Raw genomic sequence first — 57,671 nt, 5'->3', positions numbered from 1 at the left:
GATTTTTTAAATCTATGCAATAAGCCTAAAATGTACAACTTTACTATCAAATCTAAACTCAATTAAAACCCCAAAATCACATTTTAATATATAAATTTACATTATGTAACATGTTTAACACTTGCTTTAAGATTTGTAATAGCTAGATTGAAAACAGTTGAAGTCCATTTATTTTGATATTTTTACCCCGTTGGGTCGATATTTTATTTCTACACAGCAGTGCAACATCTGTCAGTACTTCTGGTGCCTCTATTTTAGTAGAGACAGCTGTCAGGTGTGCGACTAAAAAAAGTGGAGTTTCATCATGTTTAATGAAGTCCATAGTATTCATGGTCATACATTATTGTTGATCACTAAACCTTCGCTGCAGGCAACTGCGTTATTACAGCACTTAAAGCAATCACTGGCGCTAACCGGAAAATTGCATAATATTCAACGATCTCTGGATGATATTTCCTCCAGCTGCATTGTTTTAATGGATATGATGGAGGCAGATAAAAAACTGATCCATTACTGGCAAGATAATTTGAGCAGAAAAAACAACAATATAAAGACTTTATTGTTGAATACCCCAGATGATTATCCCTATCGGGATATTGAAAACTGGCCGCATATCAATGGTGTATTTTACGCAACCGAAGATGAACAACGTGTAGTCAGCGGCTTGCAAGGTGTGCTGCGCGGCGAATGCTACTTTTCGCAAAAGCTCGCCAGCTACCTGATCACACATTCCGGTAACTATCGTTACAACAGCACGGAGTCGGCATTACTGACTCACCGTGAAAAAGAGATCCTTAATAAATTACGTATCGGTGCCTCAAATATTGAAATCGCGCGCTCACTATTTATCAGTGAAAATACGGTGAAAACACATCTTTATAACCTTTTCAAAAAGATAGCTGTCAAAAATCGTACGCAGGCGGTTTCGTGGGCCAATGATAACCTCAGGCGATAAAGCCATGAAACGCTATTTGACCTGGATTGTGGCAGCAAATTTAGTCCTTGCTGCCGGGAATCTACACGCGGCTGTAGAAGTGGAGGTTCCCGGACTATTGACTGACCACACGGTCTCTTCCATTGGCCATGATTTTTATAGGGCCTTTAGTGACAAGTGGGAAAGCGAGTACACAGGAAACTTAACCATTAATGAAAGGCCCAGTGCACGTTGGGGAAGTTGGATTACTATAACGGTCAATCAGGACGTTATCTTCCAGACCTTTTTATTCCCGACGAAAAGAGACTTCGACAAAATAGTGGTCTTCGCATTGGCAGAAACTGAGGAAGCATTAAATCGCCGGCAAATAGATCAAACACTATTAAGCACAAGCGATTTAGCGCGTGATGAATTCTAAAACATGATTTTGTCCGGAGGCTTTCATGCGTGTCAAACATGCAGTGGTTTTGCTCATGCTAATTTCACCATTAAGTTGGGCCGGAAACATGACGTTCCAGTTCCGCAACCCAAACTTTGGTGGCAATCCAAACAACGGTTCTTTTTTATTAAATAGCGCCCAGGCGCAGAACTCGTATAAAGATCCGAGTGGTGATGATTTCGGGGTTGAAGTCCCATCAGCACTGGATAATTTTACTCAAGCTATTCAGTCGCAAATACTCGGTGGTTTACTCACTAATATCAATACCGGTAAACCGGGGAGGATGGTAACCAATGATTTTATCATTGATATCGCCAACCGGGATGGGCAACTGCAATTGAATGTCACGGACAGGAAAACAGGGAAAACGTCGACTATTGAAGTTTCGGGTTTGCAAAATCAGTCAACCGATTTCTAAATTATAGCCACGAAAGGAAAAAATCATGCAGCGCTTACTTATCATGGTGGCAGTAATTTTACTCAGCGGATGCTTAACCGCCCCGCCTCAAGAGGCCGCTAAGCCGACGTTAATGCCCCGAGCCCAAAGCTATAAAGATTTGACGCATCTACCTATGCCTACAGGTAAGATATTTGTGTCGGTATACAACATTCAGGATGAGACTGGCCAGTTTAAACCTTACCCGGCAAGTAACTTCTCTACCGCCGTTCCGCAAAGCGCCACGGCTATGCTCGTCACCGCATTGAAAGATTCTCGTTGGTTCGTCCCGCTGGAACGTCAGGGGTTACAGAACTTGCTTAACGAACGAAAAATCATTCGCGCGGCTCAGGAAAACGGTACGGTTGCCATTAATAACCGGATCCCACTCCAGTCCCTGACCGCTGCAAACGTCATGGTGGAAGGGTCAATTATCGGTTATGAAAGCAACGTTAAATCAGGGGGAGTCGGCGCGCGCTATTTCGGTATTGGCGCCGATACGCAATACCAGCTTGACCAGATAGCGGTAAACCTGCGCGTGGTTAACGTCAGTACCGGTGAAATCCTCTCATCGGTGAATACCAGCAAAACCATTCTGTCTTATGAAGTGCAGGCTGGGGTGTTCCGCTTCATTGACTACCAGCGTCTGTTGGAGGGTGAAATTGGTTATACCTCTAACGAACCGGTTATGCTTTGCCTGATGTCAGCAATTGAAACCGGCGTTATCTTCCTGATTAATGACGGGATAGATCGCGGATTGTGGGATTTGCAGGATAAGAAACAAGTTGATAATGACATCTTGGTTAAATACCGCCATATGTCGGTACCGCCAGAATCCTGATAGATCGTTACGGCATAAAAAGCGTGAGGGGATCCTCACGCTTTTTATTTATTGGTCAACGTCGGCGATATCCGACTTTCACGGCGTGACGCCAGCCACAATCCGCTATTTTTCATCGCATAGCCGAATACCAGGCCCAACGCCAAAGATGGCACGACCAGTCGCCAGTCTCCCTGCCCTGCAAACGTTGCACAAGCACCAATAAATGTGCCCGGCACAAATGAAAGCAACCATTGCTTTGCCTGTATACACATCATAAACGCGACAATTCCCGTCATGACATAGCCAACAATATCCATATGTGGGGCAAGCGCACTGCCGTTAATAATCACCAACGCCCACACAACACCGCTTAGCAGCGTACACGCCGAGATCCACAGCCCTTTCAACCCACCTTGCGGACAGGCAAAGTAGGCTGTGCAGCCCAGAAAACCAGCCCAGCTGAGTAAACCGAGAGAAACGGCCACCCATCCCCAGATCCCGGAGAGAATGCCCGTTGTGATTGCAATTGAGAGAAGTATATTCATGCCGCGCATCTTAGCAGAAAAACGGCATGGGAATGCGATCGCGCACACAATTTATGCAAGTTGATAAATTGAGTTGCAGTTTAATGTGATTAAAATCACATTTATTCGTCTGTATCTTCCTGCAATTCGTCCCACATCGCACCAATCGCATCGCGCGTCAGAGGCGCTATAGTACGCCAGAATGGGGTATTCGCATGCGCTTCAACTTTCCCCAGAAACGTGCCGCACCAGGGTAACAGGTAGTCCACAAACAAGGTTTCAAGCGCTTCGCTTTCATCTTCCGCAGACTGATCTTCAAGCCATGAAGCCGCCAGCAACAGCGTGCCAATATGATCTGCCGGCGTATCTGCCAGCGGCATTCCCCGGGCAGAAAGGAATGCACGCACATCCGATTCTTTCGCCCCTTCTACCCAGGCGCTACGATAAGGCGGCACCGCACAATCGTCTCCCACAAATAACGCGTTGTAATCCGCAGCCAACTGAGGCATATCGCAACTCTTCTGCAGACGAGCCAACAGTTCGTCCTGTTCCAGCGGCCAGTTGGCGGAAAGTTTACCTTCGCTAATCAGGGTAAACAGAGGAACCAGTATAGGGTCCTGAGGTTGGCGGTAAAACAGCGAGCCCAGTACACGACACAGGATAGAAAACTCGTTCATTGATATATTCCAGTTAGTAACAATTACAGTTCAGCAAATTCCGCGATCGGCTCCATGCCTCGCGATTCCAGAAACGTCAGCAGGCGTTTTGGCGTAACGTTTAAAATTCGGTCTTCCGGGAAATTCACATCATCCAGAATTTTACGGCATTCACCGAAATCTCCTAAGGTGAAAGCGGTATGTGAATCTGACCCTAACGCGACCCAGCCGCCGGCATCACGCACAGCCGCAGCAACCGCGCGGCAATTGTCCTCACTGCCCTTACGTGAATGCAAAAACGAAGAGTTGTTGATTTCCAACGCAACCTGATATTTTGCCGCGGCCTGAGCAATCGCAGTGATATCGACGGGATATTTCGGATTCCCGGGATGGCTGATAATGTGTACGTTGCCACTGGCCATGGTGGCTATCATCGCCTGCGTATTCGTGTCTTTATCGTGTGGAGCGAAAACCGGCTCATGAAAGCCTGCGATAATCAAATCCAGGGAAGTAAACATCGGACCTGAGCAGTCAATTTCACCTTCAATATTTTTAATATTCGCTTCAATTCCGCGCAGGATCCCTACGCCGTCCACGATTCGAGGCCAAATGCGCATATTAATAAAGTGCCAGTGGTGAGGCGCATCCGCCATGTCCGGTCCATGATCGGTAATGGCAAACAGCTTGATGCCTTTGCGACGGGCTTCAGCGATGTAATCACTTAAGGTGCTGTAGGCGTGGGTGCTGGCGACGGTATGCATATGCAGGTCAACGGGATACATAACTCTCTCCTGTAGTCATTTTCCGTCAAGGATAGCAGGTATCGCCGCCATTTATTAGCGGAAACCCGGCACTTGCCGGGTTAGCATTAGTACCCCCGTACGCGATCGACCTGACCCGTAACGGCTTTGCCACTTTCCAGACTCAAAATCGTACGGGAGATATAATCCACCGCTTCCGCCGGACGGGTAACAGCGGCGATGTGCGGTGTCATCGCCACTCGCGGATGTTTCCATAGCGGGCTGGTTTCCGGCAGCGGTTCACGGCTATAGACATCCAGCATGGCGCCTTTCACCTTGCCGCTGTCCAGCGATGCCAGAAGATCGTCTTCTTTGAGATGAACGCCGCGCGCCAGGTTCAGCACATAAGCGCCATCCTGTAACTGGCTGAGTAAACCTGCGTTAATGATGCCCACGGTTTCTGCCGTATTGGGTAGAAGGTTGATAAGCACGCGAGTTTGGCTCAAAAACGCGCCCAGCTCTTCGGTACCAGCAAAGCTTTCCACGCCAGGCCAGGATTTACGCGTACGACTCCAGCAGCGCAGCGGGAACCCCCATGACTGTAAACTCTCGGCAACTTTCGCACCTAAAACCCCAGCCCCCATAATCCCGATGGTGAACTCATCGCGGGTATACTCTGGTAAAGGTTGCCATTTCGCCTGTTTTTTTAATGCCTGGTAATCATCAAAGCGACGAAACCAGTGCAGCACCTGACTTACCGCATATTCCTGCATTTGCAGGCCCATACCCGTATCTTCCAGACGAAAAAGCGGGATCGAGGTATCCAACATCTCCGGGTGAGCGTTTAGTTTACTGAGAATGGAATCGACGCCCGCACCCAGTGCAAATACGGCTTTTAATTTTCGCCCCGCGAGCATTTCAACCGGCGGATGCCAAACCAGCGCATAGTCAGCATGCGCATTATCACCCGCTTTCCACTCACGGACGTTCGCGCCTGGTATTGCTTTTGCCAGAGCATTAATCCACCAGCTTGTATCGAATGTTGGGTGATAAAAAATTATGTCCATCTTTTCTCCTGAGCATTGCTATGCGGAACTTTCTCGCACTTATTATCATCATTTTTCGAGGGAACCTCAGAGTAGCAAATTTTAGGGTGCTGGCAAAAAAAACAATTCCCGCTTATTTAAGCTCCAGATTGTTTGAAGTTTGTGTAAATGCACGTTTTTTTCAAAAAGTTGATTGACGCCGGGGCGGTATTTCCCTAAATTAGCGCCCGTTCCGGTAGCACAGGAACAACAATATGGTGAGGTGTCCGAGTGGCTGAAGGAGCACGCCTGGAAAGTGTGTATACGGCAACGTATCGGGGGTTCGAATCCCCCCCTCACCGCCATATTTTAAGAAGAGCTCGTACGCAAGTACGGGCTTTTTTTTCGCATATTGCACACCTGCGGGGGGATGAGAAGCCCCGACCGGGGTTCGACAACTGGCGCAGCCAGCTGGACAGACCGGGAGCGTCGCGAACGGGCTGCCCCGAAGGGGCGAGCAAAGCGAGTCAATCCCCGCCTCACCGCCATATTTTAAGAAGAGCTCGTACGCAAGTACGGGCTTTTTTTTCGCATATTGCACGCCTGCGGGGGGATGAGAAGCCCCGACCGGGGTTCGACTGCTGGCGCAGCCAGCTGGACAGATGACTAGCCCGCGAGGAATCTACCCGCAGGGCGAGCGAAGCGAGTCAATCCCCCCCTCACCGCTATATTTTAAGAAGAGCTCGTACGCACTCCACAGTGCGACGCTGGGTTCCCATATAGCGCATAACGCCATATCTCACTGTCTGAAACTCCTTCATTTGTTTTCTTTTTATACTATTAACGGTTTCATCAATCGTTACCCAGGCAGGCATGACGGAATTGTTACTATGATAAGGAAGAAAACTCATATCACATTCTCCTGTTTTATCTTCCAGAGGAACTCAACATCGTCGTTAGTTAATACACACAAGAACACCACAGACAAATAAAAATCGGGTAATAGAATTATCCCAAAACACATCAAAGATAAACAATAAATATTAAATAAGATCATTTTATATGACCTATGAATATAAAAACAATCCTCCTGAATTTATCAATAACAGGATATAATAACAATCGGAGTTTTATAACTACATGAATTCCCATCATACATTCCAGGAAAATATATGAAAACCTGTTCAATAATATATTTATGCGCAGCAATATTTTTATTGAGTGGCTGTGTTCGCTCCCCAATTGACGCAAAGAAAAAGGATGTTTCCATAAAGGAGAGTGGCATCAGTAAAAATGCTTCCAACCAGTTAACAGATAAAGATATCTTTGGCAACGAGACCACACTTGCTGTTTCAGAAGAAGATATCCAGGCCGCACTGGAAGGTGAGAAATTCAGCGTACCGCTGAACTCCGCTGTCATCCTGGTCCAGTCCGGCAACCGCGCTCCAGAGATGGTTATGCAACAGGAAATGAGTCGGTATTACCGGATATCGACATTTTCAGGTATCCCGGACCGGCAAAAAGCGATTTCCTGTAATAAGGTAAAAAATGAGGAAGGGGAAGCCGCCACCAGCGAAAATATGAACTATATGCAAGCACTACGCTATATTGCGGCAAAAGGGCAACAAAAAGCAGTCATCGTATACTGGGACACGCTACAGTCGGGCAAATATGACACAACAACCAAAACCCTGGTCTGGTCAGATTATCGAAACGAAAAACTATCCAGTACAGACTCGCTGCGTTACCTGGTGCGTTTCGCCCTGGTAGATGTAGCAACTGGAGAATGGGCGACCTGGTCTCCGGTAAACTATGAATACAATACCCTTCAACCGATGACCGGAAAAACATCAGTGACAGACCAGCAAATAGTTCAATTAAAGCAGAAAACATTCGCCGCGGTGGTTAAGGATATGGTAAATCGCTATCAGTAACCAGATGCCACACCTTTACGTTGTCTGCCGCCAATTACCTGTGGCGGCAGCCAGCGGTATGAAAATATCCTGTCCTCTAACCCATCTCTTTTTCCGGACCAGAAACCGTGCCATTGCCCGCTACGCAAATGGGCCCTGACCTGCCGCCCGTTAATGGAACTGACTCCTGCGATATCAATTCCGCTCTGACTGTTAAGTAACAGGCAAAGACGTTTCTTATTATCAGCCATACCCTGATTTACCGCCAGTCAGGAATTTCTTTCCCCTTCATTAAGCGGACATTTTCAATTCCACTGACAGCATCCGGATAGCATTTATAAAAAGTATCAGCAATCCCCGCAGGATCCGATATGTGATGTTCTCCAGATACCGCCATCAGAATATCCGCTCGCTCCACAGGCTGTATGCACTCGTACCAGCAACGCAGTGCTCCTGAGTAATACTCTCGTAGCTGAACGAAATAACCTCTTCCGGTTGCCCCTGACTATTGAGGATGGTATGAGGCACCTGTAACGTGATTCTGGCTATTCTGGCGTTGATCAGTTTTACCCGATAATACAATTCATTAATCCCAAACCGGTTAGTCCGGTAAAACTCAAAATCACAGGTCAGGCATTCATTCTCATTAATCGCCTTGCTCAATAGTGGAGTAGATTTATCCACCGGTTTACTGATATCCAGCGTTTGATGATTAACGTTTTGCGCCCGGCTCAGCCCATGTTTGAGACTTGTCACCATAATCTGATCCAGATGCGCCAGCTGCGCTTTATTCCCGATGGACGCCTGCGACGAACACCCTGCCGAAATCAGCCCCTGAAGCTGTCCGTTTAATGTCAGATACACAAGATTTGCCATAGCAATACTCCTTTATTTTCCTGGTTTACCGTCCGGCGTTTCCGGCGTCTGGCTCTGCGACAACAGCAGCCAGCGACTCAGCACCCCGTCCAGCCGTTCGTTGATCTGTTTTTCCAGCATCCCGGTATTTTTTCCGGCAGACCGTGCCTGCTGGTACTGTGTCAGCAGGTATTCCAGCGGTGTGTCCTGATTCAGCGAGCGCTCGGCCTGATAAATAATGGTTTTGATATAAGAGAGCGTGATTCCCTCTTTCGCCTGCTCACGCTGAACTAAAAGCTCAGCAAACGAACGTAAATCTGCCCGCGTCTGCTGCCAGCCCAGCATCTGCGGGCTGTTCACCGCGCGACCTTTCAGGGTGTCGTTCCACGTGGTGGTGGCCTGCTGCTGCTGCAGACTCTCCGGCCAGCGGCTGTCGGCCATCCGGACCATTCGCTGACCTGCTTCCAGCGGCTGCAACGGCGAAGCACCGGCCAGTTGCTGTAGCCGTTGCGGGTAATCGCTCAGTTGTGGCGATGCCAGCCAGACTGTTGCCGCCCCCTGCGCCGTATCACGTGCCGCCGCCACCTGCTGTTGCAGAGGATAAACCTGCCACCACCAGACGACAGCCGTGACAACCGCGCTACAGAGTATCCCGGCGATAAAACCTTTGAGGGTGTTTCCCGATATCCCCCGGGTCCGGGACGATACTGCGGCTGCCTCTTCGGGGACGACTACCCTCACCTCTGGCAGTTCCGGCAACGGCGGTACGGGAGCGCCAGCCGTTTCCATGCTCTCCGGCATATACATCAACGTGCGAACCGTGGTTTTCGCCGCCGCGTTTGCCGTTTTCTCTCTCGGCTGAGGCTCGCAGCGTTTTCGCGTGTTCTGCACAAAATAGAGCAGATTTTCCACCCGGGGGATGCGCTTAAGCTCCACCTGCTGGAGTTTGTCGCAAATCACCTGCAGCGCCCGCTCCACGCGATACAGCAGCGGCAGGTCCGCTTCGGAAAAAGCCAGCTGCTGGCGCAGAATATTGCCGGTCCGGGCGTTGAACCAGTCCAGCATTTCCGTGCGCGCGGCCCCACCCTGCGGCCAGAACTTATCCCATTCGCGGCCAATCATCGCCGCCAGCAGCTCCACGCCTTCGCAGAACCCGACCAGCCCCTGCGTACGCGTGCGCGCCAGCGTGTAGTAGCTGGCGGTGTGCAAATCCACGCCGTTGGACTTAAAAATGGTCAGCGCCAGCGACTCCACCAGCGTCCAGTTCATCTCCGGCTGCGCCGGGTGGCTGACCTTGTTGATCTCCTCACGCATGGCGCTGAACTCCGGCAGACCGCGCGGATCCTGGCCGGTGATAATCGTCTGAATATCCGTACTCATCGTCGCCACCTCCTCAGTACAACGTATCCGGCAGCCGGAACTGGCTGAACAGCCCGCCGGCAAACGGGTTGTCCTGCGTATCGGTGTGGATACGGTAAGTCATGGTGCCGCCATCCACGCTGAAGCGGGCGGTAAAAGTACCGTCCTGTACGCTGGTGAGTTGCCCTGCGCCAAACAGGCGGAACTGCGCCCACGGGCCGCTGAAGGCAATGCTGCGCGGCGAGGTGTTGCCCCCCCGCGCCCACCAGCGTCAGCTTGCTCTCATTGCCTTCGCGCATATTGTTCGGCCACACCAGATGCGCCGTGTAGTTGCGCCCCTGGGCGTAATCCACCAGTTGTCCGTCCAGGTTCAGTACGCTGCGCCGCTTGTTGCCGGACAGCGCCACGGTTTCCACCGCGAACTGCGCCCCCAGCCCGTTCTGCGGGCTGAAGAAGATGTCGCGGATCTTCTGCGCGGTATCGAGCTGGTTCAGGACATCTTCACGGATCACCACACTGTCTTCCCCGTTCAGCCCCTGGCTGTTTTCCACAAACAGTTGCAGGTTCTGCTGGTAGAACGTATCCAGCACGCCTCCCGGTTTAAAGAAGCGTTCAAACGCATCCAGCGAGGCATCTTCTTTCGACCGGGCGTTAAACGGATATTTATCCGCCAGCTGATCGTTGAAGGTTTTCACCACATTGTCGCGCCAGTCCACCTCCATATAATGGACCGCCTCTATCATCACCACATGCCACGCCTGCTCCGCCAGCTTACCCACCCACCGGTTAAGCGGCGCAGGCAGGGTTTTCGCCATCTGGCGGGTGGCGAAAATCGGATCGCTGCTGTTCTGATCCAGCCGGAGCTGCACCGCCTTCAGGGCCGATTTTCCCGGCACCGGCGCGTTCTGTATCGCCAGCAGATAGCGGTGCAGTTCGGTCAGTTGCTGATAGACCGCCTGCAGGGTGCTGGCTTTGTCCTTCTGCTCTTCCAGGGTACTGTTTTCGGGCGCAAACTCATGCCCCAGACGGTTCAGCAGTTGCCAGTCAGGTTCGGCCTGCGCCTGGGCGCGTTCCTTGTCGCTCAGCTTTTCAGGCAGGAGCGGCGGACGGGTATTGTCACGCAGCGCCGTCAGAACCCGCTGAAAAGGCTGATCGCCGCTGACAATCTGCTCCAGCGCACCGGTCAGTTCCGCCAGATTTTCATATCCCCGGACATTCAGGTTATCCATGCCAGCCCGCCAGGTGGCGGTGTAATCGCTGATATACTGCTCAATAAGCTGGCGCTGAATTTCCGTCCGGTCAGCCTCGCTGTAGGTCACATTGTGCGTCAGGGCCAGCACCCAGGAATCCATGGCGGTCAGCTTCACCAGCTCCTCACGCTGCTTCACAAAATAGCTCTGCAGGCCGTAACGGGTCAGAAACTGCGGAACGATCAGCTTATTGTCGCCGGTGGAAATAAATGTCTGATCAAACGTCGGTCCAGTCTGATCGCGCAGGCTGAGATCGGCGGGCAGTACGCCCAGCGCCCGCGTTTTCAGGCTCTGGTATACCCGCTGATAAACCGGCAGCTTACTCAGCTCTTTCTGCGCCGCGGCGACGGGGTTACCATAAGGTGCCCACAGGCTGACCGCGTCGGCATCACCCTGCTGGCGCTGCGCATGCCAGTCAGTGTGTGCCAGCGCATAATCGAGATGGGACATCAGCTGTGCCTGAACATCACGCTTCCCGTGAAACTGCTCGCTCCAGCGCTTCGCCATAAACTGCTTCACCACCGCGTCATTACGCCCGCTCTTGTCTTCCAGCATGCGGATGACGCGCAATGCGGCGAGTTTCTCTTCCGACTCCGGCGGCGCGCTGTTCATCTGTTTCACCAGCCCGTTCATCAGGGCCGGAAGGTAACGCTGCTCCAGCAATTTAAGATACGTCTGCTCCACGTAAGGCCCGACCCGCGTCCCCTGATAGAGCCCCATATCCGCCAGCCAGCTTCTGTCGCCCCAGTCGCCGTAGGCCAGCGTGGCATCACGCACCGGGTTCAGCAGCGGCAGTTGCAGATAACCGCTGTCATCCATGCCCTGCGGCGGCGGCACCGCCATAAAGGACTTCGCCTGCGCCAGCACGGTCTGCCCGGCGCGGTAGTTTTCGTTATACCCGTGATGCCAGCCCCAGATAAGCAGCAGCCCTGCCGCCGCACCGCATCCGGCAAAGAGACTCATCCGGCGACGGGAACGGGCCAGCCACAGGCGGTTTTCCCCGGCCAGATTCGGCTCGGCCAGCAGCACCTGCGGGAACAGCTCGCAGGTAAAGTACGGCGTGGTATCAACCAGCGGCCAGGCAACCATGGAACTCTGTTCCAGCCCGTACTGGCGGGCGGCGGACTGGGTAAAAATGTCATCCATCTGTCCGCGCTGCAGGGAAGAGGTCAGATAGACGCCGCGCAGGCAGATATCCTGGTGCTCACCGTCCAGTAACGCTTCCAGCAGTCGGGCAATTGTCTCCCCGCCCCCCAGCATCTGGCGGGAGAAACTGAACGCCGCGCTGCGTGCCGCCGGGGCGGACTGGCTGAGCATCTGGTCCGCCAGCGCCAGGTTCATTTGCTGTCCCCAGGACTGCCAGAAAGTATCCAGCTCACGGCGCCAGTCGTCGCGTTCATGGGCATTGCGGGTGAACGTCACCCCCAGAATACTGTCGCGCCCGTTGCGATCCAGGGCACGGAACCAGGCGGCAAACCCGGCCAGTAGATCCAGCTTGGTCAGCACGATATAGACCGGCAGACGGGAATGCAGCGTCTGGCGGATCGCCTGCAGCTGGCCGCGCAACGTCTGTACCAGATGCTCGTGGCGTCGTTTGTCGGCGGTCAGTAAATCAGGCAGATCCAGCGTCAGGATCAGGCCGTTAAGAGGCTGGCGCGTGCGTTTCTGCAGCAACCATCCCAGCCAGTGCTCGCGCAGGCGACGGTGTAACTGGTTGCCGTCATCCGGATCTGCCAGCACGCCATCAGTATCAAAAATCACCGCCTGTCTGCCGACATACGGCGTGATAAAGACCTGCTGGTCGGCTCCCCGGCTGGCGTCCGGCGTATAGATCACATCTGCCGGAAAGCCTTCGCGCAATAATGTTGTTTTGCCGCTGCCCGCCGGACCGGTCACCAGGTACCACGGCAGTTGCCACAGATAGCGACGACTGTCCAGATGGCGCTGCAGCCGCAGCAACCAGCGGTCGAGGTAACGCTGCTGAACGTTGACGGCCACGGTAAGTGGATCCACCTCTTCCTGACGCTGCTGCTTCTGCTGTTTTTCCACCCGCTGCAGGCGTTTCACCACGCTGACGGTCAGCCAGATGAGGGCCAGCAGCACCCAGACCGCCGTCGCCAGCCAGCGACTGGTCAGCGGTTTCAGCCAGTATGTCTCGTAGAACCGCCACGTCGGGCCTTTCCACCAGATCCATACCAGCAATATCCCCCACGCCAGCGCCAGCAGCCAGGCCACGGATACTTTAAACCGGGGCATCGCGGGTCTGAGCATGGACGCCAGCCCGCTGAACAGCGGGGAAATACGGGGAGTCGGTATTCTGAACACAAAACGCTCCTGTTTTATTCGCTCGTCGTTTCCGTCGCGAGTTTCGTTTCGAGTTGTTCCAGCAACGCCGGTTCCCAGTCAGACAGCATCGTGTGCAGTCCAGCCTTAAACAGCATCCGGTAATGGTATTGTGCAAGCTGCGTCATGCCAGCGGCTTCCTGCAGTTGCGCCGTCAGATACTGGCGATAAAACTGCGCGCGCGGCGTATTACCGGGCTGCTTTTCAGCCAGCGCCAGCGCCGCCTCCAGCCCCTGCTCCTGCCAGCACTGCCAGACCTGCTGCGTCATATCATCCGTGGCAACCGCAACGGCGGCAGGTTTCTGCGGCTCATCGGCCAGCCACTGCCGGGTAGCGTCGCTGATAAACGGCGAACGGTCGTTAAACAGCAGGGAAGCAAGCGCAGGCAGACGCGCCACAAAACGACGAACCTCATCACGCACCGCCTGCGCCACGTCGGTGTAGCCGAGCTGCTGCGCTATCTGCGCCGAAAGGTGATGGCCGTCCAGCCAGTAGGGCGCCAGCAGCAGGCTCTGCTCAACCTGCTGCCAGAGCGTCATATCCGCACGGGCAAGACGAGCCTGGTAGTCAGCGACCATATCGGCAGAGACCGCCGCCAGCGGCGTGCGACCGTCGCTCTCCGACTGCGGGGCAGAGGTAATGTTCTGCCACAGAGCGTGACGGCGCAGGCGGTATCCCTGCGGCGATGCAGGCTGACGTTCGCAGATAATGCCAGCCACCTTCAGCAGCGTGTCACGCCAGGCTTTATCGTCATGGCTGTCGATGTTCACCACCGGCGCAGGTGCTGCCGTGACTGGCACGACTTCAGGGATCGTTGCACCAACGGTAGGTAGTACCGGCGGAGCGGCTACTGGAGAGCTGTCACGAAACGTCCGCTGGTACTGCGCGAACAGGTCATCGGTGGCAGACGCCAGTTCCGGCATTCCGCACGACTGCCAGCACTGCGCCAGCTTTGCCAGTTCCCCCAGCAGAGCATCACGCTGCTCCGGGGCGGATGTGGCAGCAAATCCCCCCATGCCGGGTTCAAAACGTTTCAGGATCTGGTCGGCAAAGCGTTTCTTATTCGCGGCGCTCTGCGGCCAGGCAATGGTCCAGTAATGGGTGACGTATTGTGTCAGTACGCTGAGCGCAAGTAGCGGGTTACCCGCATGTTGCAGGGTGCGCAGCAGGTGTGACACCAGGCGAAAATCCTTACTCTCCGAGGCCAGAAGCTGCAGCCCCTGCCGCTGGAGTTCCGGGACATCAAGCTGCGCGTGGTTTAGCGAACCCAGCTTGACAATTTCGCCGTCGATATATTCCCACTGCGGGTTTTCATCGCTGAGTTTACTGGCCAGTTTTTCTTCCGGCAGCGCTTCCAGCAGATGCGCCAGCCAGACGTCCGGGTTATGTATATCCATATCGTTATTCCCCCGCCCAGTGGCAGGCTTCACGCAGCGGCGCGAGAGTCTGCGCCAGTCCGTCAATGTTAAAGGTCAGTTGTCCGGAGCTTCCGTTCCCGGTTTCCAGGGTTAACGTTTTTGCGTCGAACAACTGTTTAATCTCGTCAATTCCCGCCAGCCCCCGGCTGGCCTCCAGCAGATAGCCGTTTTCACGGACAAACCAGTGCGAACGTAACAGCCCGTTGTCTGTTTTCAACGTCACCGAAATATCGCTATCCTGCCGGGGTGATGCGAGCGCCACCTGCATCCGGGTGATATTGTCGACACAGCTGAACATCAGCACCGGGCGCGGCGGCAGGCTGCCGATAGCAGGCGTGGTGATAATCACCGCCGGACGCTCACCTTCGGTACGGGTCAGCAGCAGCGCCGTGGAGTTATCCGCGCGCTGCGCCTCCTGCTCAAAGGCTCTTTTGCGCGCCTCGCCGTCATAGCGCGCCTTCACCAGCGCCCCGGCAAAGCCGGTGTCAGGCTGCGGTGACATAATGCGGTCATAGCAGTCCAGACGCTCCAGGGCGGCAGGCTGTTTCCGACAGGCCGACATTGCGTTAAGCGTGGTCTGCGCATCCGCCGTCTCACTGGCATACACCGGTGAAACAGTCAGCAACAGGGGCAGCAGCCAGCAGGCAGAAGGTCTCATACCGTGCATTCTTCCTCTGTTGCCGCCTCCTCCACGTCGGCAGTAAACACACCGTCCTGCACATCCAGCGTGATACGGGCGACAGCGGTATTCGCCGCCATCTTCTGCAACAGCAGCAACGAGAGCGGCGGCAGCATATCGCCGTCAATAACCGACTCCAGCATGCGCGCCCCGTTTTCGGCGCGGGTAACGCGCTGCATAATTTCATCGGTCACACCCGGTGTAATCTCCACCTCTGCGCCGAAGCGGGTGCGCAGCACGTTATCCAGACGGGCGAGTTTTCCGGCAATAATGGTAGTCAGCGTTTCGCGTGACAGTGGCAGATAGGGCACCACTTCCATTCGCGCCAGCAGCGCCGGTTTAAAGAAGTCCGCCAGCACCGGATACAGGGCCTCCTGCATGACCTCCGGATTATCCGCATGTTCGACAATCACCTGATAACCGAGGTTGGAGGTCAGGAAGAAAACGATGTTTTTACAGTCGATCAGTCGCCCTTCGCCGTCAGCCATCTCGCCTTTGTCGAAAGCCTGATAGAACAGGTTGAGCACGTCAGGGTGCGCTTTCTCCACCTCATCCAGCAGCACCACGGAATAGGGTTTCTGGCGGATCGCTTCGGTCAGCACGCCGCCCTCGCCGTAGCCGACATAGCCCGGCGGTGAGCCAATCAGGCGCGAGACGGTGTGTTTCTCCTGGAACTCTGACATATTGATGGTGGTGAGGTACTGACGCCCGCCGTAGAGCAGCTCTGCCAGCTGCAGCACGGTTTCTGTTTTACCCACACCGCTGGGACCGGCCAGCAGAAACGCGCCGAGCGGACGCCCCGGACGACGCAGATCGGCCCGCGCCGTCAGCAGGTGTTTATGCAGATGCTGAATCGCCAGGTCCTGGCCTTTAATGGTCTCGCCCAGCCACTGCGGCAGATCGGTAATGACCGACATTTCATTCTGCGACAGGCGATTGAGCGGGACGCCGGTCCATTCGGCAATGACCGCCGCGATTTGTTTTTTGTCCACATGCGGTGATACCAGCAGCTGCGTATGGTGCAGCGAATCCAGCTCAGCGCTCAGGGACGCCAGGCGTTCCGCAGCCGCGGTTGTCTCTTCCGGTACGGTATCAGCCTGCGGTAGCACGTCGTCGTTTGCCGCATCGTCCTCATCCTGCGCCTCTGCTTCCGTCAGTAATGTCTGACGCAGGGCGATAATCTCCTGTACCAGCACCTGCTGCTGATGCCACGCGGCATCCAGCGCCTGAAGCTCTGCCTGCGCCGTTTCATACTGCGTGTGAACCTCATCTCGCCTGCCACCGTCCGGACGCAGACCGATGCGGATTTCCCGTTCAAGCTGGCGAATCTCCGCCTCGCACTGCTGGCACAGGGTGGTCAGCGCTGAGATTTGTTTTGGCGGCGAGGACAGATTGATTGCCACGCGGGCGCAGGCGGTATCCAGTACGTCGATAGCTTTATCCGGCAGCTGACACCCGGAGAGATAGCGCTCGCTTAACGTGGCAGCCGCCTGCAGCGCGTCGTCGTCAATCAGCACACCGTGCGCCTGCTCGTACACCGCCGCCAGCCCGCGCAGAATAATGGTCGCTTCTGCCGCTGTCGGTTCGCTCACCTTCACTAACTGGAAGCGGCGCGACAGGGCAGCATCTTTCTCGAAGTATTTTTTGTATTCGCTCCAGGTCGTGGCAGCAATGGTTTTCAGCTCGCCGCGCGCCAGCGCCGGTTTCAGCAGGTTGGAGATATCCAGCCCGCCCTGCTGGTTGCCCGCGCCAATCAGCGTGTGAGCCTCGTCGATAAACAGAATGACGGGGACCGGCGACTGAATCACTTCCGCCATCAGCCCCTTAAAACGCTTCTCAAACTCGCCCTTAACGGAAGCACCCGCCTGCAACGCCCCCAGATCCAGCGTCATGACATCGGTATTTTTCAGTTTGTCCGGCACCTGACCGGCGACAATACGCAGCGCCAGCCCTTCGATCAGCGCGCTTTTGCCCACCCCCGCCTCTCCCACCACCACCGGGTTGTTCTTGCGACGGCGGCAGAGAATATCGATCATCAGGTCGATTTCTCTGTCCCGGCACAGCACCGGGTCGAGCCGTCCCTGACGGGCATCTTCAGTCATGTTTTTGGCGTAACGGGCAAGGAGACTCTCTTCTGAACGCACTGCCGTGGGAGCCGATTTATCCGCATTCAGCATGACCGACTCCGCCGACTCCCGCGTCCAGTCGGCAAAATCCTGGCGTAACCGGTCGCGGTTAATCCCGGTCAGCAACCGGGCTGCGGCAGGCGGCACATAGCGCGACGCAGAATGCAGCAGTGCCAGCAGCAGGATACCGCCGCGCAGCTCGCTGGACTGCATTTCCGCCGAGGCCAGCAGCCAGCCATCGCGCAGCCATTCAACCAGCAGCGGCGAGAATACCGGATAGCTGTCGGTATGGCGCATGGTGGCGTAATGCTCCACCGTCAGCGCCTGTCCCAGCTCATCCACGCTTATCTCTGCCCTTTCCATAATCACCCGCAGGTCGCAGCGCGGAATGGCCAGCATCTGGGTCAGCACATGGCTGACGGTGATTTCGGTGGCCTGCTGGCTCATACAGGCCGTGGCGGCCATTTCCAGCGCCTGACGGGAGAACGGGTTCAGCCGTTTAACCAGCGTGGAGATATCAATCTGAATCATGGGTGTCCTTACCTGGCAAGCAGCCGGTTTAACTGGTGAAGAATGTCCTGCGTCTGGCCGTCAAGGCGCAGCAGATAAAACAGATACACCAGGGCGAGCACAACCATGCCGCCCAGCAGAAGGTGTCTGACGGTCAGGCGTTTTATCAGCCGGTAGCGTCCCCCCTGCGCGACCTGATTCTGGTGTAGCAGCGGAAACGGCGCATCGCCGCGAAGCGGACGCAGCACGTGGTGCAGGCGGCGGTATATCTGTTCAAACTCGTCCTGACTCTGCTGCGCCACTTTGTAGCGCCCGCGAAAACCGAGTGAAAAGCAGAGGTATAAAAACTCCAGCAGATCCTGGTAGCGTTTTGGTTCACGCATCAGGCGTTCCAGCAGAATAAACACCTTTTCCCCGCCCCAGGCCTCGTTGTGGAAATGGACCAGCAGCGACTGCCTGATCCACTCGTTTTTGTTTGACCAGCCGTTGCCGAGCGCCGCCTCATCAATAAAGGTGCAGAGGATGTAACGAAACGACACAATCACGCCCGGCTCATAGCCCTGCTCCTGTAGCAGTTGCTCCACCGCCTGCACGTCGGTCACCACCTGCGCAAACAGGTGTTCCGGCATATTCAGGCTGTTCATCCCCGACAGACGCATCACCATGCCCAGCAGCGGCGTGGCGGCATCGATCATCGGATTCAGGCTGTTGCCGCGCAGCGCCAGGCGATACTGGCGACCGGAGTCCGGTTCAGACGGCAGGACGAATTCGCTCATCGTCTTATCCTCTTATCGCCCACAGTTGCATATCCAGCTCCGGGAAGGTCCCGGAAATATGCATCGCCAGCGCGCCCGCCTTCACCACGTCCTGCCAGGCGGAGCTGCCTTTCTCCAGCTCAAAGTAGACATAGCCATCGTGGTACGGCAACTGACGGGGGGCCGCCGGCAGCGCGCGCAGGGGAATGCCCGGCACCTGCACGCTGACCATATTGCGGATTTTGTCGGTGGCGGCGATTTTCGACTGCTGGGTAAACTGGAGGATTAGCTGGGCATGCGGCATCCGGGCGCGAACCGCCAGCACAAAGACACCGGACTGCAACAGACCCGGATCGTTGACCGTGGCCAGATAGACGCCTTCGGTAAAGATCAGCGGCAGGTTCTGCGCACGGGGTTGCAGGACAATATTGAGGGCCCGACGCAGCTCCGGGATCACCGTTTTAAAAGACTGCGTCAAATCGCGATGGTCATAAGGTTCAACGGTGCAGGGAAGACGGCTGTTTTCGGTAAAGGTCATCAGCTCGCCCAGCAGACTGACCAGATCCAGATAAAAGGTTTCCGGATGCAGGGTATGCAGACGCGCCCGGTGCGAAAAATGCATCTGCCAGCGGTTAAGCATCTGCAGCATCATAAACTCGGCAACGTCCGCGATCCCGCTCTGCTCCGGCGAGCCGATACGCTTCGCCAGATCGGCGGCGCGGGTGGCGATCAGCCCCTGCACGTCACCGACAAAGCGGTTCAGAACCGGGCTGACGCGCAGCGTCTGGCAGGTCGGGATGAAATCGTCATCCAGTACCAGCGCGCCACCGGCCTGAAAACTGCGGATACGGCACAGCGGCAGCACCACCATCGCGCTGAGATCCTCTGCGCCACTGACGATTTTCGGCCCCAGCTGGCCCAGCGTCAGCGACTGCATATCGCCGTCATTGCTGTGTACGTCGCGGACATCGGTGTGCACCACGCTGTATCGCTCCGAACTCTGCCCCGCGCTGCGAATGCCCTGTACTTCGCTGATGGTATGGGTGGCGACCGGCAGCGCCAGATAAATATCTTGGCTTTCCGGTGTGGTGAGTTCCCGTGGCTGATACGGCAGCGGCAGCAGATCCTGTTCAGGAATGCGGAACACGGTGCCGTCCGGCAGACAGCCCGCCGCCCGGTCGATCATCACCTTGCCCTGCGCCAGCAGTTCAGTATTCAGTGACAGCCCGGTAAATCCCCAGGCAAAATCACCCAGCGCATCCAGCCGCTCGCACAGCATCGCGTCGTTATGGCGCTGCTGCTGCTGAAAGTGCTGGGGCAGCGCAAACATCCCTTCCTGCCAGAGCACCCGGTTTTTCATTGTGGCCATCGTTATTTGTCCTCGGTCTTCATTTCAATACTGTTCTGGCGTACGTGCACCAGCAGGCGGTAGTGATGCCCGGTTCCTTCCACCGGCACGATTTGCTTCCATTCGCTGGCCTGGTCGTCGGAGAAATAGGCGACGATGCCAATAAACTGTGTTTTTGCATCCAGACTCACGTCAGGCAGCGTTTTGAGCGTGTCCGGCAGCAGGGTAAAATCCTGGTGGTCGAGATAGTTTTTCCCCAGCGCTTCCGGCAGTGGCGTGGAGGCCATCAGGTCGTAATCCGCCGCCTGAAATTTTGAGTCATCGGTCAGGTACACCAGTTGCACATCAACCGGGGCAGGCTCGCCCTCGCCGTTCAGGTTGCTGTCCGGCTCGGTCAGCAGCGTGAGGGTGACCGCAGAAGACTGCTGTTTCAGATCGCCAACCTGAATACCGGGATCGGCAATCACCTGGCCGATCTTTTTGGTCATCGTGCAGCCACTGACGCTGAGCGCCAGCATCAGCATGACAAAAAAGCGTCTCATGCTTCCGGTTCCCGCTGCTTCTCACGCAATACCCGGTCATACACCTGGGCATAGACCTCGTTAAACAGCATGGCGAATCCCTGCTGCCTGTCCGAAGCCAGTTCGGCGTAATAGTGGCGGTACATTTCCCATGCCCCGGCATCGTCCAGCTCCCGGCGCAGCTCATGGCTGCGGCGATACTGCACAAAGCGGCGCAGCAGGCTCTGCGGCGAGAAGGCCTCCAGCATCACCCGCAGCGCTTCGGCTATCGCCGCCCGGTTGGCCTCTTCGTGGTGGCGGACGTTACGCAGGCTCTCGCGAATGGCGGCAGGTGCCGCCAGATGCACCGGACTTTTGCCTTCGGCGAACATCACTTCCAGCGCCGTGGCGTAGTCAAGATTCAGGCGCAGCGGGTTATCTTCCAGCGGGCGCAGGTGTTTGTCCGACAGACTGTTCTGGCTGTGCTGTAAATCCAGCAGTCCCTGAATCGCGGCCTGCAGGGCGCGTCCGCTCTCTTCCAGAAAGGCGTCGGCGTCCTGCGAATTGTGCACGCTGAGCGAACTGCCCAGCCCACGCAGCAGCGGCGTTACCGCCAGATGTTTCTGCGCCGTTTGCGCCGCAGTAAACTCATCTTCATCACGCGGGTCCGCATATACCGGGGGCAGATCCATAAAAGAGGTGTCCAGTCCACCATTGGCCTGCAGATCCGACAACGGCACGGTCCGCTGCCCGTAAGTCGCCGGTGCGGCGGTCAGACTTTCACTCTCTAACACCTGTAAAGGGTCGGAGGAAAAGCTGTTGACCACCGTGGACGTCAGCTGGTGACGCTGCTGCAGCCCCGGATATTCCGGCTGGCCGTCGGTAGAAATCAGCGCCTCCACCAGACCGTCACGCTGCGTCACAATGCTTTCCGGCGTCGCCATCTGCTCGTCATAGCTGATGCGTTTGCCTTCGTGCAGAAAGACTTTTAATGCCAGCGCGCCCAGACTGATTTCATCCCCCTGACGCAGACGTACCAGCCCAGCGTCGGAGGCCACTGGCGCCAGGTTTATCATCAGCCCCGGCATCAGGCTGCGCAGGCAGAAAGCGCCGTCATGCAGCACAATGGCGCAGGCGCGCCCGGCAACCGAACCGGCCCGATCCTGTACCGGCCAGTGGCACCCTTCCGCATGGCCTATCTCGCCGCCGTCACCGGAAAACAGGCATTTTGCGGCGCGACCGCTTTCCAGTTCATTGCCGTTCATTACCTGAAGCGTCAGCGACAGTGTGGAAGACTGTGATTTTTCCTCAGCCATATATGACTCCATGTAATTTATTCCCTGATGTGGAGAGTGACGGAAGGCGAAGCCACCGGCTGGCCAATAAAACTGGTCCGTCCCAGACGGGAACACGATTTATCCCCCAGCCGCATCCTTCTGGCCTGCTCCGGTGCCAGACCCAATTGCAGATCCCAGGCAAGCTGGTCACGCAACAGAAACGAAATAAACATTTTCAGCGCCTGATGATCATCCCCATCCGGTAAAAACGACAGGTAACGCGCAATATCCAGGCCGTTAATCCGCAGCAGGAATTTACCGCTGCGATCCGGTACCCGCGCGCCGAGTGTGAAATTGACGCCCAGCACAGAGCGTCCGGCGACATGTCCGTCGGTTCGTATCTTCGGATTACGTACCCCCACCCGGTTCTGCTCTGACGGCTCGATCGCCACTTTGCGCAGTTGCCAGCTCTCAATCGTGACATCCGGCAAATCAAAACAGTGGGATACCAGATTACATACCACATCCGGCGAACGCCCCGGCGTCGCCAGTATTCCGGCATAGGCCAGCATTTTGCTGTGGTTGATGGCGAGCCTGTCGCGTGCACTGCGGTTACCCAGCCCGACAAGGGAATACATACGCTGTGAAAAGACATCCGTCCCGCCATTGCGAAAACAGATGTAGTAGCGGTACTTACGCCAGGCGTGATAAGCAAACTGCGTCCAGCGATGGCTGAACAGATCCAGAAAATCTTTCAGCCCTTCTTCGTTCTGTGCGGACTCCTGCGCCATCCGGTCGAGGTAATAACCCGGAAGCGGCGACTGGCTGCCGGAAAAGCCGAGAAATGTTGAGGTCAGCGTGAACTGCCCGTTATCTCTGCGCGTGAGCGATGTTAAATCACTACCAGGGAACGCAATGCTGGCATCAGATTTAAACAGCACCACCTCATCTTTCGGCTCGGTACGCAGAGAAGGTTCACTGCCCGGTTCACCGTAGCGTCGATAGAGCGACTCCAGCAGGGTATAGAAATTGATGCCGCGCACATCTGCCGGAAATATCACATCAGGGCATGCTGGCCGCTGCTCTTCCATTCCCAGACCTCCTGACTTTCTGTATTGATAATTTTCAGGCAGTGGAATGAATTGATGCTGGCGTACAGGGCAAAGAACTCAGACAGCACGACACCTAACAGATAAACCTCACCCTCGCAGATAAAGGGTGCCGGATTGATCCACAACGAGGTCGCAAGCCCCCTTACCGGAACGCCTTTGAACAACCGATCCACCGGTTTAGTTTCCATTTTCTCAATTGCGTCCAGTTTTTGCTGTGACAACCGGGCCTGCTGTGGATGATGGATGCCGGGTAAATCGAAAGTACGCAGGATCTGTACCAGCGCATCACGGTCCAGGAGAGAGAGATAATTCAGGTTCATACTGGAAATCAGTGACCAGTGCATATCGCCATCCGTGACCGGGTACAATGGCCGCGTCGGGCGCGTGACATTGCTGAAGCTGGCTACGGCCGGGTTTTTCCCCACAGCCACGCAGATATCGCCAGTGTGCAGCTCCGCAGGCAGCATCCTGTTAGTACAGACCAGCGAAGCAGTAATGACCTCGCCCTCCAGCATGGACGGCTCAGGCAGCCTACCATCGGCGTGAACAAAGGCGATGGCATGCTCAAGGCCACGATGAAACAGGGACGTTTTTGTCCGGTGGTGCCAGTACACCACCTCACGCTGGCGGCTGTATTCAAGCTGGTGATTGAAACTTTCAAACTCTGGCCAGGACCGGGTTTTCTTCCCTTTTACAGAGAGCTCATCTGTCTCCGCGCTTTGGCCCGCCACAGATTTAACCCGGAAAATATCATAAGCATCCGGGTGCTGATGGCTGGCTTTCAGCGGATATTGCGGCGTACTTCCATCCGGCCTGACCGGTTCCGCATGGTGAACAAACAGGTTGACGGCAGGTATGCAGTAAAGCCGCAATGAACTCTCGCGCAGTTTGATATCCACCGGCAACGGCTGATTAAAATGCAGGCGCAATGTAAAAGAACCCGCAGGAAAATCTTCCGGTAATGCCGCGACATCCCGCAGATGAAAGAAAAAAAAGCTTTCCGGGTAGCAAAAATACTCCTGCAGCACACGGTAGCCGTTGTGAACGTTTTTAGGCCACGGCAGTAGTGCATCACCACGTTCAAACCCGGCGGCTCCCAGCCACAGTTCTGGTAACGCAATGCGACGCTCACCCGCAATCAATTCCGCATCCATCAGGCGTTCACTGAACCACAGATAGAGCTGATGCCGGGTATAGTCATCGTCGTTCCCCAGCCAGAAAGTGAGTTTATTCAAATCTACCGTTCCGGCAGCTACTCCCGTATCCCTGTAAAAATCGATATCAACAATGCCCTCTTTTAAGGTACTGGCGTTACGGACATCAAGGAGTTGCAACGGCTGCAACCACATATCCCGCGCCAGAGTAAAATGACAGACAGGAACAAAAGCATCTTCCTCATCTGTTATTGCCCCTTTATGTCCAGATGAGTGGTTGTTATTTGGGCGTGTAGTGACCAGTTCATCACGTGAAACCTGTACTGGCGCTTTCAGGTTGTTTTCGGGTCTGTATTCAACCACCGTCATCGATGGAACCGGACGCAGGTAATTGGGCCAGAGCATCCGGATAATCCCATGGGTAAACTCCGGAAATTCATCTTCCAGTTTTTGCCGCAGCCCCCCTGACAGAAAAGCAAAAGCTTCCAGCAGACGCTCCACGTCCGGATCGCCTTCCTTTACCGCCAGAAAACGGGCCAGATAGGGTTTATCCTCTGCCAGCAACTTGCCTAACTGGCGCAGATAATCCAGCTCTTCCCGGTAGTAACGTTCCTCAAAAGCCATTTTGTCACTCCACCCGGTAGCGCTGGCGGTTATCCAGCAGGATCTCAAACTCCAGGAGATCACTGGCATCGTTAAAACTCACCTGCGCCACAATATGAAAACGTAATTCCTGCGGAGCACTGACATCCGGTGAATCGGCATCTACCGTCACATCAAAGAGTCGGGGTTCGTAACGGAGAATGCAGTCACGAATTCCTCGGCCAATTTCCTGACGGAAATCACTGGAGACCAATGCATCATCATTCAGATCAGGAATGCCCAGCTCCGGCGAACCATAGCAACTGCCGGAACGGGTATTCAGAACGTTTTCCAGGTTGCGTCTGATGGACTGTAACAACTGCCCTGGCGACGGTAAGCGGCGCGACGATCTGGCCGCATTCCCCACCCGCTCAAACAAACTTCCCTGCATTCCGATATCCCGTTCCGTCATGGTGATTAATCCCGGTCGAGACGGCCAACGAGGGACAGTTCAAAACTGGCGCCCATATATTTGAAATGCGGACGCACGGAGAGCGCCACCTGATACCAGCCCGGTTCACCTTCCACATCCAGCACTTCAATTTTCGCCTGACGCAGCGGCTTACGGCTGCGCACTTCAGCTGGCGGATTTTCCTGATCGGCCACATACTGGCGGATCCAGGTATTCAGTTCGCGCTCCAAATCGCCACGCTCTTTCCAGGAGCCGATCTGTTCGCGCTGCAGAACTTTGATGTAGTGCGCCAGGCGGCTGATAACAAAGAGATACGGTAGCTGGGTACCCAGCTTGTAGTTGGTCTCCGCTTCTTTGCCTTCCGGGGTATTGGGGAATACTTTTGGCTTCTGTACCGAGTTAGCCGAGAAAAAGGCAGCGTTATCACTGCCCTTACGCATGGTCAGAGTAATGAACCCCTCTTCCGCCAGCTCAAATTCACGGCGGTCAGTGATCAGTACTTCGGTCGGAATTTTAGCCTGCAGCTGTCCCATCGCGTCATACAGATGAACCGGCAGATCTTTAACCGCCCCGCCGTTCTGCGGACCGATGATATTCGGGCACCAGCGGTACTTCGCAAAGCTGTCCGCCATATTGGCAGCCAGCAGGAATGCCGTATTCCCCCACAAATAATCATCATGACTGCGGCTGACATTTTCCCGGTAATTGAAACTTTTCACCGGATTGTCGCCCGGCGCGTATGGCTGACGCAGCAGGAAACGTGGGGAAGTGAGGCCGAGATACCGGGAGTCTTCTGACTCGCGCAATGCGCGCCATTTGGTATAGGCTGGACCTTCAAAAATCGCGCCAACATCTTTAATGCCCGGCAGCTCAGTCCAGGAATCCAGACCGAGAAACTCCGGCGCAACGGATGACAGGAATGGCGCATGCGCCATTGCGCTGACCGCACTGACGTACTTCAGCAATTTGAGATCCGCGGCGTTATTTTTAAACGCATAGTTGCCAATAACGGCTGCAACCGGCTCACCACCGAACTGGCCGTAGCCGCTGGAGTAAACGTGCTTATAGAAACCAGACTGGGTGATTTCCGGGGCGAACTCGAAGTTGTCCAGCAACTCTTCTTTGGTGGCGTGCAGCAGATAAATTTTAATGTTTTCGCGCGGATCGGTACGCTCAACCAGCAATTTCAGGGAGCGCAGCAGTGATTCCAGTTCCTGAATCACCGGGTCGTGAAGGATCAAATCCATCTGGCGACTTGTCCGCTCGTCAATATCCGCAATCATGGCGTTAACCGCCAGAATGTCGACTGACTCAGCTTCATTCTGCAGCAGGGCCGAGATAAATGCGGTCACGCCCTGACGGGCAATACCATAGCTTTCAGACTCAGGCTGGAAACGGCTTTGTGCCATAATATTGTCCAGCAATGACGTTCCTGCCTCTGGCGCGTCACTGACGGGAGCAACTTCTTCCTGTAAAGACATAGTGAAATCCTTGTGCAAAGTTATTTCTGGCTGGCCAGCCCCAGTTCCTGAATCAGCTGTTCGCGGGTTTCCTCGTTATCCAGAAGTGCCTGCAACTGAGCGCGAAATGCCGGGATATTGCCCATCGGCCCTTTGAGGGCAACCAGCGCCTCACGAAGCTCCAGCATTTTTTCAGCTCAGGCACCTGGCTGGCGATGCTGTCCGGCGAGAGATCCGCCATCGAATTGACTTTCAGGCTGATATCCATACGCGCGCCAGCCTTTTCACTAAGCACCGACGGCACGGAAACGTTCCGTTCAATGCCAGACTGGGCCAGTACTGCGTTTAATGTATTTCGGTCAACAGCGACTGGCTGGCGTTCATCCAGAGGGGTGTCATCCGGCCTTCCCAGTAAATCCCCGGTAACCAGCAGACTGAGAGGTAATTCCACTTCAGCCGCCTGACCATCCGTCCTTGGAACATAGCGGACATTAATACGTTCCTTAGGCGCTATACTTCCGTCATTATGATTGCTCATGTATATATTCCATAAAATGATGATAGATATTTATTCAGACCATTAATGGTAGAATTATCCATAAAGACAATAGCCAGCAACGGAAATAAAAATCCGCCATGACAAAAACATCGATCAGGGAGTATCATACTCCCTGAATGAGATTTTAAAACAATTTTCCTAATCTTCGACACATAATACACACCGACGTGACGAATGACACATAATCAAGTATTTCATCTGGGATATGGTATATGCAGAATTAAATACAAACAAAAAAAAACACAATACAACCACATGTTTTAACTGAATATATAAGAAAAAGTTTAATTACAATGATTAGAGTAAATACGAACAAGGATTACATCACAAAAATAAATGAATGGTTATTTTGACTTTATAGCGCAGGAGAAAAATGGATTAAATAACATTAATTCAAGAACAACCTATGGCTGAAAGATAAAAGAGAAGCAGCGGAACTAATGAACAATGAATTTAAAAGCACCATCATTTTTACCGACCGCACAACGAATGCGACTCAGGGACAAACACAAAAGTATTGGCGTGAGCAATGCTTTTGTGTTTGTTAAGAAATATTGAACGTGCTGATGGGAATTAGCATAAATATAAATAATGCAAAGGAGTTAAGGAAATGCCAACACCGTGTTACATCTCAATTAAAGGACAAACTCAGGGACTGATTACCGATCGCGCATTTACTGCTGAATCTGTCGGCAATATCTACGTTCAGGGCCATGAAGACGAGATGCTGGTGCAGGAATTCAGCCACAACGTCACCGTCCCGACCGATCCGCAATCAGGTCAGCCCAGTGGCCAGCGTTCTCACAAGCCGTTTATCTTCACCGTGGCGCTGAACAAAGCGGTTCCACTGCTGTACACCGCACTGGCTTCCGGAGAAATGCTGCCAACCACCGAACTGCACTGGTATCGCACCTCCGTGGAAGGTAAGCAGGAACATTTCTTCACCACCCGCCTGACCGACTCCACCATTGTGGATATCGACTGTCACATGCCGCACTGCCAGGACGACACCAAACGTGAATTCACTCAACTGGTAAAAGTCTCTCTGGCTTACCGCAAAATTGAGTGGGAACACGTTTCAGCCGGTACTTCAGGGGCTGATGACTGGCGCGCACCACTGGAAGCATAAGTCAAAACCAGCAGCATTCTGCCGTCATGGCAGGGTGCTGTTTTTAAAGTCATTAGCCATAACAAGCAGTATCAGTACCGAGTTACGTTTTGCATACGGGAGATGGCAGACGCCGGAAACCTCGGCGGTAGCGTGCCTGAAAACAAGCGTAACGTTGTACGGTCATTGCAACTAATTCAGTTAGTGAATTGATAATGTGAGGGCAAGGTGCCTAATTTATTTAATCCTGAAAGTAATGATTTGCCTGAATATGAGTGGTCTCGCTTGCTGGGGCAAACTCAGGGGACAGATTTTAATTTCGACGCACTGGCTGATGCACTTGACTGCCAGCGTGATTTTTATGGTGCAGGCATTATATACAACGACGGTTATCGCTCATTTTTAGTTCGCCCCTCAAAACGCTCCTCCACTCCGGGACTGAATCAAATAACCCATATCATTGTGACTCAAACCACGCATTTATCTCGTGAAGGGATGGAGAAAAGCGTCAAAGAAGCCGTAAAAGATCCATCAGTTGGAGCAGAAATTGCGTCAACGGCACTATCCTGCGGAGCCTGTATACTCACAGCTGTCGCATGTGCTGCTTCTCTTTCAGCCGTACCGCTTACGGGCGGAATGAGTACTCCTCTGGCTGTATTGGCAACTGCCGGAACGATTGCCACAGCAGTGCAGTGTGCTAATGGCCTATGGCGTTTGTATGATATAGGACTTAACGATGCCCAAAATGTTGACTGGATTGATCGGCAGGGATGGTACACGGCCACCTCCACTGCGCTCGATTTAATTTCACTGGTCTCGCTTGCCGGTCCGCTAAAAGAAGTGGTCATGACATACAAAATGATGAAATCAACCTCTTCAATGAACGTGATCGACTGGTTAAAGCGTTATCCCAGAATGGAGAGGGTTCGTCTGACTGAAGCTATCATAAAACAACTTAACCCGGGAATATCTAACAAAGCGATGAAAGCAATGGTCCGCGCGGGAAAATATCCCAGACGATATCCTACAGAAGGATTTCACGGAGAGTTAATAAAACAACTCATTAGTGCGATGACCAGCGCAATGGCGGTTTCTGGTAGTGCGGTCAGTGGTGTTATACATTCCCCGGAAAGTATTAGCACCTCTGGTGAATATATTTTTGGATTATTACAGTCCGTGGACACTATTAATTAAATGAATATAACGAGAGTGTTATTGGGCACACAGTTCCTTCGATTAATTGACGAAGGAAAACAAACGGACTGCTTGATCAAAGATGGAGGGGCGGCGTTACTCAAACAATCGACCCCGGAGCAGGAAAATGCACTCAATCTTCAATGGCTCAGACTTTCACGTCCCAACCCTTTTTCAATAGGGATTATCGTTATGTTACTGGCAGCCTCGACCCCATGGGGATGGACATCGATAATATATCACTTTAACCTTCCCGTTGAAGTGAGCTCAATATTATGCTTATCCATTATCCCATTTGCAGGTATATATGTTGCTTTTATACCTTATGGATTAGGACGAGGCTATACCAGTGGATTGTTCTTTATACGCTATTTTTATCTTTTTAATATATCATTGTCATTGGCTGGTATTTTTTCAATACTTATACAAAACTCAGAATTTAATCAGTTAATGAGAGAGCTTAATACATTTTTTTTACAATTATTTGTTTTGTATTTATGTCGATATACTATAAACAGCAACTCATTTTATAGAATAATTTCATTCCTTCGCACTTTACGTCTGATACTGGAAGCTAAAAAAGAAAGAGAATTGTCACAAAAAAGTTGCAAGTAATTCTCTTCGGAAAATATTCTATTTTTATTATCACTCATTCATCGCTCCCATATCAAACGAACCTTAATTCATGAGTTACATCGTCTATATCATGTAACTCATCAACAATACGGGTATTTCTCCGTCCTTAGGGAGGTCATATGTCATTAAAAGGACTGCGTTTTACGTTAAATATTGATGGTCAGGAAGATACAGCACTGGCCGTGGTAGATTTCACTCTTTACCAGCAATACTCTGGTCCGTTTGTGATGGACGTAAATGTTTCCAGTACTAAATTAAATCTAGTCGCTTCGGATTTTCTGGAAAAAAATGTCGTTCTGACTATCTGGCAAGGTAATATTCCACAACGCTATATCAACGGCATTGTCACTGCAATGGTCCTGGGAAATAATAATGGATGGCAGACAAATTATCATCTGACCATTTCCCCTCCACTTTGGCGCTGTAGTTTGCGCAAGAACTTCCGTATTTTCCAGCAACAGGACATCCAGACCATCTCCGATATTCTACTGAGAGAAAATGGCGTAACAGAGTGGAAGTCTCACTTTTATGAAAACCACCCGCCACGTGAATTCTGCGTACAATATAATGAGTCAGATCTCGCTTTTCTGACACGATTGTGGTCTGAGGAAGGAATCTTCTTTTTTGAAAATCTGTCTCCAGGTGCTAATGGGCCGCATCAGACGCTGACCCTATGCGACAATTTTGCCGGATTGCACTCCATATCCACCCCACTCCTATTTAACCCAAACGCAACAATGGAAGTCACCCCTGAATCCATTAGTGTGTTCCGCTATGAAGCCACTGTCACACACTCTTCAGTACAGAGTCAGGACTACACCTTTAAAGTCCCTGGTTGGCCAGGACTCTATACTCATAAAGCCGACAATCTTAACGGCCAGAGGTCACAGTACGAACTGTTTGATTATCCGGGCCGTTTTAAAGATCAACAACACGGTCAAGATTTTGCCCGCTATAAAATGGATGGCTGGCGCAGCAGTGCTGAAACGGCCACTTGTGCCAGTAATTCCCCAAAACTATGGCCTGGTACACGTTTTACCTTGTCAGGACACCCAACAACCGACCTTAACCGAGAGTGGCAAGTGGTGGGTAGTACGCTGACGGGTATACAACCTCAAGCACAGCACGGCAGTCAAGGGCAGGGAACCTCACTCACCAACGATTTTACTGTAATACCTGCGGATCGAACCTGGCGGTCACAACCTTTACCCAAACCCAGAGTTGATGGCCCGCAAAGCGCAATTGTCACCGGTCCTGAAGGAGAAGAAATCTTCTGCGACGAGCATGGTCGGGTTCGTGTGAAATTTCACTGGGACAGATATCATCAGAAAAATGAGGACAGCTCCTGCTGGATACGGGTATCACAAGCATGGGCCGGTGCCGGGTTTGGTCATCTGGCTATCCCACGCGTCGGGCAGGAAGTGATCGTTGATTTCCTCAATGGCGACCCAGATCAGCCCATCATTATGGGACGAACCTACCACCAGACTAACCGTTCTCCAGGCGATCTGCCCGGAACCAAAACACAGATGGCTATCCGTTCAAAAACATATCAGGGAAGCGGATATAACGAACTGATGTTTGAAGATAGTACGGATAATGAGTTGTTGTCCATGCACGCTCAGAAAGACATGGACACCAAAGTATTACACGACCGTCGTACGACGGTGCTCCACGATCACACGGAAAATATCGGCAACGATCAAAAAGTCAGAATCAAAAAAGACCGCAATGTACTGATTGGTCACAATTTACGGCAGGTCGTTCTGAGCAATCAGAGAACCACCACGCTGAAAAATAAAAAAGAATTTACCGGCCTGACTAGCAGGGAGACTGTTGGGTTATTGAAATCAGTCACCGTGGGAGGGGCCTATCAGACAACCGTTGTCGGGGAGATGAATACCACCGTCGCTCTGGCGCAGACCGAAGAGGTTGGGCTGTTAAAGTCAGTCACCGTAGGTGGACCACTGACAGTGAGTTCCACCACATCCATTACTTTCACCTGCGGGGCCAGCTCCATCACGATGGATGCTTCCGGAGTGATCACCATCATCGGAACCGCCTTTGACTTTAGTGCCAAGGGGCCAGTCCAAATTAACGGTATGCCAGTGGACATCAACTGAGGCGCTGAAATGGAATTTCGCAATCTCACTCCCTTCTCCGTGATGCAGTACAGAATGCTCGATCAGCAGGATGAGACATATCACGTTGTTGCATTGAAGGTTGGCTTTTCGCTGGAGCAATGCGCCGAAGGCATTTTCCAGGCACAACCACTGATAAATCCCCCCATACCTCTGTGCCTGACGGATGAGTATGAAGGTGAACTCAACGCTTCCAGAGTCTTACAGGAAAACGATCTGGCTCCCTTCAAGCCGCTTTGTGACGTTATTCTCAACGCAACCGTCAATGCTCCTGCTGACATTCCCGCAACAGATGTTGATGTCGGTATTCAGCTTATTACTCCAGAGGGGCAAGTTTTACTGGATAAGCGACTTCATGTCATTGGTGAGCGATTTCTGCTCCGTAACTCCCTGACCGGACAATGGTCGCTTTCAGATCCCACCCCCTTCACTACTCTCCCCCTGGATTATCAATATGCCTTTGGCGGGGAGTGTCGAATCGAGAAAGAGAGTGATGCCGCCAGAAATGTACCCGCGAAAAATCAGCTTACTGCCCGTCAACAAGCCGAACACCCACAGACTGATAGCCCGCCGCTCGCCCACACCGTGTGTGTAACCAATCCACAGGGACAAGGATATACAGAACGCTGGTACGTTGATGCTACCCGACTGACACGCGTCCCCGCTCCACAGATCATGAATCCGGACCATCCTTTCACACTAAATGAATTTCAACGCTGTCTGGATGGCAGGTTGGATCCATCTGCGCCTGAATTTCAACCTGCCGGAACGGGATTTTTAGCCCGTAGCTGGGAGCCAAGGCTGAGAAAAGCGGGAACCTACAATCAACACTGGCTGGATTCTCGACCCCCTGGTTTACCGGGAGACTTCGATTTTGGTTACTGGAATGGTGCGCCACTGGATCAACAAATACCCTGGCCCTCTTCAGGACTGCGCTTTGAGCTACAGGGATTGCATCCCAAGGGCCGGATAACCGTTCAAACCCCACCACACAGAGCAGCAGTGTTACTGCGCATGACGGACGGAACCCTGATCCCCCAGTGGATGAATGCAGACACCCTTATCCTGGATTTAGACAAAATGACACTGTCTATCACCTGGCGATACCTCATTAGCACCCACGCCCCGATACGCGTCATAGAGGCGCGTTACGTGACAAATCCCGTTCAGGAAGAAAAATAATGGCCGAAAACACCACTGCCAGCCAGAGTCCGCAATGGACGATGGTATCGCTCAGTCCGGATGTTTGTAAAACGCCACGCGGAGACTCCACGCCCCCGATCCCCTACCCAGTCACTGCACAACTGTTACAGGCCGTGCTCCCGGTACCGACCGTCAGGACAAACAATACCCCTCTGGTGGTAATGGACCAGAGTTTTGCCCCGATGACACAAGGAGATGAACCGGGTGTTGCCGGCGGCATAAAAAGCGGAACCGTGGGGAGCATCTGTGAACCCCTGGAGCACAGCGCCAGCGTCACCGCCGGTGGTTTTCCAATACTACGGAACGGCGATATATGCTGGATGAATAACAAAAATACCCCCGGCGTTATCTGCGGCCAGCCCGCCATACCTCAGGTTCCGGTGACGGGGGCAAATCCGCCAGTTGTCCCGGAAACAGCGAAAGAAAAAGGTTTCCTGGAAATGCTCGGCGAGTCCTATGTTCAGGAAGCGGAGTCCAGAAGAGCAGCGACACAAAAAATTAAAGATGTTGTGTCTGATTTTGTCACTGACGATACACCTGACGGAGTAATGAACAGTGAGCTTATCGCTGCGATGCTACACGCAGGCGATATTTATAGTCGGGTCCCTGGCGCATCTGATGCAGCTATCCAGCAAGTGGGCGGAGAGGCGGCGGAAACATGGAAAACGCTGAATACTGACCAGGTTAAAGGAAGTGAACTGGTTATCGGTTCTTTGCTGGGGGGGCATTGCTGGCAAGAAATGGCCCCCAAATGGCAGTAGAAGAAGCCGGCGCAGCAACACGGTCGGCAGAAACCGCCGCCGCTGCTGCAAAAACCACAAACGCAGTGGAAGACGCAGGTGCCGCTGCCAGTACCGCCGTAAAAACCCCAAATGCTCCAGGAGGGCAATTTCCTGTTCAAGGGGAAACACCTAAAAACAATAAAGCTAATAGCCAGTGCACTCGTAACTGTAGTACGCCGGGTGAACCTGTCGATATCGTTACCGGCGATTTTCTCCAGCATCTTTCGGTGCTCTCACTCCCCGGTACGTTACCGCTCAGCCTCTCCCGCTTTCACCGCACCAGTTCACAGGTCTGTGGTCTGTTCGGACCCAAATGGATGGACGAATGGTCGCGTTTTCTGGAGCTGGACGCAAAAACTATCCGTTTTACCGATCATGAAGGCGTCACGCTGGTCTACTCCCTGCCCCACGACGGACAATTAAGAAACGCGGTTAACAGTCACATGGGCCATTACGTGCTCTCCGGTGATATTCACAATCAACTCACCGTGTTTGACCGTCAGGCCCGCCAGACGCTGATTTTTGGCGAAATCAACGGGACAATACGCCGCCTGTCCGCGATCTGTGACGGCTATGGCAACACCATCAGCTTCGTTTACCAGCATGGGCAACTGGCCTGCGTCCGGCACAGCGACGGCTATGAACTGACGCTGAGCAGTCTGCACGGGCGAGTTACCGCAATAGACCTCCATTCGCAGGGAAAGATCCAGCGACTGGTCACCTGTCAGTATGATGACCGGGGAATGCTGGCAGAATGCGACACATTTCAGTTCAGTCACAAGGGTTACACCTGGAGTCCGGAAAACCGGATGCTGCACTGGTGGGATGCCGACGGTACGCAGGTGGATCTGTTCTACGACGCACAGGGACGGGTGACAGAAACCCGCACGCCGGAAGGCTACTTCAACGACCGTTTTACCTACGACGATGCGGAACGCAAAAGCCGCTATCACGACGCGGAAGGCGGCGTCACAACCTACTGGTATAACGATGACGGCCTGGTCGTTCGTGAGGCAGACCCTCTGGGAAGGGAAACACTAACGGAATGGGCGCACAGTAAACGGCAGTCTCAGACCGACGCGCTGGGGCGAACCACCACATGGCAGTATAACCTCTACGGTGACATCACCCGGCTGTCATTGCCGGGGGGGATCATGCTGCACTATGAGTATGATGCCCACGGTAATCTGACCCGTTTTCAGGGGCCGGGTAATAAAACCTGGCTGTTCACCTACGATGAACACGGCGGCCTGCGGGAGATGACCGATCCGCAGGGGCGGCAGCGTCACTGGGAATACGGTGACCACGGCGAAGTATTACGGCAGGTACTGCCGGACGGTGAGACCTGGCATTATGGCTACGATCCCCTGCACCGGCTGAACTGCATTGAAGATCCGGCTCAGGGTGAAATCCGGATCGAGCAGGATATAATTGGACGCCTGCTGACCGTCAGCGATCCGTTACAACAAAAAACCACTTACCGCCACAGTAACCAACACGCCAGCCTCTCCGGGAGTGTTACGCACCTCACCCTGCCGGACGGCGTGGAACAACAATATGATCACAGTACCGGAAAACAGGTTGCCAGCTTTACCGACGGTGAAGGAAAAACCACGCACTATGAGTACGGTAGCTTTGGCCTGCTGAAAACACTGACGCGTCCTGACGGGCAGTGCTACCGCTTTATTTATGACGGCCTCACCCGGCTGAAGCAGGTTATCAATGCCGCCGGAGAACGCTGGACTTACACCCTGGATGCTGCCGGTCAGCTTATCAGTGAAACGGATTTCAGTGGCCGGACGCTGCATTATGAGTACGATGCCGCCGGGCGGCGTACTGCCACACACTATCCTGACAACCATATTATCCGTGAATATTATGACAGCGGTGACCGGCTTCTTCAGCGACAGGTAAGGCAACGGCGGGAGGAAGCGGAGCAGATAATCGCCACCTCCGACTTCCGTTATGATGCGGAATTTCACCTTATCAGCGCCTGTACCCCGGATTCACGGGTGGAATTTGAGTACGACACCGACGGTCAGGTTATTGCTGAAACCCTTAACGGTCGCCGGGTGGCGCACCGCTACGACCCACTGAGCGGCAGGCCCGTTGCCTGGCAACTGGATGACGTGGCGGTGCAGTTCACCCACGGCGTGATGGGCAGGATGACCCACTGGCAGATTAACGACCACCTGCCCCTGTTATTCAGCCACGACGCGCTGGGCCGGGAAACAACACGCCACAGCGGGGCCGGTTTTCAGTTCGGGCAAAGCTACAGCCCCACCGGCAATATTGTGGAACAGTGGGCCGGACACCATGAATCCGGCACCACGGATTGGCCTATGGACATCTGGCGTCGCCAGGAATACGACCGGGCATGGAACCTCACCCGGGTCAGTGACAACCGCTGGGGAACCACCACTTACCGCTATGACACTAACGACCAGATAACCCTTGCCGAAGGCGGCACACGGCAGCTCCCCCGGCAGGAACATTTCGGCTACGACATTAATCTGAACATCCGCCACCACGGTCAGACCCGCAACCTTCCGGATGCCCTCATGCAGTTTACGGCGCAGGAGCAGGAACATGGCCGTGTCACCAAACGGGGAAACAACCGCTACCGCTATGATGAAGGCGGCAGACTGGTGGAAAAAACGGTTCTGTCTGACGGCTTCCGGCCACAGCGGTGGCGCTACCGCTGGGATGGTATGGGGCAACTGATACAGCTTATCACCCCACAGGGCGAACGCTGGCACTATACCTACGACGCCTTTGGCCGCCGGCTCAGCAAGCGCCGGGAAAGAGCCACGCTGGGTATCGCGGGTTACGATTACCAGTGGAGCGGCGACCTGCTGGTGGCGGAAACGCCGGTTTACGCCGACGGCACCGCCGCCGTGGAGAGCAGCGTCTACTGGCTGTACGAACCCGGAGCCCTGACGCCGGGAGCCAGATATGAAAACGGGCAACTACACTATGTGGTCCGTGACCATATGGGCACCCCGAGAGAACTGCTGACGGAAACCGGCGAAGTGGTCCGGGCGCAGAAGCTGAGCGTGTGGGGTAAGGCTGAACAGTATCGCTTCGGCGGACTAAGCGCGGCTAATGATGATGATACGGCACCGCACTGTCCGTGGCGCTTTGCGGGGCAGTATGCGGATGAAGAATCCAGATTGCACTATAACCGATTTCGGTACTATGATGCAGAGACGGGACAGTATGTTTCGCCGGATCCGATAGGGCTACTTGGTGGGTTAAACTTATATCAGTATGCGCCTAACCCCCTCACTTGGATCGACCCGTTAGGGTTAACCACGGGAACAACCGCCGGCGGTATGTCTAGGACAACACCAACTTGGCGAGATCGTTATGGCCCCGCTTCAATGAGAGATCATCATTTGATTCCTCAGGCAATGATGAATGATCCTGTTTTTATGGCTCAAATGAAAAATGCTGGAATATCAAATCCGACCGATTATATTCATCGGCAGATTTCTAAAATTCCTAATGCTCAGCATTCTGAAATTCATGGTGCTGGCTGGAATGAGAAGTGGAAAGATTGGTTTAAACAAAACCCTGATTTCAATAAATCTGATCTTCAAAGCAATATAAAAAATATGATGGAGCAGCATAATATTCCTGGTTCATCAAGGAATTTTGCTAAAAGATACGGATGTAAAGGAGGATGATATGAAAGCCAAACTTGAATTTCAAAAAGCACTTTTATTGTTAGATTACGGTAAGTTGGATAAAGGCCGTGAAAAATTGGGATGTGTTATTGCTCAGGCGGAGAGTGAAAAAGATACCGTGACACTGGTTAAATCATTAGTATGCCTTGGGGATTTGCTTATTGAGATTGGAGCGTTTCAAGAAGCTGCACCTTTTTTGATAAGAGCGTTGACTTATAGAAGGGATGATGATGTTTTAGAGTATGAGTTAAATCGCGCATCCGACCTACTGTCATCAAAAAATAACTAAACGAAAAGCCGGGAAAGATCTTCTTACCTTCCCGGATTTTGGATTACGCTATAATTGGCTCCGGCACTATGATGCAGAGACGGGATGATATGTTTCGCCTGCCCCCTCAGGGCTGAAGGGAGGAATAAGGCCATACGGATATATTCATAATCCATTAAGCTGGATTGATCCTTTCGGCTTAGTTTCAGTTAACGCAGCAGGTTATAATGTTTATGGATTATTTGACCAAGGAGCAACTGAACCATATTATATCGGCATTACAAATGATGTTGATCGAAGAACCGCAGAACATATCAGTACTGGTCGATTAACGAAAGGTGCAAAAATGAAAGTTTTGGATTCAAATGTAACCTATGGAAATGCAAGAGGATATGAACAGTATTACATAGAGAAGTATGGACTAAAACTGGCATTTGGAATAAAGCCGTATCAGAAACAAATAGAGGAAACAAAATAAATTCATTCAATAAGTTACGTATAGACCCAAGAGCTAAAGCATTCAAAAATGCTTATAACAGTAAAAAGGATACATGTCCATGAGTAACTTTAAATTTTGGGGTTGGAATAAAAAACCAAGAACAATGCTTCGTTTCATTAAACCCGGTGACATATTCTGCTTTCAACAAAATGAAGAGAGATATTTTTTCGGGCGGATAATATCAAAAATAATGACAGGGCATTTTGTTGAAATTTTTAATTATAGTTCAAACCAGCCAAGCATAGACGAACAGACTATCAATAGTTCAGAAAGGCTCTTTTCACCAATCGTAATTGACACTTATGGCCTATTTGACAGAAAAATTTATAATGAAAGTGATTATCGGATTATAGGCCATCAAAATAACTATACACCAACCCACCTAGAGCATATATATTTCACATATGGCATTGATAAGTGGTGTAAAAAAGTTGACATATGGGGAAATGAAACACCTATAACATCAGAAGAGGCAAAGACCATACCAGATTTATCTCCTTATGGCGACTATGATATCAAACAGTTACTAAAAGAGTATTTAAAATATTAGGCACAGTGAATGTGATAACAATTAGAGAAAACATCGAATTAAATAAAGCTTACACATTATGTGCAGCATCTTACATTGCCTCATATAACAAAAGGGGGTGACGCCGATTTAGCGTCAGGGAAATACCGCGAAAATCGTGATGTATATCACAATTTTCAGTCTGGTTATAGCGCCCTCAAATGATTAAAATTTAAGCAACGGAATCTCTCAAAAGATAAAAAGGACGCCAGATGAGTATTCAGTTTGCTTGATTATATTTCTGTTATTCCAGATACACGGCAATAGGAAAGGTTAAACATAAATTATCCGATATATTATTTCTCACAGTCTGTGCAATAATTGCAGGCGCTGATGAGTGGACAGAGAGAGCCATCTAAGGCCATTAATATCACTAATAATAAAGATGGTACAGGAATCATTGAAACCATAACCAGTTGCCCATGATGGCAGAGGTATTTTAAATGCTCACATTAGAACCCAAATTAATTAACTTTAGAATTTCAACAACATACCTTCAATTAAATTATCTAGAGCCAGGGACGGTTAAAATCACATTAGACTGTATAGAATCAAATAAAAATGACAACAATAGCTATTTTAAAGTAGAAATGAATTTCTATACTGTAGCCGAGGTGAAATGTATAACAATGAATTTTTATGAATCAAATCATAATGAATTCCATATAATTCCCAATAAGAATATAATGGAATCTGGGTTTTATGAAGTAATTAATTCTGATTCTTTGAAAGAAAAAAAACACACCTACGACCCAATAAATAGATTAGGACTTAAACATTACATTATTACAGGAAATGATAGTTATATAGAATTATTAGCTTCTAATTATACTATTGATAGAGTTTAATAATATTAAATAATAGTTTCATGTAATATTCACTATTTGAGCGTATGGGGTAAGACTAAACATTATAGCTTTGGCGGACCGAGCACATCTAATCCCTGTTATTCAGCCACGACGCGCTGGGCCGGGAAACAACACGCCACAGCGGGGCTGGTTTTCAGCACGGACAAAGCTACAGCCCGGTTGGCAATATTGTGGAACAGTGGGCCGGGTAATAAAACCTGGCTGTTCCACTACGATGAACACGGCAGCCTGCGGGAGATGACCGATCCGCAGGGGCGACATTGCCACTGGCATTACGGTAATCACGGAGAAGTATTACGACAGGCACTGCCGGATGGTGAGACCTGGCATTCCGGAAAGACAAGATTATTACCCTTAAAGCGTGGAAGCGCCTTTAACAGCGCCACCGCAGCGTCAGATAACGGAACACTATGCTCTTTATTTGCTTTCATCCTTTCTGCCGGGATAATCCACGTTTTGGCCTTCAAATCAATTTCATCCCATTCAGCACCACGAATTTCCCCTGAACGGGCAACAGTCAGGATAGAGAACTCCAGAGCGCGGGCTAAAATCCCCGTTCTTGTACGAAGTTCTGTCATAAACATCCCCATCTCGCCATATGGCAGCGCAGCATGATGTTTTTTATTCTGTACCTTGCCTGGCATTGGCGAATATACACCTACTGAACCTTATTCAGACATAAATATGGCAGCCCCCCTCACCGCCATATTCAAAGAAGAGCTCGTATGCAAGTACGGGCTTTTTTTTCGCATATTGCACGCCTGCGGAGGGGTGAGAAGCCCCGACCGGGGTTCAGCAACTGTATACAGCCAGGATTAAACGCAGCACGGTAAAGAAACGGCCCCTCTCACCACTGGCAAGAGGGGCCGTTCGTTATGACCGGCTGTCGATTATGCGCCTACAGGCACATTATGCGCGGTGTTTTGCAGCACCGGTCCGGTATATTTCTCGATCTGCAACTGTGACATCTGCCCGCAGTTCCCCTGCGCCAGGCTGGAGGAACCGACGTCAAAGGTCAGACAGTTGACGTTACCGTTCTTACACAGCGAACCAGGCTGTGACGGATCGGCCGGGTCAAACCACGCCCCTTCGCTGATTCGCACCACCCCTTCACGGACGTTATCAGTGATCACCGCCCCTACCAGGATCTGCCCGCGATCGTTAAAGGCACGAACCAGATCGCCCGCACTAATACCACGCGCGGCCGCATCCTTCGGATGGATCCAGATAGCCTCACGGTCGGCTACCGCATACTTCTTACGCAGCGGCGTGTTGTCGAGCTGAGAGTGTAGACGGTTAATCGGGTGACCGGTATTCAGCGACAGTGGGTATTTCGCTGCTTCCGGCCCGCGATACCACTCGTGAGGCGGCATCCAGGTTGGGATCGCTTTACAGTCCTCGTAGCCCATTTTGGCAATGGCATCAGAATAGATTTCGATTTTGCCGGACGGCGTACCCAGCGGATTAAGCAGCGGATTCTCGCGGAAATCAGCAAAGCGTACCCACTGTTTATTCTCTTCCGGAATCGGGAAGCGAATGTAGTTGTTGGACGCCCAGAACATATCAAACGGCGGCAGCGCCACGCGTGCGTTACGCGCCTGGGCTTTCATGTCGTCATACATGCCTTTTAACCATAACATCTCATCTTTACCTTCGGTAAAGGCGTCGTGTACGCCGAGGATCTCGGCAATACCGGCAAAGACGTCAAAGTCATTTTTCGCTTCATGCTGTGGCGGCACACACTGGCGTAGCGGGAAGACGTAGAGCTGCGAGTAGTCGCCGCCCATGTCCAGGTCATTACGTTCATAGGTCGTGGTGACCGGCAGCACGATGTCGGCATGTTTGGCCGTTGCCGTCCAGTAAGGTTCGTTGACGACCACGGTCTCCGGGTTCTGCCAGGCTTTGACCAGGTTATTGGTATCCTGATGCTGGTGGAAGGTATTCCCCCCCGCCACGTAGACCATTTTAATATCCGGGTAGGTCACTTTCGTGCCGTTATAATCAATGGTCTTGCCAGGGTTCGCCAGCGCATCGGCAATGCGCGCCACTGGGAACGGTGTAATATCTTTTGCCGCCGGAGAGGTTGGGCTACCCGCCGAGATCCCAGCGAGAATGCCGCCGCGCGCGGTCGGGCTACCGCCAGAAGAGTAGTGATAGCTAAAGCCGAAGCCGCCGCCAGGCAGGCCAATCTGCCCCAGCATCGACGCCAGCGTCACCATCATCCAGTGCGCCTGTTCACCGTGGTGCTGGCGCTGAATGCCCCAACCGCCCATGATCATGGTGCGGTGTTTTGCCATATCGCGCGCCAGCTGTTTGATCACCTCGGCATCAACACCGCTGATGTCCGCCGCCCAATTGGCGTCTTTCACAATACCGTCGTCCTCACCGGTCAGGTAGGCTTCAAACTTATCGAAGCCGACGGTATAGGTTTTCAGGAAGTCAGCGTTATGTAGTTTTTCCACCAATAGCGTATGGGCAATCCCCGCCATCAGCGCACAGTCGGTATAGCTGTGCGGGCCAATCCACTCGGCACCCAGCATACGGGCGCTGTCGCTGTGCACCGGATCGATACAGATCATCCGGGTGCCTTTTTTCTTCAGCGCTTCAAAACCAGTCTGGCTGACGTGATCCGGCAGGTTCCAGCTGTTTTTAAGCGTGATCATAGGGTTACAGCCAATCATCACCACCAGCTCGGTGTTTTCAATGACGTTCGGCCATGCGGTCTGCTGCTCATAAACCTCAACAGAGCCCACTACATGCGGCATTATTACCTGTGCGGCACCGGTCGAATAGTCGCCGGAGTAGCCGACAAAACCGCCTGCCAGGTTCATCATGCGCTGCAGTAGCGTTCTTGGGTTGTGGAACATCCCCACGCTTTTCCAGCCATAAGAGCCCGCATAGATAGAGGACGGTCCGTGCTCTTTCTGCAGACGGCTGATTTCACCGGCCACCAGATGCAGCGCCTTATCCCAGCTCACGCGCACCCACTCATCGCGGCCACGCAGCTCAGGTTTACAGTCTTTCGCGCCGCCTTCCAGCCAGCTTTTACGCACCATCGGGTACTTAATGCGGTTTTCGGCATACACCTGATAGGGTGCCATGGTAATCAGTTCGTTCGGATACGGATCGTCTTTCACCGGGCGAACGTCAACCATTTTGCCATCACGGACGATCGCTTCAAACGCGCCCCAGTGGGCACCGGTCAGAATGCCGCTTTCCGCCTGGCGCAGCGCTACAAACTGCGGCAGCGCCTGGCTTATCGCTTCGGCCAGCGCCGAGCGTGGCCACATTCCCGCCAGCAGAGGTGCCGCCATTAAAGCTCCGGCACCGGCCAGAAAACGGCGACGAGTCAGATTCATACCTGCTTCCTGGCTCTGCTCCGCCATGTCATGGTCATTATTCTTTTTCATCATGGCTCCTTATTTTTTGTCCTGATCGGCTGCTGCGGGCATGTCGCTCGCGTGTTTTTGTACGTACTGGGTCAGAAGACGAACCTGTTCCTGCGTCAGCGACGTACGACCGGACATGCCTTTAACCACCCCAATCCACTGGTTGGCATTAAAGCGATTCAACTCGGTAAGACCGTGGCAACCGGTACAGTTGTTAGCCATGAGATCGGAAGCGTAGCTCCAGATTTTTTGTTGATCGCCAATCAGACTTTTCGCCGGCAGCCAGACCTGCAGATCGACTTCATGCCAGACCTGTTTCGTCTCTTCATCGGTTACCGTACTGTTCACTTTCAGCGCTTTACGCGCTTCCTCGCCCAGCAGGGCGCTCATGATGCGTTTACCACGCGCGGCGTAGAATGCCTCGGTGACGCCATCCTGCTGCCAGCCTTTGACATCAGCCAGGACCATATCACCGTCACGTTTCACTACCTGCACTTCGGTGGAAGCCATCAGGTTACCATCGTTATGATCGGCGGTTTTCTCACTGAGCCAGAACGGTTGGGTTTGAATGGTGTACAGCGTGGTCGCCGTTGCCGGCGTTTTCGCTGCCGCATTCGCCAGTTCGCTCGCCCCTGCTGCCGCCAGGCCACTCATGTTCGGCAGAATGTGCGCGACGCCTTTATGACAATCGATACAGGTTTGACCCTCTTTGATCGCCACCGGGTGCTGCTTACGGGCTTCAGGGGTTTGCGCCAGAATATCCATCGCTTTGTAGTCGTGGCAGGAACGACAGGTTGCCGAGTCGTTCTTCTTCAACCCATCCCACACGCTCTGGGCCATCGCGAGCTTATGCGCCTCGTATTTTTCTGGGGTATCGATTTTGCCGGTCATTTCACCCCAGACATCTTTCAGGGCGCCAATTTTGGTCAGCATATAATCGATCGGCTGGTGGGGAACGTGGCAATCGGCACACTCGGCGCGAATACCTTTATTGTTCTGGAAATGCACACTGCCCTGATATTCCGCCAGAGGTTGTTGCATGGTATGACACGACACGCAGAATTCGGTATCGCTGGTTTTATGCATGATAGTTGCCGTACCCGCCAGCAGCACGACACCAATAATGATCCCAACCAGCAGGGCGATAAATATAATTTTTCGCCTACCTGAACGTTCCAGTGAAAGTTTTCTCATCTTATTATTTAACCCTTTTCCTAAAATAAAGACGCAATAGTCCTTGCCACATGACAATCGCTATATAAAAATATTTATAGCGATTACCGTCATCTTCTAATCCAACAATGCTTATGGAAGTTTGATTCTGCGGGCTAATCATCAGAGGTTGATTAGCCGATAATTTCAGCGTGGTATCACATTGCAAATCGAGCAAACCTTCGTGCAAATGTTGATATATTTTGATTATTTCAGTGTAGCGATTTGTTCTTTTTTCGCGCGGTCGATACTACGAATAATGATCTCTCGTTGGCTATCGTCCGGCGGTAACAGTTTCAGCATCAGTTGCCATGCCGCTATCGCTTTATCATATTGTTGATGCTCAAAGGCGTTAAACGCCACAAGGCTGAGCACCCGTACATCGTTATGGTTATTTTTGAGCAACGTATCAAGCAACTGCTGGGCTTCACGGCTATCATTCGGATCCGTAGAGTGCAGCAATGCTTCGGTGTAGCCCAGCTGCGCATCCGCATTTCCCGGCGCCAACTGTCGCGCTTTATCAAACGCCTGTAACGCAGCCCCGGGGTTGTTCAGCACCAGTTGTAGCCTGCCGAGCATCGTCCAGCTTAGCTGGTCTGCCGGATATTGTTGCAGACGGGTACGTAGCCCCAGCGCCAGGCGAAACAGCTCTTCTTCCGACAGCGGTTTCCCCTGGGGATCCATCACGCGCTGCATCAGTTGCGGCGTTTGTTGCACGACCTGCTGCCACTCAATTACACGGGGGACGTAACTCGTTCGGACGAATACCCCTACGCATAAAGAGGTTAGTATAATAACCCCGAGAATATACACCCAATAGCTACTATTTTTGTTATCCGTTTTTGGCGACTCAGGCAAATCTTCCAATAAATTCAAGCGTAAATCGTCAACCAACTGCTGTTGCTGAGCCGCATTTACCGGAGAAATGTCTTCATCAAGCTCCTGAAGACGCGCACGAAAAATCATATGATTCATCGTGTTACGATCAACGCGCTGTCTGCCTGACCAGGGAATGAACAGCAATGCCGCCGTCCCCAGCAGTAAAATTATCATGATGAGAAAAGCGACGATCATTTCAGGGTCCTTTTGTTTTCATCGAGAAGCGCTTGCAAACGCGCCTGCTCATGCGGACTGAGTTCCGTTTCCTGCGCGGCCCGCGGGCGACGGCTTAAACGGAAAATGACCAGCGCGCCGCCCAGAACAAAACAGGCGGGGAGCAGCCAGAGGATCAGCGTAGCCAACGTTACCGGCGGTTCATAGGTGACGAAGTTACCGTAGCGCGCCACCATATAATCGGTAATTTGCTGATTGCTTTGCCCCTCCTCCATCAGTTGCCAGACTTTTTTACGCATATCGGCGGCAATCATCGAATTGGAGTCGGCAATACTGTTGTTTTGGCATTTCGGGCAGCGCAGTTGCGCGGTCAGTTGGCGGAACTGCTGCTCCTGAGCCTCATTTTTAAACGGATAAGTGTCAATCGCCGCCAGCGCCTGAAACGATAGCAACGCTGTCAGCAACGTCATTAGCAAAAATCTCACGCGCTGCCCTCCCGACTGTATTTATTCCACAACGGCAGAATTTCCTGCTGCCATACCTGTTCGTTCAGATCGCCCGCATGGCGATAGCGAATAATGCCTTTGCCATCGATAAGGAAGGTTTCCGGCGCACCGTAGACACCGAGATCCAATCCCAGCATACCGTCACCATCAAACACTCCCTGCGCGTACGGATTACCCAGCTCGTGCAGCCAGTCCAGCGCCTTCTGGCGATCGTCTTTATAGTTAATGCCCACGATGCGAATGCCCTGCGCCGCAAGGGAACGCAGGTATTGGTGCTCCGCGCGGCAGGTTGGGCACCAGGTCGCCCAGACGTTAAGCAGCACCGGCTTCCCGTTGATAATACTGGACGCGTCCAGCATCACATCAGGCTTCTCCAGCGATGCCAGATGAAACGCGGGGAGCGGTTTGCCAACCAGCGCCGACTCCAGCGCCGTTGGGTCATCGCCGTCGCTATTGCGCAGCAGTTGCCACATCAGCGCCGCCACCAGAACCAGAAAGATAACCAGCGGCAGATAAAGGACTTTGCGGTTCATTGTGCGTTCTCCGGCAGCGATTTACGCAAGCGGTAGCGCGGGTCCAGAATGCATAATACGCCGCCAAGCGCCATTAACATTCCGCCAAACCAGATCCAGCGAACAAACGGTTTGTAGTACAGGCGCACCGCCCAACTGCCATCATCCAGTTCTTCACCCAGCGCGGCATACAGATCGCGCACCAGCCCGCCGTCGATGGCGGCCTCGGTCATCTCCATCCGGCTGCTGCTGTAGACGCGTTTTTCTGCCCGCAGGGTGCTGATGTGTCGTCCGTCCTGCGAGACGTCAATCACCGCTTCGCCGCCAAAATAGTTCGGGCCGGTAATGTCCTGAACGTCGCGGAAGACAAAGTGATATTGATGAATATCGGCGCTATCACCCGGCTTCATACGCACATCGCGCTCAATGCTATAGTTCTGGCTAAAGGCGATGCCAATCACCGTCACCACCAGCCCGACATGCCCAGCCACCATCCCCCAGTGGCTGCGTCCCAGGCGAGTTAGCCCACGCCAGAAGGTATGGCGATCGGTAGCGCGTTCCACGACCTCCATCACTGTCAGAACCAACGCCCACAGCGACATCAGCAGACCAAGCACGGTCATCGCCTTAATACGGTCCTGCATCAGCCACGGCAGCACCACTGCCAGCACAATCGACACCAGCGCCGCAACCAGCAGCCGCTTACGCAGCTTATGCAATTCATCGCGCCGCCAGCGTACCAGCGGCCCAATCCCCAGCAACAGCGAGAAGGGAATCATCAGCACGATAAACAGCGAATTAAAGAATGGTTCACCGATTGAGATACTACCCAGCCCCAATAATTTATGAATCAGCGGCAGTAGTGTGCCCAACAGCACCACCAACATCGCGGCGATCAGCAGGACGTTATTCCCCAACAGCATCGACTCGCGCGACCACAGTTCATGCCGTACCCGAGAGCGCACCTTCCCGCCTTTAATGGCAAACAACAGCAGCGAACCGCCGATGGTGATCACCAGCAGCGCCAAAATAAACAGGCCGCGCGTCGGATCAGAGGCGAATGAGTGCACAGAAATGAGTACCCCGGAACGCACCAGGAAGGTGCCAAGCAGGCAGAGCGAGAAGGCGAGGATTGCCAGCAGCACGGTCCAGGATTTGAAGCTACCCCGCTTCTCCGTTACAGACAGTGAGTGAATCAGTGCCGTTCCGGCCAGCCACGGCATCAGCGAGGCATTTTCGACTGGATCCCAGAACCACCAACCGCCCCAGCCCAGCTCGTAGTATGCCCAGGCAGAACCCAACACGATGCCCACCGTCAGGAAGCTCCACGCCGCCAGCGTCCACGGACGCGACCAGCGCGCCCAGGCGCTGTCCAGACGCCCGGTCATGAGCGAAGCGATGGCAAAAGCAAAGGCGACGGAAAAGCCCACGTAACCCATGTACAACATCGGTGGATGAAAAATCAGTCCAATATCCTGCAGCATCGGATTCAGGTCGCGGCCTTCGATCGGAAAGTCCGGCAGCGTGCGCACAAACGGGTTCGAGGTCAGCAGGATGAACACCAGAAAGCAAAAGGAGATCATCCCCATCACCGCCAGCACGCGGGATGATGCTTCCAGGGGAATGTTGCGGCTCAGCGCCGCCACTGCAAAGGTCCAGCCGCTCATCAGGAGCACCCAAAGCAGCAGCGACCCTTCGTGCGCCCCCCAGGTAGCCGCCACGCGATACCATACCGGCAGCAGCGTATTCGAGTTGCTGGCGACATACTGAACGGTGAAATCATTCACCACAAAAGCGTAAACCAGTATCAGGAATGACCCGAGGATCGCCGCAAACATGGCGAATGACAGCGGTTTCGCCAGTGCCATCATCCGCGTATCCTGGCGCATCGCACCCCAGGTCGGATACAGCCCGAGCAGGCAGGAAATACCCAGCGCCAGGCACAGCAGAAAATGCCCAATTTCAGGGATCATTGCGCGGCTCCTTGTTGATTTCCGGCAGGGTGATGATTTTCGTCCATCGCCTCTTTAATCTCCGGAGGGGTATAGTTTTCATCGTGTTTCGCCAACACCTCTTTGGCACGGATATGGGTGCCGTCTTGCAGCGTTCCCTGTGCCACCACACCCTGCCCTTCTCTGAACAGCGCTGGCAGGATCCCTGTATAGCTCACCTCTACCACGCCGCGCGCATCGTAGAGCTTAAAGGTCACGTCCAGCGTTTTATCGTCACGCTTCACGCTGCCGGGCATCACCATGCCGCCAATGCGCAGGCGCTGTCCCGGCTCCGGCTTCTGGCCATTTTCCCGCTTGCCGTAAATGATTTCCCCCGGCGTATAGAAGAGATCGATATTGGCGCTGAGCGCATACATCACCAGTCCGACCGTCAGCGCCAGTCCTCCCAACACGCTACAGGCAAGCCAGAGTCGTACCTTACGCCGCGGATTCACAACGCCTCTCCTTTTTTACGCGCCGCCTGCATCCGGCGCTCGCGCGCCATCTGACGCTGAACGTCAGCCAGCAGCGCCCTGCGCTGCCAGCATGCATGCCAGACCACAATCAGCAGCGAGAACGCCGTCACGGCAACTGCCAGCCAGACATAAAAGGCGTAGCCGCCCATCTGCCAGAAATCACTCCAGGAGTGGAAAGCGCTCGTCATGAATTAACCTCGTTTTTGCGCCCGGAAACCAGCTGCGCCACCCATGGGCGGCGACGTTCCTGCAGCAGAATCAAATTACGCATACGCATTAATGTCAGAGTAATAAAAAGGAATAAGAAGCCGAAAATCGTTAAACGCAACGGCATACGCATAGATGGGTCGATGGTTTTCTGCATATTGGTCGACCCCTGATGCAGGGTGTTCCACCATTCAACGGAAAAATGAATAATCGGCAAATTGACCACCCCGACCAGAACGAGGATCCCGGCGGCGCGCCCGGCCAGGCGGCGGTCATCAAAGGCGTGATACAAGCCAATCACGCCGACATATAAGAACAGCAGCACCAGCTCGGAAGTCAGACGCGCATCCCACACCCACCAGGTGCCCCACATTGGTTTGCCCCAGGCAGAACCAGTGACCAGCGCGATGAAGGTATAGACAGCGCCGGGAAGCGCCATCGCCATCACCGCATTGTCCGCCATTTTCATTTGCCAAATCAGGCCCACAAAGGCAGTCACCGCCATCGAGCCATAAATCCCCATCGACCAGATAGCCGCGGGCACATGCAGATACATGATGCGATAGCTTTCGCCCTGCTGATAATCCGCTGGGGCGTAGACAAAGCCCCAGATACAGCCCACCACCAGAAACAGCGCGCTCAGGATAGCCATTGCCGGAATAAACCGCCCGCAGACCTTATACAACCGCTCTGGAATGGCGAGTTGGTGTAACGCTTTCCACATTTTTTCTTTGCCTCATATTCCCGCAGATGACGGGAGTTATTGCACGCTGATTCGTAACGCTGCTGCAGTGGCGAACGGACTTAAGGTGGCGCTTCCTGCCAGGAAGGCCCCGAGGATCGCCAGATAGCCGTCAACCGGCAGCAGCATCTGCGCCGCGCCCACGGCGGCGGTCGCAAAAATTAATAAAGGGATCATCAACGGCAGCACCAGCAGGCTGAGCAATACGCCGCCGCGCCGCAATCCGACGGTCAGCCCGACGCCAATCGCACCAATAAAACTGAGCGTGGGCGCACCCAACAATAGCGTAAGCGCCAGCACTTGCCACTCCGCAACGGAGAGGCCAAACAGCGTGGCGATAAGCGGAGAGATGATTAACAGCGGTAGCCCGGAAACCACCCAGTGTGCGGCGACTTTCGCCAGCACCACCAGCGAAAGCGGGACTGGCATCAGCATCATCTGCTGCAACGAACCGTCCAGCCAGTCATCACGAAACAGCCGATCCATTGCCAGCAGTGAGGAGAGTAGCGCCGCTACCCAGACGATGCCGGGGGCAATTTGCCGCAGCAGCTGTGGCTCAGGGCCAATACTGAGTGGAAACAGCGTGACGATAATCAGGAAGAACCACAGCGGGTTGATAATTTCGGCAAAGTTACGAAAGGCAAGGCGCAGGTCGCGCCAGAAAATCTGCGCGATCATGCCACAGCCGCCTCATACTCATTGAGCGTAATGGTGCGCAACGGGACGCACAGAGGCCGTAAAGGTTGATGGGTTGTCAGAATGACCGCGCCGCCCTGGACGACATGCTGTTCCAGTCGTGAGGTCAGTTTTTGCACACCGGCCACGTCCAACGCAGTAAAGGGTTCATCTAAAATCCAGAACGTTGTGCGGCTTAGCCACAGTCTGGCCAGCGCCACGCGCCGCTGCTGCCCGGCAGAAAGCTGCGCCACAGCAACATCTTCAAAACCGACCAGTCCGACCTGCTCCAGCGCTTGCCAGCGCGTCTCAAGTGACGCCTGCGGGTGATAAAAACGCAAATTTTCCTCCGCCGTCAGCCCTCCTTTTACGCCAACCTGATGGCCAAGCCACAACAGTTGACGATGCCAGTCGTCACGCATCCGATGCAGCGGTTTACCCTGCCACAAAATCTGCCCTTCACTCGGCGTTGATAATCCCGTTAGTAGCTGTAATAAAGAGGTTTTTCCTGCCCCATTAGGTCCCGATATTTGGACAACTTCGCCGGGCTGAATAGAACATGATAGGCGGCAAAAGAGTTGACGTTCATCCCGCAGGCACGCAATATTTTTTAATTCAAGCATTAGAAGGCGGATCCAGTTCGGGAGCGCAGAATATTCAAGGATCTACAGTATAGCGAAAGTATGCGTTTCAGTTTGCCAAATATGTTAAAAAATATAAAACGCTTATGATCTGGAACATTATCGTAATATTTATCGCATCACGCATGTTTCATTATTATTAATAAAACCCGCCGATAAAGTGATTCCCGCCATTTTTTCGCCAGCCATCAACCACGTCAACTCATCCGCGCCCTACAAGTGTTCAATTAACATACATAAATGCGGCATATGCATTTTTAATATTAAAACTTAGGAAGGACAGTGCTGATATTAATCTTTTCTCTCTTTGCTTATATGCTAGGTTAATACACGTTTAAAATACAGGGATAATAAAATGAGTGTTACTTATGTTGTTGTTTTAACCTATATTAAACCGTTAAATGAAGTCGATAGCCTACTTCCCGCCCACGTAGAATGGCTGAAAAAAGGCTATGCGGAAGGTTTATTCCTGGCATCAGGCCGCAAAATCCCACGTTCCGGTGGTGTGATATTGGCAAAATGTGATGATGCTGAAAAACTACAACACTATCTGAGCCTGGATCCCTTCCAGCAGGCTGGCGTCGCGAAAGTTGAGTTGATTCCATTTGAAGCGACCATGACGACTGCCGCCCTAAAAGATATTCTGTAATACCGCTAAAACAAAGCCCGGTTTCCCGGGCCTTGAAGACGGCATACTCATCAATTATAAGCGTTGAGCGTCCGCTGACAGAGGGCCGAGCGAACGCAATCATCTTTATTGAAACGAACGATCCCAACCATTTCATCTTCTTCGAAACGGGCCAGCGCGTCGCTTAGCCCTGAGCGAACGTGCGCAGGTAGATCGCACTGGGTTACATCCCCATTCACAATCACCGTCACATTCTCCCCGAGGCGAGTCAAAAACATCTTCATTTGCGCAGCAGTGACATTCTGAGCCTCGTCAAGAATGACCACGGCATTTTCAAATGTACGTCCACGCATATAGGCGAACGGCGCGATTTCCACCTTACCAATCTCAGGTCGCAGACAATATTGCATAAAGGAGGCTCCCAGACGTTTCACCAGCACGTCATACACCGGGCGGAAATAGGGAGCGAACTTCTCGGAAACATCTCCAGGTAAGAAGCCGAGATCTTCATCAGCTTGCAGAACCGGACGGGTTACAATAATCCTGTCCACGTCTTTATGGATCAGAGCCTCTGCTGCTTTTGCCGCGCTGATCCAGGTTTTACCACACCCTGCTTCACCGGTGGCGAAGATCAGCTGTTTACTCTCGATAGCATTCAGGTAGTGCGCCTGAGCCTCATTTCGCGCCGTGATTGGCGTGGCATCGCGACTATCACGCGCCATTCCGATCGCTTCTACGCCGCCCATCTGCACAAGCGAGGTGACCGATTCATCTTCACGTTGCTTATGGCTACGCGAGTCCCGCCTCAGCACCCGTTTTGCTTCGCGACGAGCTTTGATCACTGCTTTTTGTCTTCCCATGGATAGCACCTTGAGTTGTAGGTATACATCACACGCGCCGTTGGCGGCACGATTATGCGCACGAACATCTGAGGGTTGGCTTCCTTGTAAGCCATTGCTTGCTTTTGGATAAGACGCCACCCACGGCTACGCGCACCGTACAGGGCGTCAGTTACAAGGATAAAAAGTGAAAGGGGGAGATATTTAGCGGTGACGAAGTGGCTACCGGAAGAGAAACGTCCGCGTAAGGTACTGCTGTTACTGTGAAAAACGTGTCCAGTACAGGACTTTTCCATTCGCGATCTCCATAGTGAACAACTATCACCGCCGGGAACTACCGCTGTTACTTATAAGTACATCATAATCTTTCGCTAATGCAACAATATTTTTACTTGCCATTAACTTGATTTTGACTTGTCGCCACAGACAGTCTCTTGCAGAGAGATGACAAAATTATTTCATTCACAGACCGATCATAAAAAATAATTCGTTCATTCATGAAGATGTCAGTAAATGCCCCGCCGCGCTGCGGGGCATAGGTATCAAGCTTCGAGCAAGGTCTGTCCGAGATAATGATCTGCGGTTTTAACTCCCGGCAACGCAAAGAAGTAACCGCCACCAATTGGTTTGACATACTCCTCAAGCGCTTCACCGTTCAGGCGTTTTTGCACCGTCAGAAAACCTTTTTCCAGATCGTGCTGATAGCAGACGAACAACAGTCCCATATCAAGTTGACCGGAATTGGTCACGCCGAGCGAATAACTGTAACCGCGACGCATCATCAGGCTGGACTCGGTCTCCTTCGTACGCGGGTTTGCCAGACGGATATGGCTGTCGAGTGCAATCACCTCACCTTCTGGATCGCTGGCATAGTCAGGCACATCGTGCTCATGCTGCATACCCAGCGGCGCACCGGTGTGTTTATTGCGACCAAAAATCGTTTGCTGCTCTTTCAGCGGCGTGCGATCCCAAAACTCCACGCGGAACTGAATGAGCCGCACGGCCTGATAGCTGCCACCTTGCGCCCACGCAGGTTCGCCCTGCCCGTCCGTAACCCACACCACGTTTTGCATCAGCTTCACATCTGTAGCGTCCGGGTTCGCGGTACCGTCCTTAAAGCCAAGCAAGTTGACCGGGGTCTCTTTCCCTTTACTGCGCGCGGCGTGATCGGAAATAAATCCTTCACGTTTCCAGCGAACGCTGAGCAGATCGGGCGTATGTTTGATGATATCGCGCAGCGCATGGATGACTGTATCCTGCGTGTTGGCGCAAATCTGCAACAGCAGATCGCCATGGCACAGCGCTGCATCCAAAGAATCATTCGGGAAGCGCGTCATTTTTTGCAGCTTTTTCGGCATCTGCGGTTTCAGGCCAAAACGCTCATCAAACAGCGAGGAGCCGACCGACATCGTGATCGTCAGATTGTCTGGTGCAATGTATGCGCCAAGGATACCGGAATCCATCGGCGGTAACCGCGGATTCGGCGTATCCGGCGCGGGTCCACCGGTAGTCAGAAACGCAAATCGCCGGGTTAGCAGCCGGAACAGACGTTCAAGATCGGCCTTATCGCTGGCTAGAACATCGAACGCCACCAGCATCATAGATGCCTGTTGCGGCGTCAGGATCCCCGCCTGATGTTGACCATAAAACGGCTGCACTTCACTGCGAGCATCAGGAGACAACGTTCCCGGCGCGCTTTGCGGATTTTGCGCATGGGCAACCGGGCATCCACCTACCAACGCCAGCGCGCCACCCAAGGCGCCCATTCCTTTCAACAAACGTCGGCGTGACGGTTCGCTCACGCCGTTTTCATTTTCTTGCTGCATAGTGCTTAATCCAGACCCAGAACACCGCGTAATTGTGACAAGTCTTCCGCCAGCGTCGTGATTGGCCCTTTCAGCGCATTGCGATCGGCATCGGTCAGTTTGTCATAGGTTTCAAAACCGTCTTTGGTACGGTACTTGCTCAGAATGGTATCGACTTTTTTGAAGTTCGCATCCACCTTCGCCAGCAGTTCAGCATTGGATTTTTGTAACTGCGGACGCAGGAGATCGACAATTTTCTGCGCGCCATCGACGTTGGCCTGGAAATCCCACAGATCGGTATGGCTGTAGCGATCTTCTTCCCCACTGATTTTGCTGGCTGCGACTTCTTCGATCAGCCCAGCCGCGCCACCCACCACTTTAGACGGTGGGAAGGCCAGCTCGCTAATACGCGTTTGCAGCTCAAGGACATCGCGGTTTAACTGGTCGGCGTACTTCTCCATACCTTTGGTGGAATTGTCACCAAACAGCGCCTTTTCCAGACGATGGAAGCCGGTAAATTTCGGATCGGCGGCTTTTTGTTCGTAATCATCTTCCCGCGCATCGATGCTGCCATCGAGATCGGAGAACAGTTCAGCAATCGGTTCAATACGCTCGTAGTGCTGACGCGTTGGCGCATACAGGGATTTTGCTTTTTCCACATCACCGGCTTTAATCGCATCGGTGAAGGCTTTAGTACCCGCTACCAATTGCGCGGTTTCAGCCGTCACGTAGGCTTTGTACTCGGTAATCGCACCGCCCAGGCTCAACAGAGCATCACTGTGCGCGGCATCCGCTGTAGCGTTTCCTTTTACGATCAATTTGCCTTTCGGGTTGGTCAACAGACCGCAGGTCATATCATATTCGCCAGGCTGCAGGTTGGCCGTCATTTTCTGGCTAAAGCCCGGCGCAATGTTTTCGCGCTCTTCAACCACCATAACGCCTTTGAGGATCTCCCACTCCAGCGCTTTCTGGCTGTGGTTCTGGATGATGAACTGCGTTTTCCCGGCGTTAACCGTGATTGTCATCGGCTCACACTGTTTATCGTTAACCGTGACTTTCACCTGCGGAATATCGGCGGCTTGTGCAGAAAAAACGGATGCAAACAGCGCGGCAATACCTAACTGCAGCGCACTACGGCGAAAGTGAAGCGTCATAACCTGGCCCTTTGAATAAGTATGTTGTAACTAAAAAGTATTCTGCATCGCGTTTTTTTTAAGGTGCGGTACGCGATGCCGTAGTGCCTGAACGCGGCGGTAGTGCAAATATAATTAATGCCGGAATCAGGTAGATAAACCAGACAGCCACTTCACTCACGCTTGGCGCCTCCTGATAGCCGAAGATTCCTTCCATCAACGTGCCAAACAGCGAGTGCGTCGAAAGCACGCTGCTGATGTCAAATGCCACATTCTGAAAATGATTCCATAATCCGGCTTCGTGGAATGCGCGGATAGCCCCAGCAGCGAGTCCGGCGGCCACCAGCAAAATGAACAGACTGGTCCACTTGAAGAATGCCCCGAGATTAAGACGAATACCGCCGAGGTAAATCAGATAACCCAATACCACCGCGGTTGCCAGCCCCAGCATCGCGCCCAGCGGCGGCCAGATGCCGACATCCTGCTGAAACGCCGCCAGCAGAAAGAACACCGACTCCAGCCCCTCGCGGGCGACGGCAAAAAAGACCATCATCACCAGAGCCCAGCCGTGATGGTTGCCGCGCTGTAACGCGTTATCGACAGCCTGTTCAAGCTGGACTTTGACGTTACGTGAAACTTTACGCATCCAGAACACCATCCAGGTGAGGATCACCACAGCAATGACCGCCACGATGCCTTCGAACAGCTCCTGCTCTTTTTGCGGAAATTCCCCGGTGGTTTCGTTGATGAAAATCCCTAACGCCAGGCATAACGCCGCCGCCAGCAAAACACCAATCCACATCACACCAATCCAACGACCACGCTGAGTCCGTTTCAGGTAGCTGGCAATCAGGCTGACAATCAGCGCGGCCTCTAACCCTTCACGCAACATAATTAGAAATGGAACAAACATGCGAAGAACCCTTAAACGTTATTCTCAGTCAATTGATGCAAAGAAAAGTAAATTACAGTGATAGTGATTATCATTACAGGAAAGAAAAACTCAAGCAGAATGTTTTGAGAATGATGACTGAATGTAAAAGGTTAGGCAGGTAATGGTTATAGCGAGCTTGCAGCGTAGGTAATAAAAGCCCCCCACATGCGGCAATGTCATTAAGTTAACGCCTCTGTATCAGAAAGCATCAACCTGTATTCACGAAGGTAATGAACATGCTATTTCAGAGAAAGGATTCCGTTCACCTCATGTACATCGTTTCTCTGAAACACCGATTCCTGTGAACGTGTAAAGGGCGTTCTCCGCCACGCCCTTTACAATCCCGGCTCCCGGCGGGAAAATTGCCGCTCCGCGGTCCCCTCCGTTTATTCCTCCAGACGACCGGGCCGGGCGCGAGGTAGCATCCCTGCAAAGCGCGCCCTGATCCAGCATCCATGCTGGCTCTCCCGGCCTTACGGAAACACGTCGGCAATTTTCAGCCGGACCAGCCACACCTGACCTCCTGTGTTTTTATTTGAATATGTTGAACAGCAAAAAAGATTTTACTGAAAGTCAGAGCGTTGAAGCGATGACCTCCCGGCGGGAAAATTGCCGCTCCGCGGTCCCCTCCGTTTATTCCTCCAGACGACCGGGCCGGGCGCGAGGTAGCATCCCTGCAAAGCGCGCCCTGATCCAGCATCCATGCTGGCTCTCCCGGCCTT

General features: G+C 52.9%; 51 protein-coding genes, 1 tRNA gene, 1 other RNA gene and 4 pseudogenes. 20 read left to right on the top strand and 37 right to left on the bottom strand.

Features of this window, described 5'->3' with window-relative positions; translation table 11 throughout:
- Positions 1 to 304: 304 nt before the first annotated feature.
- Genes csgD through csgG form a run of 4 tightly spaced genes read left to right on the top strand, consistent with a single transcriptional unit; the run spans position 305 to position 2,650 of the window.
- On the top strand, positions 305 to 955 hold the full coding sequence (csgD, locus tag FDW92_RS10845; protein ID WP_042309248.1) for a biofilm master transcriptional regulator CsgD: 651 nt from the start codon (positions 305 to 307) through the stop codon (positions 953 to 955).
- Between the two features lie 4 nt (positions 956 to 959).
- Entirely contained in the window at positions 960 to 1,352 is a 393-nt protein-coding gene (gene csgE / locus FDW92_RS10840) for a curli production assembly/transport protein CsgE (RefSeq protein ID WP_042309250.1), read from the top strand.
- Positions 1,353 to 1,377: 25 nt separating this feature from the next.
- Positions 1,378 to 1,791: a curli production assembly/transport protein CsgF gene (gene csgF / locus FDW92_RS10835; RefSeq protein WP_042309252.1), complete on the top strand. Its 414-nt coding sequence runs from the start codon at positions 1,378 to 1,380 to the stop codon at positions 1,789 to 1,791.
- A gap of 25 nt (positions 1,792 to 1,816) precedes the next feature.
- Positions 1,817 to 2,650, top strand: a complete 834-nt coding sequence (csgG, locus tag FDW92_RS10830) for a curli production assembly/transport protein CsgG (RefSeq protein WP_003036082.1) — start codon at positions 1,817 to 1,819, stop codon at positions 2,648 to 2,650.
- A gap of 44 nt (positions 2,651 to 2,694) precedes the next feature.
- On the opposite strand, the gene FDW92_RS10825 is transcribed toward csgG, so the two are convergent.
- From FDW92_RS10825 to ghrA, 4 genes are all read right to left on the bottom strand, one after another.
- Positions 2,695 to 3,177 carry a DUF1097 domain-containing protein gene (locus FDW92_RS10825; protein ID WP_042309254.1) on the bottom strand — a complete coding sequence of 161 codons (483 nt, stop codon included), beginning with the start codon at positions 3,175 to 3,177 and terminating at the stop codon, positions 2,695 to 2,697.
- A 101-nt stretch (positions 3,178 to 3,278) separates the two neighbouring features.
- On the bottom strand, positions 3,279 to 3,833 hold the full coding sequence (locus FDW92_RS10820) for a molecular chaperone (protein WP_042309256.1): 555 nt from the start codon (positions 3,831 to 3,833) through the stop codon (positions 3,279 to 3,281).
- 23 nt (positions 3,834 to 3,856) lie between these two features.
- Positions 3,857 to 4,594, bottom strand: coding sequence for a phosphatase (locus tag FDW92_RS10815; protein ID WP_042309259.1), 738 nt, complete (start codon positions 4,592 to 4,594; stop codon positions 3,857 to 3,859).
- A gap of 86 nt (positions 4,595 to 4,680) precedes the next feature.
- Entirely contained in the window at positions 4,681 to 5,619 is a 939-nt protein-coding gene (ghrA, locus tag FDW92_RS10810) for a glyoxylate/hydroxypyruvate reductase GhrA (protein WP_042309261.1), read from the bottom strand.
- Between the two features lie 235 nt (positions 5,620 to 5,854).
- Between ghrA and FDW92_RS10800 the strand changes: the two genes are divergently transcribed.
- The 3 genes from FDW92_RS10800 to FDW92_RS10785 all read left to right on the top strand — a co-directional run bounded on the left by FDW92_RS10800 (position 5,855) and on the right by FDW92_RS10785 (position 7,511).
- A tRNA-Ser gene (locus FDW92_RS10800) sits at positions 5,855 to 5,942 on the top strand.
- A 227-nt stretch (positions 5,943 to 6,169) separates the two neighbouring features.
- A non-coding RNA gene (locus FDW92_RS10795) (RtT sRNA) lies at positions 6,170 to 6,305 on the top strand.
- A 444-nt stretch (positions 6,306 to 6,749) separates the two neighbouring features.
- Entirely contained in the window at positions 6,750 to 7,511 is a 762-nt protein-coding gene (locus FDW92_RS10785) for a hypothetical protein (RefSeq protein ID WP_042309262.1), read from the top strand.
- Between the two features lie 238 nt (positions 7,512 to 7,749).
- Here FDW92_RS10785 and FDW92_RS23055 read toward each other — a convergent pair whose 3' ends face one another.
- From FDW92_RS23055 to tssB, 16 genes and pseudogenes are all read right to left on the bottom strand, one after another.
- Positions 7,750 to 7,887, bottom strand: a complete 138-nt coding sequence (locus tag FDW92_RS23055; RefSeq protein WP_156107320.1) for a hypothetical protein — start codon at positions 7,885 to 7,887, stop codon at positions 7,750 to 7,752.
- Positions 7,887 to 8,366 (bottom strand): Hcp family type VI secretion system effector, encoded by a 480-nt coding sequence (locus FDW92_RS10780; protein ID WP_042309264.1) that lies wholly within the window; start codon positions 8,364 to 8,366, stop codon positions 7,887 to 7,889. The genes FDW92_RS23055 and FDW92_RS10780 overlap by 1 nt, the downstream gene beginning before the upstream one ends.
- Positions 8,367 to 8,378: 12 nt before the next feature.
- Positions 8,379 to 9,725, bottom strand: coding sequence for a type VI secretion system ImpA and VasL domain-containing protein (locus FDW92_RS10775; protein WP_042309266.1), 1,347 nt, complete (start codon positions 9,723 to 9,725; stop codon positions 8,379 to 8,381).
- A gap of 13 nt (positions 9,726 to 9,738) precedes the next feature.
- A pseudogene (tssM, locus tag FDW92_RS10770) lies at positions 9,739 to 13,180 on the bottom strand (type VI secretion system membrane subunit TssM).
- Between the two features lie 113 nt (positions 13,181 to 13,293).
- The gene (tssA, locus tag FDW92_RS10765) at positions 13,294 to 14,694 is read right to left on the bottom strand and encodes a type VI secretion system protein TssA (protein ID WP_137400623.1); all 1,401 of its coding nucleotides are present in this window, start codon (positions 14,692 to 14,694) and stop codon (positions 13,294 to 13,296) included.
- 4 nt (positions 14,695 to 14,698) lie between these two features.
- Positions 14,699 to 15,373, bottom strand: coding sequence for a type VI secretion system-associated protein VasI (vasI, locus tag FDW92_RS10760; protein ID WP_227255147.1), 675 nt, complete (start codon positions 15,371 to 15,373; stop codon positions 14,699 to 14,701).
- Positions 15,370 to 18,051 carry a type VI secretion system ATPase TssH gene (gene tssH, locus FDW92_RS10755; protein ID WP_042309273.1) on the bottom strand — a complete coding sequence of 894 codons (2,682 nt, stop codon included), beginning with the start codon at positions 18,049 to 18,051 and terminating at the stop codon, positions 15,370 to 15,372. The genes vasI and tssH overlap by 4 nt, the downstream gene beginning before the upstream one ends.
- A gap of 8 nt (positions 18,052 to 18,059) precedes the next feature.
- Entirely contained in the window at positions 18,060 to 18,806 is a 747-nt protein-coding gene (gene icmH, locus FDW92_RS10750) for a type IVB secretion system protein IcmH/DotU (RefSeq protein WP_039591374.1), read from the bottom strand.
- A gap of 4 nt (positions 18,807 to 18,810) precedes the next feature.
- Positions 18,811 to 20,154: a type VI secretion system baseplate subunit TssK gene (tssK, locus tag FDW92_RS10745; protein WP_042309277.1), complete on the bottom strand. Its 1,344-nt coding sequence runs from the start codon at positions 20,152 to 20,154 to the stop codon at positions 18,811 to 18,813.
- 2 nt (positions 20,155 to 20,156) lie between these two features.
- A complete protein-coding gene (tssJ, locus tag FDW92_RS10740; RefSeq protein WP_042309280.1) occupies positions 20,157 to 20,675 on the bottom strand; it encodes a type VI secretion system lipoprotein TssJ in 519 nt (172 codons plus the stop codon).
- On the bottom strand, positions 20,672 to 21,949 hold the full coding sequence (gene tagH / locus FDW92_RS10735) for a type VI secretion system-associated FHA domain protein TagH (protein ID WP_079224710.1): 1,278 nt from the start codon (positions 21,947 to 21,949) through the stop codon (positions 20,672 to 20,674). Before tagH ends, tssJ begins: the two co-directional genes overlap by 4 nt.
- Positions 21,950 to 21,966: 17 nt before the next feature.
- On the bottom strand, positions 21,967 to 23,001 hold the full coding sequence (gene tssG, locus FDW92_RS10730) for a type VI secretion system baseplate subunit TssG (protein ID WP_042309283.1): 1,035 nt from the start codon (positions 22,999 to 23,001) through the stop codon (positions 21,967 to 21,969).
- Positions 22,968 to 24,800, bottom strand: coding sequence for a type VI secretion system baseplate subunit TssF (gene tssF, locus FDW92_RS10725; protein WP_137400622.1), 1,833 nt, complete (start codon positions 24,798 to 24,800; stop codon positions 22,968 to 22,970). Before tssF ends, tssG begins: the two co-directional genes overlap by 34 nt.
- A gap of 4 nt (positions 24,801 to 24,804) precedes the next feature.
- On the bottom strand, positions 24,805 to 25,230 hold the full coding sequence (gene tssE, locus FDW92_RS10720; RefSeq protein ID WP_052511188.1) for a type VI secretion system baseplate subunit TssE: 426 nt from the start codon (positions 25,228 to 25,230) through the stop codon (positions 24,805 to 24,807).
- A 5-nt stretch (positions 25,231 to 25,235) separates the two neighbouring features.
- A complete protein-coding gene (gene tssC, locus FDW92_RS10715; protein ID WP_042309287.1) occupies positions 25,236 to 26,711 on the bottom strand; it encodes a type VI secretion system contractile sheath large subunit in 1,476 nt (491 codons plus the stop codon).
- Positions 26,712 to 26,731: 20 nt separating this feature from the next.
- Positions 26,732 to 27,228: pseudogene (tssB, locus tag FDW92_RS10710) on the bottom strand (type VI secretion system contractile sheath small subunit).
- Positions 27,229 to 27,859: 631 nt separating this feature from the next.
- On the opposite strand from tssB, the gene FDW92_RS10705 reads away from it, so the two are divergent.
- From FDW92_RS10705 to FDW92_RS10655, 12 genes and pseudogenes are all read left to right on the top strand, one after another.
- A complete protein-coding gene (locus FDW92_RS10705; protein ID WP_137400621.1) occupies positions 27,860 to 28,378 on the top strand; it encodes an Hcp family type VI secretion system effector in 519 nt (172 codons plus the stop codon).
- A gap of 207 nt (positions 28,379 to 28,585) precedes the next feature.
- On the top strand, positions 28,586 to 29,551 hold the full coding sequence (locus tag FDW92_RS10700; RefSeq protein ID WP_042309294.1) for a hypothetical protein: 966 nt from the start codon (positions 28,586 to 28,588) through the stop codon (positions 29,549 to 29,551).
- Entirely contained in the window at positions 29,552 to 30,166 is a 615-nt protein-coding gene (locus FDW92_RS10695; protein WP_137400620.1) for a hypothetical protein, read from the top strand.
- 140 nt (positions 30,167 to 30,306) lie between these two features.
- Positions 30,307 to 32,310 carry a type VI secretion system tip protein TssI/VgrG gene (gene tssI, locus FDW92_RS10690; protein ID WP_042309296.1) on the top strand — a complete coding sequence of 668 codons (2,004 nt, stop codon included), beginning with the start codon at positions 30,307 to 30,309 and terminating at the stop codon, positions 32,308 to 32,310.
- Between the two features lie 9 nt (positions 32,311 to 32,319).
- On the top strand, positions 32,320 to 33,510 hold the full coding sequence (locus tag FDW92_RS10685; protein WP_042309298.1) for a DUF2169 domain-containing protein: 1,191 nt from the start codon (positions 32,320 to 32,322) through the stop codon (positions 33,508 to 33,510).
- The gene (locus tag FDW92_RS10680) at positions 33,510 to 34,292 is read left to right on the top strand and encodes a DUF4150 domain-containing protein (RefSeq protein WP_137400619.1); all 783 of its coding nucleotides are present in this window, start codon (positions 33,510 to 33,512) and stop codon (positions 34,290 to 34,292) included. Before FDW92_RS10685 ends, FDW92_RS10680 begins: the two co-directional genes overlap by 1 nt.
- Positions 34,283 to 38,002: an RHS repeat-associated core domain-containing protein gene (locus FDW92_RS10675; protein WP_137400618.1), complete on the top strand. Its 3,720-nt coding sequence runs from the start codon at positions 34,283 to 34,285 to the stop codon at positions 38,000 to 38,002. Before FDW92_RS10680 ends, FDW92_RS10675 begins: the two co-directional genes overlap by 10 nt.
- A 1-nt stretch (position 38,003) precedes the next feature.
- A complete protein-coding gene (locus FDW92_RS10670; protein ID WP_042309300.1) occupies positions 38,004 to 38,291 on the top strand; it encodes a hypothetical protein in 288 nt (95 codons plus the stop codon).
- A 325-nt stretch (positions 38,292 to 38,616) separates the two neighbouring features.
- Complete coding sequence (locus FDW92_RS23300; RefSeq protein ID WP_263986845.1) at positions 38,617 to 38,748, top strand: hypothetical protein; 132 nt, start codon at positions 38,617 to 38,619, stop codon at positions 38,746 to 38,748.
- Positions 38,749 to 38,827: 79 nt separating this feature from the next.
- A complete protein-coding gene (locus FDW92_RS10665; RefSeq protein ID WP_042309302.1) occupies positions 38,828 to 39,319 on the top strand; it encodes an immunity 26/phosphotriesterase HocA family protein in 492 nt (163 codons plus the stop codon).
- Positions 39,320 to 39,562: 243 nt separating this feature from the next.
- Positions 39,563 to 39,684 (top strand): annotated as a pseudogene (locus FDW92_RS10660) (transposase family protein); the annotation flags it as partial.
- 96 nt (positions 39,685 to 39,780) lie between these two features.
- Positions 39,781 to 40,185 (top strand): hypothetical protein, encoded by a 405-nt coding sequence (locus FDW92_RS10655; RefSeq protein ID WP_042309304.1) that lies wholly within the window; start codon positions 39,781 to 39,783, stop codon positions 40,183 to 40,185.
- A gap of 353 nt (positions 40,186 to 40,538) precedes the next feature.
- On the opposite strand, the pseudogene FDW92_RS10645 reads toward FDW92_RS10655, so the two are convergent.
- The 12 genes and pseudogenes from FDW92_RS10645 to ccmA all read right to left on the bottom strand — a co-directional run.
- Positions 40,539 to 40,853, bottom strand: a pseudogene (locus FDW92_RS10645) (tyrosine-type recombinase/integrase); the annotation flags it as partial.
- 243 nt (positions 40,854 to 41,096) lie between these two features.
- Positions 41,097 to 43,592: a trimethylamine-N-oxide reductase TorA gene (gene torA / locus FDW92_RS10640; protein ID WP_170976159.1), complete on the bottom strand. Its 2,496-nt coding sequence runs from the start codon at positions 43,590 to 43,592 to the stop codon at positions 41,097 to 41,099.
- Positions 43,593 to 43,625: 33 nt separating this feature from the next.
- The gene (locus tag FDW92_RS10635) at positions 43,626 to 44,789 is read right to left on the bottom strand and encodes a NapC/NirT family cytochrome c (protein ID WP_061381814.1); all 1,164 of its coding nucleotides are present in this window, start codon (positions 44,787 to 44,789) and stop codon (positions 43,626 to 43,628) included.
- Between the two features lie 225 nt (positions 44,790 to 45,014).
- On the bottom strand, positions 45,015 to 45,881 hold the full coding sequence (gene ccmI / locus FDW92_RS10630; protein ID WP_042309383.1) for a c-type cytochrome biogenesis protein CcmI: 867 nt from the start codon (positions 45,879 to 45,881) through the stop codon (positions 45,015 to 45,017).
- A complete protein-coding gene (locus tag FDW92_RS10625; RefSeq protein ID WP_042309384.1) occupies positions 45,878 to 46,330 on the bottom strand; it encodes a cytochrome c-type biogenesis protein in 453 nt (150 codons plus the stop codon). Before FDW92_RS10625 ends, ccmI begins: the two co-directional genes overlap by 4 nt.
- Before the next feature lie 11 nt (positions 46,331 to 46,341).
- Positions 46,342 to 46,899, bottom strand: coding sequence for a DsbE family thiol:disulfide interchange protein (locus FDW92_RS10620; RefSeq protein WP_042309387.1), 558 nt, complete (start codon positions 46,897 to 46,899; stop codon positions 46,342 to 46,344).
- Positions 46,896 to 48,851 carry a heme lyase CcmF/NrfE family subunit gene (locus tag FDW92_RS10615; RefSeq protein WP_042309389.1) on the bottom strand — a complete coding sequence of 652 codons (1,956 nt, stop codon included), beginning with the start codon at positions 48,849 to 48,851 and terminating at the stop codon, positions 46,896 to 46,898. Before FDW92_RS10615 ends, FDW92_RS10620 begins: the two co-directional genes overlap by 4 nt.
- Positions 48,848 to 49,324, bottom strand: a complete 477-nt coding sequence (gene ccmE, locus FDW92_RS10610; RefSeq protein ID WP_042309391.1) for a cytochrome c maturation protein CcmE — start codon at positions 49,322 to 49,324, stop codon at positions 48,848 to 48,850. The genes FDW92_RS10615 and ccmE overlap by 4 nt, the downstream gene beginning before the upstream one ends.
- Positions 49,321 to 49,533: a heme exporter protein CcmD gene (gene ccmD / locus FDW92_RS10605; protein WP_042309392.1), complete on the bottom strand. Its 213-nt coding sequence runs from the start codon at positions 49,531 to 49,533 to the stop codon at positions 49,321 to 49,323. The genes ccmE and ccmD overlap by 4 nt, the downstream gene beginning before the upstream one ends.
- Positions 49,530 to 50,276 carry a heme ABC transporter permease gene (locus FDW92_RS10600; protein WP_042309394.1) on the bottom strand — a complete coding sequence of 249 codons (747 nt, stop codon included), beginning with the start codon at positions 50,274 to 50,276 and terminating at the stop codon, positions 49,530 to 49,532. The genes ccmD and FDW92_RS10600 overlap by 4 nt, the downstream gene beginning before the upstream one ends.
- 36 nt (positions 50,277 to 50,312) lie before the next feature.
- On the bottom strand, positions 50,313 to 50,972 hold the full coding sequence (gene ccmB, locus FDW92_RS10595; protein ID WP_042309395.1) for a heme exporter protein CcmB: 660 nt from the start codon (positions 50,970 to 50,972) through the stop codon (positions 50,313 to 50,315).
- Positions 50,969 to 51,592: a cytochrome c biogenesis heme-transporting ATPase CcmA gene (ccmA, locus tag FDW92_RS10590; protein WP_042309396.1), complete on the bottom strand. Its 624-nt coding sequence runs from the start codon at positions 51,590 to 51,592 to the stop codon at positions 50,969 to 50,971. The genes ccmB and ccmA overlap by 4 nt, the downstream gene beginning before the upstream one ends.
- Positions 51,593 to 51,965: 373 nt before the next feature.
- On the opposite strand from ccmA, the gene FDW92_RS10585 reads away from it, so the two are divergent.
- Positions 51,966 to 52,259: a YciI family protein gene (locus FDW92_RS10585; protein WP_042309397.1), complete on the top strand. Its 294-nt coding sequence runs from the start codon at positions 51,966 to 51,968 to the stop codon at positions 52,257 to 52,259.
- 50 nt (positions 52,260 to 52,309) lie between these two features.
- Here FDW92_RS10585 and phoH read toward each other — a convergent pair whose 3' ends face one another.
- From phoH to efeU, 5 genes are all read right to left on the bottom strand, one after another.
- Entirely contained in the window at positions 52,310 to 53,098 is a 789-nt protein-coding gene (phoH, locus tag FDW92_RS10580) for a phosphate starvation-inducible protein PhoH (RefSeq protein ID WP_006685183.1), read from the bottom strand.
- A complete protein-coding gene (locus FDW92_RS23050) occupies positions 53,077 to 53,373 on the bottom strand; it encodes a hypothetical protein (RefSeq protein WP_042309399.1) in 297 nt (98 codons plus the stop codon). Before FDW92_RS23050 ends, phoH begins: the two co-directional genes overlap by 22 nt.
- A 246-nt stretch (positions 53,374 to 53,619) precedes the next feature.
- On the bottom strand, positions 53,620 to 54,903 hold the full coding sequence (efeB, locus tag FDW92_RS10575; RefSeq protein ID WP_042309400.1) for an iron uptake transporter deferrochelatase/peroxidase subunit: 1,284 nt from the start codon (positions 54,901 to 54,903) through the stop codon (positions 53,620 to 53,622).
- Positions 54,904 to 54,908: 5 nt separating this feature from the next.
- Positions 54,909 to 56,036: an iron uptake system protein EfeO gene (gene efeO / locus FDW92_RS10570; protein ID WP_042309402.1), complete on the bottom strand. Its 1,128-nt coding sequence runs from the start codon at positions 56,034 to 56,036 to the stop codon at positions 54,909 to 54,911.
- Positions 56,037 to 56,094: 58 nt separating this feature from the next.
- Positions 56,095 to 56,928 carry an iron uptake transporter permease EfeU gene (gene efeU, locus FDW92_RS10565; RefSeq protein WP_042309404.1) on the bottom strand — a complete coding sequence of 278 codons (834 nt, stop codon included), beginning with the start codon at positions 56,926 to 56,928 and terminating at the stop codon, positions 56,095 to 56,097.
- Between the last annotated feature and the right edge of the window lie 743 nt (positions 56,929 to 57,671).

The organism is Citrobacter sp. wls706 (assembly GCF_005281305.1).
Classification (GTDB): domain Bacteria; phylum Pseudomonadota; class Gammaproteobacteria; order Enterobacterales; family Enterobacteriaceae; genus Citrobacter; species Citrobacter werkmanii.
The sequence above is the reverse complement of the archived record's forward strand: the minus strand, read 5'-3'. Positions and strand labels throughout refer to the sequence as shown.

What these genes read in the sequence shown, in the direction of transcription:
- vasI (WP_227255147.1), bottom strand. Translation starts at nt 15,373, where the DNA reads ATGAGACCTTCTGCCTGCTGGCTGCTGCCCCTGTTGCTGACTGTTTCA.
- FDW92_RS10775 (WP_042309266.1), bottom strand. Translation starts at nt 9,725, where the DNA reads ATGAGTACGGATATTCAGACGATTATCACCGGCCAGGATCCGCGCGGT.
- FDW92_RS10620 (WP_042309387.1), bottom strand. Translation starts at nt 46,899, where the DNA reads ATGAACCGCAAAGTCCTTTATCTGCCGCTGGTTATCTTTCTGGTTCTG.
- FDW92_RS10635 (WP_061381814.1), bottom strand. Translation starts at nt 44,789, where the DNA reads ATGAGAAAACTTTCACTGGAACGTTCAGGTAGGCGAAAAATTATATTT.
- csgE (WP_042309250.1), top strand. Translation starts at nt 960, where the DNA reads ATGAAACGCTATTTGACCTGGATTGTGGCAGCAAATTTAGTCCTTGCT.
- FDW92_RS10585 (WP_042309397.1), top strand. Translation starts at nt 51,966, where the DNA reads ATGAGTGTTACTTATGTTGTTGTTTTAACCTATATTAAACCGTTAAAT.
- ccmA (WP_042309396.1), bottom strand. Translation starts at nt 51,592, where the DNA reads ATGCTTGAATTAAAAAATATTGCGTGCCTGCGGGATGAACGTCAACTC.
- tssF (WP_137400622.1), bottom strand. Translation starts at nt 24,800, where the DNA reads ATGGCTTTTGAGGAACGTTACTACCGGGAAGAGCTGGATTATCTGCGC.
- tssA (WP_137400623.1), bottom strand. Translation starts at nt 14,694, where the DNA reads ATGGATATACATAACCCGGACGTCTGGCTGGCGCATCTGCTGGAAGCG.
- ghrA (WP_042309261.1), bottom strand. Translation starts at nt 5,619, where the DNA reads ATGGACATAATTTTTTATCACCCAACATTCGATACAAGCTGGTGGATT.
- FDW92_RS10615 (WP_042309389.1), bottom strand. Translation starts at nt 48,851, where the DNA reads ATGATCCCTGAAATTGGGCATTTTCTGCTGTGCCTGGCGCTGGGTATT.
- FDW92_RS10825 (WP_042309254.1), bottom strand. Translation starts at nt 3,177, where the DNA reads ATGAATATACTTCTCTCAATTGCAATCACAACGGGCATTCTCTCCGGG.
- tssE (WP_052511188.1), bottom strand. Translation starts at nt 25,230, where the DNA reads ATGACGGAACGGGATATCGGAATGCAGGGAAGTTTGTTTGAGCGGGTG.
- FDW92_RS10780 (WP_042309264.1), bottom strand. Translation starts at nt 8,366, where the DNA reads ATGGCAAATCTTGTGTATCTGACATTAAACGGACAGCTTCAGGGGCTG.
- tssK (WP_042309277.1), bottom strand. Translation starts at nt 20,154, where the DNA reads ATGGCCACAATGAAAAACCGGGTGCTCTGGCAGGAAGGGATGTTTGCG.
- FDW92_RS10675 (WP_137400618.1), top strand. Translation starts at nt 34,283, where the DNA reads ATGGCAGTAGAAGAAGCCGGCGCAGCAACACGGTCGGCAGAAACCGCC.
- FDW92_RS10665 (WP_042309302.1), top strand. Translation starts at nt 38,828, where the DNA reads ATGAGTAACTTTAAATTTTGGGGTTGGAATAAAAAACCAAGAACAATG.
- FDW92_RS10820 (WP_042309256.1), bottom strand. Translation starts at nt 3,833, where the DNA reads ATGAACGAGTTTTCTATCCTGTGTCGTGTACTGGGCTCGCTGTTTTAC.
- FDW92_RS23055 (WP_156107320.1), bottom strand. Translation starts at nt 7,887, where the DNA reads ATGGCGGTATCTGGAGAACATCACATATCGGATCCTGCGGGGATTGCT.
- tssI (WP_042309296.1), top strand. Translation starts at nt 30,307, where the DNA reads ATGTCATTAAAAGGACTGCGTTTTACGTTAAATATTGATGGTCAGGAA.
- csgF (WP_042309252.1), top strand. Translation starts at nt 1,378, where the DNA reads ATGCGTGTCAAACATGCAGTGGTTTTGCTCATGCTAATTTCACCATTA.
- tssH (WP_042309273.1), bottom strand. Translation starts at nt 18,051, where the DNA reads ATGATTCAGATTGATATCTCCACGCTGGTTAAACGGCTGAACCCGTTC.
- FDW92_RS10695 (WP_137400620.1), top strand. Translation starts at nt 29,552, where the DNA reads ATGAATATAACGAGAGTGTTATTGGGCACACAGTTCCTTCGATTAATT.
- efeU (WP_042309404.1), bottom strand. Translation starts at nt 56,928, where the DNA reads ATGTTTGTTCCATTTCTAATTATGTTGCGTGAAGGGTTAGAGGCCGCG.
- tagH (WP_079224710.1), bottom strand. Translation starts at nt 21,949, where the DNA reads ATGGCTGAGGAAAAATCACAGTCTTCCACACTGTCGCTGACGCTTCAG.
- FDW92_RS10785 (WP_042309262.1), top strand. Translation starts at nt 6,750, where the DNA reads ATGAAAACCTGTTCAATAATATATTTATGCGCAGCAATATTTTTATTG.
- FDW92_RS10625 (WP_042309384.1), bottom strand. Translation starts at nt 46,330, where the DNA reads ATGACGTTGCTGACAGCGTTGCTATCGTTTCAGGCGCTGGCGGCGATT.
- csgD (WP_042309248.1), top strand. Translation starts at nt 305, where the DNA reads ATGTTTAATGAAGTCCATAGTATTCATGGTCATACATTATTGTTGATC.
- icmH (WP_039591374.1), bottom strand. Translation starts at nt 18,806, where the DNA reads ATGAGCGAATTCGTCCTGCCGTCTGAACCGGACTCCGGTCGCCAGTAT.
- tssJ (WP_042309280.1), bottom strand. Translation starts at nt 20,675, where the DNA reads ATGAGACGCTTTTTTGTCATGCTGATGCTGGCGCTCAGCGTCAGTGGC.
- FDW92_RS10815 (WP_042309259.1), bottom strand. Translation starts at nt 4,594, where the DNA reads ATGTATCCCGTTGACCTGCATATGCATACCGTCGCCAGCACCCACGCC.
- FDW92_RS23050 (WP_042309399.1), bottom strand. Translation starts at nt 53,373, where the DNA reads ATGGAAAAGTCCTGTACTGGACACGTTTTTCACAGTAACAGCAGTACC.
- efeB (WP_042309400.1), bottom strand. Translation starts at nt 54,903, where the DNA reads ATGCAGCAAGAAAATGAAAACGGCGTGAGCGAACCGTCACGCCGACGT.
- ccmD (WP_042309392.1), bottom strand. Translation starts at nt 49,533, where the DNA reads ATGACGAGCGCTTTCCACTCCTGGAGTGATTTCTGGCAGATGGGCGGC.
- FDW92_RS10600 (WP_042309394.1), bottom strand. Translation starts at nt 50,276, where the DNA reads ATGTGGAAAGCGTTACACCAACTCGCCATTCCAGAGCGGTTGTATAAG.
- FDW92_RS23300 (WP_263986845.1), top strand. Translation starts at nt 38,617, where the DNA reads ATGAAAGTTTTGGATTCAAATGTAACCTATGGAAATGCAAGAGGATAT.
- FDW92_RS10670 (WP_042309300.1), top strand. Translation starts at nt 38,004, where the DNA reads ATGAAAGCCAAACTTGAATTTCAAAAAGCACTTTTATTGTTAGATTAC.
- torA (WP_170976159.1), bottom strand. Translation starts at nt 43,592, where the DNA reads ATGGCGGAGCAGAGCCAGGAAGCAGGTATGAATCTGACTCGTCGCCGT.
- FDW92_RS10655 (WP_042309304.1), top strand. Translation starts at nt 39,781, where the DNA reads ATGCTCACATTAGAACCCAAATTAATTAACTTTAGAATTTCAACAACA.
- csgG (WP_003036082.1), top strand. Translation starts at nt 1,817, where the DNA reads ATGCAGCGCTTACTTATCATGGTGGCAGTAATTTTACTCAGCGGATGC.
- ccmB (WP_042309395.1), bottom strand. Translation starts at nt 50,972, where the DNA reads ATGATCGCGCAGATTTTCTGGCGCGACCTGCGCCTTGCCTTTCGTAAC.
- phoH (WP_006685183.1), bottom strand. Translation starts at nt 53,098, where the DNA reads ATGGGAAGACAAAAAGCAGTGATCAAAGCTCGTCGCGAAGCAAAACGG.
- FDW92_RS10680 (WP_137400619.1), top strand. Translation starts at nt 33,510, where the DNA reads ATGGCCGAAAACACCACTGCCAGCCAGAGTCCGCAATGGACGATGGTA.
- efeO (WP_042309402.1), bottom strand. Translation starts at nt 56,036, where the DNA reads ATGACGCTTCACTTTCGCCGTAGTGCGCTGCAGTTAGGTATTGCCGCG.
- ccmI (WP_042309383.1), bottom strand. Translation starts at nt 45,881, where the DNA reads ATGATCGTCGCTTTTCTCATCATGATAATTTTACTGCTGGGGACGGCG.
- FDW92_RS10705 (WP_137400621.1), top strand. Translation starts at nt 27,860, where the DNA reads ATGCCAACACCGTGTTACATCTCAATTAAAGGACAAACTCAGGGACTG.
- tssG (WP_042309283.1), bottom strand. Translation starts at nt 23,001, where the DNA reads ATGGAAGAGCAGCGGCCAGCATGCCCTGATGTGATATTTCCGGCAGAT.
- FDW92_RS10685 (WP_042309298.1), top strand. Translation starts at nt 32,320, where the DNA reads ATGGAATTTCGCAATCTCACTCCCTTCTCCGTGATGCAGTACAGAATG.
- tssC (WP_042309287.1), bottom strand. Translation starts at nt 26,711, where the DNA reads ATGTCTTTACAGGAAGAAGTTGCTCCCGTCAGTGACGCGCCAGAGGCA.